Raw genomic sequence first — 56,159 nt, forward strand, 5'->3', positions numbered from 1 at the left:
GCTCGACGTAGAGCAACTGCACTCTCAGAACAATGCACCAGACGGCATGATTCCATTTCTGAGGGGAGAATGGATGTTAGGTGCACCAGCTCAGAAAGTGCTCCGACTGCTAGATCAAGTGAAAATTCTGCGCTCGGCGCGGTGGGCAGCGTGAAATCGATTTTAGATTTGCGATTTGCGATTTTCGATAGGGGTCTAACCATCAACAGTCACACGACTTGAGGCGCGCATCTAAACATTCAATTCAAGATAAAAATCAAAAATCTCAAATCTAAAATCTAAAATCCAAAGAGGGCGGCAAATGGCAACAAGTACCAACTTTCAGCAGGACTACCAACGGGCAGAAGCGGCCTACATGGATGGCAATTATTCAGAAGCCGCAGCCCTAGTTTATCAATTAGTAGAAGATTTTCCCGAAGACCCCAGCGCTCGCCTGCTGTGCGGACACATTTACTGCTACGGACTGCAACAGTATGAGGTGGCGCGGGAACAGTACACGGTTGTGCTAGGGCTGAGTGACGACCCGAGTTTGGTGGAACACGCTCACAACGGAATTACCTACACAGACCAATTTTTATCTGGAGAGCTGCAAACGGAAAATTTCGAGGCTTTGTCTGCTGAAACGGAATTAGAATTCTACCCAGACTTATCACTCGATGAAGGGTTAGAAGACCCGGATTTGGGACTTTTCCAAGGAAATTCCCCATCCCTTTCCTATAGAAGTCAATCCCCAGACGACATGGAAAACGAGGACTTGGCCGACTTGGGCATGAGTGGCTTGGGGTGGGAACCAGAAGACGACGATGGCGCAGGCTCTGTCCCAGATTTAGCTTCACATTCTAACCCCTTTGGTGGCGACAGTGGCGGAATGGCAGCTTATGCTGAGAACTCCGACTCGCTAGACATAGACGAGTTTGCCGACTCGGACTTTGGAGACCCTTTTGCCTTAGATGATGGAGGGTTTGATGCTGCTGACTTGTCTAGCAGCAAAGTGTCTGGTTCAAGCGCACCTTACTCAGGAGATTCGTTTTCAGAAGCTCCGACTCAGATGCTCAACGGTCAAAGTTTTGCCCCTTCAGAAGTCGGGAATTCCTTCGACTCGAACCAACTAGACTCCCCCATCGGGCCCTCGGACAATTTTGGCGAACCTTTTGCTGCGCTCGATTTGCCAGACGAATTCGACGATAACTCCGACTACGACTACCAATCCCCGCCCCAGAGTGGTCAAAATTACGGTCATAACGCACTTGGGGCCGAAGAGGAAGACCCCTTTGCCGAGGCGATGCCCTCGTCGGGTTTCGGGTCTTCTCGACCTCAAAACAAACAGCCGAATAACGGGTCGGATTACTCGTCAAATTATTCGCTGGCGGAAGACGAGACACTGTTGATGGGAGGTGCTGTCCCCAACTCCCAAAGTCAAAGATCCAGCCGGGGACAATTTAATTCAGTCGATCGATCTTCCGCCAACAGCAACGGTTACAGCGACTCGGAACCCCCGGCATTTGGCTCTAGAGACAACTTCGAGTTAGATGCTTTTGAAGACGACGCTTTTAGCGATGCTTTCTCTTTCGACGAAAACGAACAAGCAACAGCTTTCGGAGCTTCCGACAAGAACAGCAGCGCCTGGTCGTCAAAAACTGGGAACGCTCAAGCACACAGCGACTTTTTAGACGAATTTGACGAGTTTGACGATTTAGGCAATTTGCCGGACTTTGATATCTCAGAAGATGCCACCAGTTCGATGTTGACTAGAGGTAACACCAATTTCGGCAACTCGACCAGCGGCATGATGGGAACGACGGGCAGCAGCCTGGACTTTGACAACAGCGATGGCTCAGCAATTCGGGATGACGAAATATTTAGCATAAGCGGCCCGGCTGATGCGTCTGTGTCGAGTTTTTCTCCCACCGAAACAGAAGCGGTCGATACTTCGGTAACAGTAGAACAGGGGGGACTGGCTTTCTTGGAAAATGCCCCTTTGTTTACAAAACAGTTGTACACGGCAATTGGGGCGGGACTGGTTTCTCTGGTAGCTGTGGCTTTCGTCACCAACATTGCCTCCTATCAAGCTCTGCGGCAAGACAAACCGGAGGCGATCGTTTACCTGCGCCAAACAGGCTGGGTAATGACCGCAGCAGCAGGCTTTACGAGCTTTTTAACTTCTTGGGGCATCGGCCAGTTGATCGCCAAGCAGGTACGCAAGTCGTCGGATAATTTGCAAGCTCAGTTCGATGCCGTATCTCAAGGAACTTTGGATGCTCGCGCTACGGTTTACTCGGAAGATGAATTTGGTAAAATGGCTGCTAAATTCAACCACATGGCGAAGGTCATCCAAACCACGATTAGCGATACCAGGCGCAAGTCTGACGAGCAGGAACAGGCAAAAGAAGACTTGCAGCGCCAAGTGATTCGCTTGCTAGACGACGTGGAAGGAGCGGCTCGGGGTGACTTGACGGTGACTGCGGAAGTGACCGCAGACGTTTTGGGTGCTGTTGCTGACTCGTTTAACTTGACAATTCAAAATCTGCGCGAAATTGTCCATCAGGTGAAGCAGGCGGCTCGGGAGGTCAGCAAAGGCGCTACGGATAGTGCTAAGTTTGCGGGCGATTTGTCTTCCGACGCGCTGCGACAAGCTGAGGAACTGGCGGCAACCCTGAATTCCGTGCAAGTCCTCACCGATGCGATTCAGCGGGTCGCAGAGAGCGCTAGAGAGGCGGAAGAAGTGGCCCGGGGCGCGGCGGCAACGGCTCTGAAAGGAGGCGAGGCTGTGGAGCGGACGGTGGCCGGGATTTTGGAAATTCGAGAAACGGTAGCAGAAACCACTAGAAAAGTCAAGCGGTTGGCGGAAGCTTCTCAAGAAATTTCTAAGATTGTGGCTTTAATTGCGACGATCGCCTCCCGGACGAATTTGTTGGCCCTCAACGCCAGTATTGAGGCGGCGAGAGCTGGGGAAGCGGGCAGGGGTTTTGCGATCGTGGCAGACGAGGTGCGACAATTGGCAGACCGATCGGCTAAGTCTTTGAAAGAAATCGAACAGATCGTGATGCAAATTCAAAGCGAAACCGGCGCGGTAATGACGGCGATGGAAGAAGGGACGCAGCAGGTTATTGAGGGGACAAAATTGGCAGAACAGGCGAAGCGATCGCTTGAAGATATCATTCAAGTAACTAACCGAATTGACGTGTTAGTGCGATCGATTACTGCCGACACTGTAGAGCAAAACGAAACAGCTCGCGCGGTCGCCAGTGTGATGCAAGCAGTTGAGCTGACCGCTCAGGAAACGTCCCAAGAAGCGCAGCGAGTTTCGGGTGCTTTGCAAAATTTGGTGGGCGTTGCTCGCGACCTTTTGACATCGGTAGAAAGATTCCGAGTAGAAACAGCAGAAAGACAATAATTAAGTGTCTCCTGCTTTTTTTGCGGGCTGATTTACAATCAGATTAGTGTGGCAATGATGGCATAAAAAAAGCACCCTCGCAGTCTTGAAACCCCTGCGGGGATGCTAATTCAACACCTAAACAAAGTAGGAGTTGCACAGATGGACGATAACATAGTAGAGGTAATACCGGGCATCTTTGGTGAAGTTCAGCCGACGGGCTGTATTATCTCTACCCTAACAAAATCTAGCAGTGGCTATGCCAATAAAAGACTTCGCATTAACGGTGAATGGAAAACGTTTAGTGTCCACCGTTTAGTATTAGAAAATATTTTAGGTCGTCCGATTAGACCGGAATACTTTGCTTGCCACACTTGTGATGTCCGCAACTGCATCAATCCCAACCATTTATGGGAAGGTTCTAGGCTGGAAAATTCTCAAGATAGGTTTAAAAAAGGACGTATTAAAGATGTCGGAAGTACATCTGCTCCTCAACCTCAAAAACAAGTGCGAGGCATAGAAGTAATTCCAGGCATTCGCGCTGAAATACAGCCGAACGGCTGCAAGATTTGTACCTTGGCTAAAAGAAGTGATGGTTACTCGGTGAAAACTATCAAGATTAACGGGAAAAATCAAAGTTTCTATCCCCACAGACTTGTACTGGAACACAAACTGGGAAGACCTGTAAAACCCGGTTATTTTGCGTGTCACAGTTGCGACGATCGCGGTTGTATCAATCCCGACCATTTGTGGGAAGGAACCCCCGCCGATAACTCCCGCGATGCTATAGAAAAAAACCGCTTTCCTTTCGTTCCAGGCAAGATAGGTCCTAACCGCAAACTCAAACCCGAACAAGTGCAGCAGATTCGCTATCTTTTAAGTGAGGGCATATCGAAAGCAAAAATAGCCAGGACATTTGCCATATCTCGCAGTCAGATTATTCTCTTGGCAAGGGGCGAGATATACAAAGAGCTTCTCTAGAACTACTAACATAGACCCAATACAATAACGATTAAAATCAGGAATAAAACTATGCTACCGGAGCAACAACAGAGGATAATGGGCTACTTTATTGAGGAGGCAAAAGACCACCTCAATACGATCGAACAAGGCTTGCTGAATCTGCAAACCACGATCGAAGACCCAGAACTGGTCAACGAAGTATTTAGGGCCGCTCACTCTGTCAAAGGAGGAGCAGCAATGCTGGGGCTGACGAGCATTCAGCAAACAGCTCACAGACTAGAAGATAGTTTTAAAGTATTAAAAGAGTGCAGCGTTAAAGTAGACCAACAGCTAGAGTCCCTTTTTCTGCGGATTTTTGACACATTGCAAGGGCTGTTAGAGCAACTGTCGGGGCCTTTTGGACTGACAGAAGAATTGGGAGAACAGATGGTTCGAGAATTAGAACCAGTATTTGAAGAGCTCAACGGGCACTTGGGGGGACTCGTTGGACACGGAGAATACCATGCAGACGAGAGCAGCGTTCTGGCCGTACCCGAACCAGTTATGGCGGGGGTGGGAGTCGGGGCGTTTGCCTCATCAAGGAGTTTTCCAGATTCGCGGTCAGTTTACGCACCTGATGTCAGAGCAACAGAAGACAGCGCGCTGCTGCTAGTATTTGAGTCGGACGTGCCGGCGAGGATGCGGGAACTGCTGCAAGAGTTCAAACAGCCCGAAGGGCCAGAAAGCAGGCGGCAACTCAAGAACATTTGTCGGAACTTGCTCAGGGCAGGGGAAGAATTTGAACTGCCCTACTGGATAGCATTGATCCAAGCTGTATCCAAGGCGATCGCCAACCCAGAAAATACCTACCGCACCTTAGCGCCAACGGTGATCAAAGACATCAAACAAGCGCAAGAACTGGTAATTTCTGGTCTAGAATCGTCGATCGCACCAAGCGAAAAACTTCTGTCGCTCCAGCCTGCTGTTCTGGTTCCAGAAACGGATTTTGAAGATTTGCTGGCCTTTGCTCAACCGAGTAAATCCGGGAAAAATGTGGTTTCTGTTGAGGATGAGGCCTGGGATCTGGTGGGATCGGGCGATGCCCAGGATGGATTGAACAAGTTGCTGCCGACTATTTCGGGGCTGAGTATAGACGAGCTGTTCGATCAACTCGACAGCGGCGACAGCAACGATGACAATGGCATTCGATCGTCCCATTTCGACGAAGATTCCGCCTTCGCAGAATCGGATATAGAGACGGGTACTTTTAGAGGCTCGACCCGCACCGGCCCGGAAGTGGGCGCTGCAGAACTCAACACTTTAGCTGACTTGTTTGACGGCGAGTCCCCGGATCTGGACGGCGCTTGGGAAGAAGAAGAAGACCTCGACTATGCACAGTCTTCTGGGATATCGGCGGCCCGAATGCTGGGGTTAGACGAGGACAATTCCGGCGATTTTACTGATTTGTTGTTTGACGAATACGATGTGGCAAGTTCCGAAACGAACACGAAGCCTCCGATTGACGATTTGACGAGTTTGTTTGGGGAGGATTTGCTGTTTGGAGAGGAGGCAGAGGGCTCGGCAGTAGCTCCCGGTCAGAAAAATGCGGGTTCGAGCCAGCGGTTAACTAGCAAACACCTTAAAACGGGTAACGGTAAGGGCCGTTTGGAGCGGCGAGACGACACGGTGGCCCCAGCCAGGGGACAAGCTGACGAAGATGCTCTCGGTACGCTTTTGGACGAAGTGGCAGCCCAAACTTCTGCAGGTGGTACGGAGGACAATGCTGATTTCGAGAACTTGTTCGGCGATTTAGGCTTATCTGAGACAACAGGTGGGCCGGCAGTCTCTTCGGAGTATTCCCTGAAGTCTGAGGCTTTAGACGGACAATCGAAGAAGCCTGCAGGGGGGGGCAAGGATTCAGGGGATGCCGAAGCCCTTGCTCTGCCTGCAATGGATGATTTCGAGTTGCTCTCTGAGCTTGGCGAGGATTCGGATTTGAGCGAGCTGTTGGGGATTACTTCTAATTTCCTTTCTTCAGAAGACGAAGGTGGGGAGAACGGGGGCGATCGAGATCGAGCTGCAGGCATCGCACAAAATGAGGAAATGGGCAACGTTCTTAACATGACATCAAATTCTGATTTAGATATCTCTGTGGATGGAAACTGGCTAGAAGATGCTTTCGGGCTGGAAGACGAGTCTGTGCAATCGCTCAACCTGGATCTGGACGATACGGATTTGGATGCGCTGTTTGGGGATATGACCTCGGGCGCGATTTCTGAGGATGAAGAGACTGTGCGGGATCGGCAAGGAGTGGCTACTTCCCGAGAAGCTGCCGATTTGGCTGAGCTTTTCGGTTCTGTACCTACGGGTACCGAGTATGACGGAGAAGCTTCGGGGCAAGCCCGTGGGGGTTGGCAGAATGATGGGGATTCAGAATTGCTGAGTGCCGGTGTGGGAGTTGATGAGGGCGACTTGGGGAGTTTGTTCGACAACAATAACAATGGTGCGGCTGTTTCCGACCAAGGCTTGGCCAATTCGGCAGATGTTGAACTTGGGGCTTTGTCCGACGATCGTCCTGAGTCGGAAATTTCAAATGTCGAATCTGATGAGGGCGCAGCTTTCGATTTCTTGGAGGATATGTTTGGGGAAGGCATGGTGGACCCAGGCGATGCTGGAACGGCGCCAGATGACGGCGCGGCTGTGGATGTGAAGGAGTTGTCTGCCCAACCTCCCGATGGTGTGTTCGACGAGGCGGGTGCGGATTTGTTCGATCGAGCCGAAACAGATGGCGCCGGGGAATCTGAGGGCGAAGATGATTTGTTTGATGCCCTGGAAACGGATTTTTTGAGTGCGGATTTAGAGCCAATGCCTGCAGAATCTCTTGATGGTATGTTGGAGGGCGATGCTGACTTGCTCTCGGCGATGGAAACCGGGGCTACTCTCAACAACGCAGAGTTGGAGGGTTTTGATGATTTGTTGGATTCGATCGATGCTGAAGTTCTGGTGACTTCGGAACTGACGACCGGCTTTTGGGACGCTGAGGACGACTCCGCCGAGGCCGATTCCTCGGAGTTGGAAGAGGGATCGCTGGCAGACTTTTTTGCCGAGGGCGAATCAGGCGATGAGGATGATGTCGAAGGCAATTTTGACGATTTAGAAGCACTGTTAATCGCAGGGGGTGCTGGGGCTGTCATAGCAGCTTCTGGAAGCACAAATCAGAGTCCGGTAAATACAGAAGTTTTCTCGGATCTCGAAGAACTCCTCAGCGAGAGCGCAACTATGCCGGAAATTCCTGCACCGACAACTGCTAGTAAAGCTCCGCGCACTGCTGCCGATGAGAGCGACGACGAATTTGGCGATTTGGAAAAACTGCTGGAAGATCCCAAGGACAGCGGCCGCCAAGGGGAAGGCAATATGGGGCCGTCGGCGATCAACAGACCCAGGCGGAATCCCCGCGCGGGCGGGTTCGGCGACCAGACGATGCGGGTGCCGGTCAAGCAACTGGACAACCTCAGCAATTTGATGGGGGAACTGGTTGTAAACCGCAACAGTTTGGAGCAAGACCAAGAACGGATGCGGCAGTTTTTGGACAATTTGCTGCACCAGGTGGCGCTGCTGAGCGATGTGAGCCAGCGGACTCAGGATTTCTACGAGCGGAGTCTTTTGGAGATTGCTTTGCTGGCAAATCGGCAGGGACACCGATCGGCCTGGCGCTCTGAGGATTCGGCCCACACCCGGGAAAGTGCCTGGAGACCAGAGGAAATGGACAGGTTTACTCCTTTCCACAGTTTGGCTCAAGAGATTATTGAGCTGATCGTGCGGGTACGGGAGTCGGCGGCGGATATTGAGTTTTTGGTGGATGAGGCGGATCAGGTGACTCGCCAACTGCGGCAAGTTACGACTCAACTGCAAGAAGGTTTGACTCGCGCCCGGATGAAGCCGTTTGCGGAGACGACGGACAGGCTGTTCCGGGCGGTGCGGGAAATCGCGATTAAGTGCGGGAAGCAGGCTCAGTTGCAGGTTGAGGGTAAGGAGATTTTGATTGACAAGATGATTGTGGATCAGCTTTATGACCCGATGACTCATTTGGTGAACAATGCGATTACTCACGGGATCGAAGCGCCGGAGGTGCGTCTGGCGGCTGGGAAGCCTGCAGTCGGCAGGATTACGATTCGGGCTTTCCACCAAGGGAACCAAACGGTGGTTTCGGTTTCTGATGACGGGGCCGGAATTGACCCGCAAAAGGTGAAGGCGAAGGCGATTAAGCAGGGTATGCTGACGGCGGCTCAGGCTCAGAGGATGTCTCGCTCGGAAGTTTACGATTTGCTGTTTATGCCCGGTTTCAGCACTCAGGAACAGGCGACGGAGTACGCCGGCCGGGGGGTCGGTATGAATGTGGTGCAGACTTCCTTGCAGGAAATTCGGGGCACTGTGTCGATCGATTCGACGATCGGCAAGGGGACTGTGTTTACGATCCGTTTGCCTCTGGTGTTGAGTATTTCTAAGGCTCTGACTTGCATTAGCGATCGCGCTCGCATTGCTTTCCCGATGGATGGGGTCGAAGATATGATCGATGTGCCTCGCGATCAGGTGACGACGGGGGCGGATGGTTTGCCTTGCATTGAGTGGCGGGGTCAAAGCTTGCCGTTCCGGCCGCTGCGGGATCTGCTGGCTTACAGTCGCCATTTGGGTCGGGGCAGTGTTTACGGGTTTAATACTGACGATGACATGATTTCGGTGATCGTGCTGCGGTCTGCTGGCAATTTCTTGGCGGTGCAGGTGGATCAGGTTTCGACGGAACAGGAAATTGTGATCAAGCCGTTGGAAGGGCCGGTGCCGAAGCCGATCGGGATTGCTGGGGCTACCGTGCTCGGAGACGGTCGGATCGTGGCGATTGCGGATGTTCTGGAGCTGATCGATTTGGCTACGGGAAGGCTGCGGAAGGATACTGGCGGTACCCTTTGGGATGAGGGCGATCGGGCTGCTGCGGAGGCGGAAATCGAGAAGACTGAGCCGACTGTGCTGATTGTCGATGATTCGATTACCGTGCGATCGCTGTTGTCTATTACTTTCGAGAAGTCTGGCTATCGTGTGGAAGAAGCTCGCGACGGTAAGGAAGCTTGGGAAAAGATGAAATCTGGTCTGCCTTGCGATATCGTTTTCTGCGATATTGAGATGCCGAGAATGGACGGTTTGGAACTACTTTCTCGGATGCAGAAGGATGCCGTTTTGTGTGAATTGCCGATCGCGATGCTAACTTCTCGCGGTGCTGACAGACACCGCCAAATGGCTTACAGTTTGGGCGCCAAAGGTTATTTCACTAAGCCTTATTTGGAGGAGCAATTGCTTGATGCTGCTTCTCGGATGTTGAAAGGTGAGGTTGTTGGTGCTCCGGTTGGTGTGTAATGTGTAAATCTGCTTTTATCTGCGGTTGAAAAATGGGAATTTGTTAACCGCAGATGAAATCGGATTGATTAAACCGCAGAGGACACAGAGAACGCAGAGAAAGAGAACAGAGAGAGCGATGGTTCCGAGGCAGGACGAATTTGATATAATTTATCTGCGTTTATCTGTGTTTATCTGCGGTTGAAAAAGGGAGTTGATTGACCGCAGATGAAAATGGATTGATGCGGATTTAGATCGCGCTTTCGGTTTTGGTGGTAGGCTGGGAATGTGGGGTGTAGCGGAAGGGCGATCGAGGTGATTTATGGATGCTAAAGAACTTTTAGAAAAATACGCTAAAGGCGAACGGGACTTTAATAACGTACAGCTAAGTGGGATAGACCTCAAAGGTGCAGACTTGAGTGGAATAGACCTACGGGGTGCAAATTTGACAGGAGCTGAGTTGAATGAGGCAACTTTGAACAAAGCAAGCCTCTATGGCGCAGACTTGAGTAGAGCATCCCTGTTAGGAACACACTTAATCGGGCTGGAAGGTAATAGTGTCAACTTCAGTTTTGCAGACCTCAGCGGGGCTGACTTGAGTATGGCAAACCTCAATGGGGCCAATTTGAGTAATACTAAACTGGACAATGCAAACCTGAGTGAGGCCCAATTAAGCTCTGTATCGTTAACTAAAGCCTCCTTGAAGAACGCAAAGTTAAATAGAGCAAACCTGAGCAAGTCAAATTTGACTAGGGCAAACTTGACAGGAGCAGAATTGATTCAAGTGAACTTAGGGGGTGCTAACCTCGAAGGTGTCAATTTTCAGAGAGCCAAACTCCGAGGTGTCAATCTGTCTGCATTTAACTTATCAGGCGTGAATCTGACTGAGGCGGATGTTAGTGCAGCAGACCTCACAGGGACTAATTTGAAAAAAGCCTGTATGAAAAGGACAAATCTAAAAAAAGCTAGCCTTAAAAAAGCAACTATAATGCTAGCAAGTTTGGAGGAAGCCAACCTTCAGGAAGCAGACTTGACGGATGCTCAAACCTATGATTGGAATATTAAAAATGCAGACTTCACTGGTGCGATAATGCCCGATGGAGAAATTTACCAGCCAGAAATCTCAGAACCAGAAATCGACAGCAAAGAAACTTCTCAACAAGAATCCCAAAAAGTGACATCTATGACGCGCAAAATTATTCGTACTGACAAAGCACCGGCACCCGTGGGCCCTTACAATCAAGCGATCGCCGCTACGGGCACTATGCTGTTTGTAGCTGGCCAAATTGCGATCGACATTAGACTAAACGATATTGTCTACACCGACGATGTGGCAAAACAAACCGAACAAGTTATGGCAAATCTCGAAGCCATTCTCACAGAAGCCGGCGCTACTTGGTTGGATGTGGTAAAAACTACGGTTTTCCTTAAAGATATGAATGATTTTGCCGCTGTGAATGCGGTTTATGCGAAATATTTTGATGCGGAAACTGCACCGGCGCGCGCTTGTGTGGAAGTTTCGCGTTTGCCGAAAGATGTGTTAGTAGAGATTGACTGTATTGCGGTTATTTAATTTGAGCTTCTTTGAGAAACCAGGCTTTTTCAATAAGTCTGGTTTGTGGATATTTTATTTTTTTTAATATTTATGAGCGATTTAACCGCAGAGGGCGCAGAGGGCGCAGAGGAAGAGGGGAGAGAGATGAATAATTCCAAGGTTTACTTATAGCAACCGCCGAGGGTAAAGTGCGCGACTGTATGAACTTCCACAGCCGATCGCACTTTTGTCGATCTGTCGCTGTCGCGCACCTACTCCCAAATCAATCTGAAACAATCAGATTTAATCTCAACTAGCAATTAGCAATTACTAATCACCAGTTAGCAATTAGCAATTAGCAATTACTCTATAAGTAATTACCAATTACCAACCGTAAACTATTTATTCAGCGCTTCGCGGGCGGCTACCGCTTCGTCGGGATGAATATTCAAGCGGGTCAAATTAATTCGACCTTTATTGTCAATTTCTCGCACTTTGACAATCACTTCATCGTTCACAGCTAACTCGTCTTCCACTTTGCCAACGCGGTAGTCCGCTAACTGCGAAATGTGAATCATTCCTTCTTTTCCGGGCAAAATTTCCACAAAAGCGCCGATCGGAATAATTCGAGTTACGCGGCCGACATACACGTCTCCTGCATTCAACTTGCGTGTCATGCCTTGGACAATGTTGTAAGCCCGCTGAGCTTTTTCGCTGTCGTTGCCGGCAATTGTCACGGTTCCGTCGTCTTCGATGTCTATTTTGACACCAGTTTCTTCGGTGATGGCTTTGATCGTTTTGCCACCAGGCCCAATTACCAAACCGATAAATTCAGGATCGATTTTCAGGGTTAGCAAACGCGGTGCAAACGGCGACATTTCCTTGCGGGGAGTGTCGATGGTTGCCAGCATTCTTTCTAAAATGTGCAGTCTGGCTGGTTTGGCTTGGCGGATGGCATTGGCAATTACATCTAAGGGCAAACCTTTGATTTTCATGTCCATCTGCAAAGCAGTAATGCCGGTGTCGGTACCAGCTACTTTGAAGTCCATGTCGCCTAAAAAGTCTTCAATTGCCTGAATGTCAGTCAAAATTCGGACTTCATCGCCTTCTTTAATTAAGCCCATTGCCGCGCCGCTGACGGGCTGGGAAAGGGGAACGCCTGCATCCATTAATGCTAGCGTTGAGGCGCAAACTGAACCCATTGAGGTCGAACCGTCGGAAGAAAGGACTTCTGAAACTACGCGAATCACGTAGGGGAAATCTTCTTTGGATGGCAAAACCGGCAGTAAAGCGCGTTCTGCGAGGGCTCCGTGACCGATTTCTCGGCGTCCGGGCGATCGCATCGGCTTGGTTTCTGCTACCGAAAACGGCGGGAAATTGTAGTGGTGGAGGTAGCGTTTGTCTTGCTGCGGGTGCAAGTCGTCCCCTAAGTCTTGGGCGTCGCCTGGGGTTCCCAGGGTAGCTGCGGACAAGACTTGAGTCAACCCGCGATTAAACAACCCAGTGCCGTGTACTCGCGACGGCAGCACGCCTACGCGACAAGAAACGGGTCGCACCTCGTCTAGCTTGCGACCGTCTACACGGACGCCATCTTCGAGGATCTGCTTCCGCATCATTTTTTTGGTAACGTCTTTGAAAACGTTGCCGATCGCCTTGGTGTTGGCGGTGGCGGCTAGTTTTACCGGATCGTCTTCCGGGAGTTCGGCGATCGCAGATTCGACTTCATTTGCCTTAACTTCGTCCAATGCTGCATTCCGTATTGTTTTGTCTTTTTCAAATCTTGACAAAATGATGCGGATGGGTTCTTGGGCGCGATCGCGAATAAAGTTTTCCAGGGCCGAATCTTGCGATGGCCGTTCCTCTACCACCAAATCGATGCCCAATTCCGCCATAATTTCGCGCTGGGCTTGAATCAAGTCACAGGCTGCTTCATAGCCGAAGTCGATCGCCTCGATGATATCCTGTTCCGGCAATTGGTTAGCGCCGGCTTCCACCATGATTACTCCATCAGGAGAACCGGCTACCACGAGATCCAACTCGCCTTCTTTGATTTCGCTGTAGGTGGGGTTGATGATGAAATCGTCCCCTACCAAACCGACTCGTACCGCCGCCATCGGCCCGTAAAACGGCATTTTCGCCAGCAGTATCGCCACCGAAGCCCCCGTCACCGCCAAAACGTCCGGTGGCACTTGTTCGTCCATCGAAACCGTTGTTGCTACAACTTGGATGTCATCTCGCAGCCAGCTTGGAAATAGCGGGCGTAGCGGTCGATCGATCAAACGGCCAGTCAAAGTCACTTTTTCTGGGGGACGCCCTTCCCTTCGCAAAAATCCACCGGGAATTTTACCGCCAGCGTAGAGTCTCTCTTCGTAATCCACCAACAGGGGCAGGAAATCAATTCCTTCTCTCCCCTGCGATCGAGTCGCTGTCACTAAAACCGCCGTGTCACCCGACTGAATCAAAACTGCACCGCCTGCTTGAGGCGCTAGTAAACCAATCTTCAGTCTAATATCCCGTCCATCGAAGGATATTGACTTGTCTATCTCTACCATGTAGCACTGCTTCCTTATCTACCACATTCTTTCTCTGTCGGGATCGTAACATTACCACAGGATGTTTGAGAGTCCGACGCCAAAAGACAGGGATAATCGCCTCGCGATCGACTGTCTGCGTCAGGCTTATAAGCATTTATACTCTCGAATTATTTTTTACAGTCTGGGGTCGATGCTTCGGTCGATCGTCCGCTAAACGCCTTCCATAGATGGTACGATCAATTTTCGTTTGGGAATTGGGACGTTGAAGGAAGAAGGAAGAGCGATTTAGTTATCTAGGACAGGGAATAAGCCGTAATACCAATTTTTTATGAGGTTGCATAGAATCCGATCCCCCCTAGCCAAGAGGGCGGGCACGGGGAGTAGGGGTCGCACCGCCCCTACAAAGGGGGAGTAGGGGGTGGACAAGATTATTCTCAAAGTCAACCCCTACTCCCCTTCTTAAGGGGGAGTAGGGGGTATGCGAGGGGGATCGAGATATGTGCAACTTCACATTAAATTGGTATAAGGTGTGCGATAAGTACCTAAATATAAAGGTTCTACCTAATTCCTATCTGGCTCAAAATTTCCTCGGTTTGTTTTAAATAAAATTTTCATAAATTCCATATAAATGCTGTAGTCAACCTCGCACTTAAATACAAATATCAGGGTAAAAAAGATGGCAATTTTACACGGCAGTTGGCTCCTAGAAAATGAAAAAAGTTCCTTATTCATTTGGGGAGAAACTTGGCGAAAGCTTGAGGCAATTGAAACCATAGGATCGGGGATAAATTTACCGCATCCCTTAGCTATGACCGAATCGGAATTTAAGAATTTCCTAAATTCCTTGCAGCAGTCGGGAAAACTAAACTGGCAATTACCGGAAACCGCAGAAACTCCACCGGAAAAAAGCAAAAAAACTAGGCGATCGCCCAAAAGTCAAAACGCAGAAATTCCCGCCCAAGACTCCTCGATTCAAAGAGAAATTCGGGCGCTCGCACTTCCGACCAAAATCTCCGAATCGAACGCAAATCTGATGCCGCAGCACTCAGCATCAGCACTGGAGGAACCCGCTAAAACCGAGGAAATTTACCTTTATCCCTGGCAAGTCGAGGGTTTTTGTCTCAACCCTCAAGCAGCTTTTGTTTTCTTGCAATCACTACCACTTAACAGCACGGAACCAGACTCTTTTGTGGGTTCAGATTTGCGTTTTTGGTCTCATATTGCTAGGTGGAGTTTGGATTTGTTGGCAAGATGCAAATTTTTGCCTGGATTGGAGAAACAGTCCGACGGTTCTGCTATTGCCAAATGGCAACCTCTGTTAGACAGTTCTACAGACATACTCCGCCTCGGCACTTTTGTCAAGCAAATGCCGACGGCTTGCAGAACATATCAATCGAAGGAAGAAGGAAGAAGGAAGAAGGAAGAAGGAAGAGGGGAAAAGGAAGAAGAATCCAGTCAATTGCCTTTAGCGGTGGATTTGCCGATGGGGGCGGAGGAATTGGTGTTAGGCTTTTTGAGCAGTATTGTAGATAGTCAAGTGCGATCCTCTTCGAGGGCTGCGCTAACGGCTGGTAGCTCTACTTTAGACATCAAAGCAGTTTCTCCTGTGCGCGACTGGCTGCAAGCTTTGCAGCAGGAATCTGGGATAGTTCAAGTAGAAACCGCAGCATTAGAAAACTTGGCAACCAAGCTGAGTGCTTGGACTGCACCGCTGCAAAATCAATTATCTCAACAAACTCAATTTCGCACTTGCTTTCAACTCATACCGCCGTCTCCTGGTAAAGCCAACTGGAGTTTAAATTATTGCTTGCAAGCTGCAGATGAAGCGGAATTTTTGGTAGACGCGACAACTGTTTGGAACAACTCAGTCGAGCGTTTGGGTTATGCGGGGCGCACAATAGAATTGCCTCAAGAAACTTTGCTCAGCGGCTTGGGTTTAGCCTCGAAACTTTATCCGTTAATTGAACCGAGTTTGCAAGCACAGCGGCCTCAATCTTGCCAATTAAATCCGCTGCAAGCTTACGAGTTTATTAAGTCTGTAGCTTGGCGGTTTGCTGATAGCGGGTTGGGCGTAGTTTTGCCGCCGAGTTTGACAAAAACGGATGGTTGGGCGAGTCGTTTGGGTTTGAGCATTCAAGCGGAAACTCCGAAAGTGACTCCGGCGAAAGGTGGGTTGGGATTGCAAAGTCTGCTAAATTTTAAGTGGGAATTGACGATCGGCGGACAGCGCCTTTCTAAGGCAGAATTTGACAGATTGATCGCGTTGAATTCGCCTTTGGTGGAAATTAACGGCGAGTGGGTGGAGTTGCGCGCGCCGGATGTGAGGGCTGCTCAAACTTTTTTTGCTAGTCGCAAAGAGCAAATGACTCTTTCTTTGGAGGATGCTTTGCGTTTGGCGTCGGGCGATTCTCAGATGATCGAGAAATTGCCTGTGGTTAATTTTGAGGCTACGGGTCAACTTCAGGAATTGTTGAATACTTTGAGCGATAATCAAGCGGTAAGTGCGATCGCAACTCCGGCTAGTTTCCGAGGACAATTGCGGCCTTATCAAGCCCTAGGAGCAGGCTGGTTAGCATTCTTAGAACGCTGGGGTTTGGGCGCTTGTCTCGCGGACGATATGGGAACTGGTAAATGCGCTTTACCACAAAGTTTGCTTTTTGTCAATGGCTTTTTACAAAAAGCTGAAAAAATATGGGAAACTTATGCCGGAAAAACAGAATTCGACGGTGAGGGCTTTTGGTCTGAACCTAACGAGCAATTACTGGTAAATTCCATAAATCAGGAAACAGGCAAAATTGTACAGGCGACTATTCGACGACTTTACCGCCAGCAAGTGCAAGAAAAGTTGCGAACCATCAAACTACAAGATGGTAGCAGCATCACAATTACCCGCCGCCACAAATTGTTAGGACGCGATGGCTGGACAAATGACCTCAAGGTTGGAGATTATGTTTGCGTTCCTGCTAAATTGTATTGGGAAGGAAAGCCGGAAGATCCCGATTTGGTCAAGTTTCTGGCTTGGCAAATAGCTGAGGGACATGAGCAGCGCGATCGGGCTGTACTCTCGATCGCACAAAAAGATGCGACAGTTCTTCAAGAGTTACGTGTCGCACTGCACCGGATCGGCGAAAAGTATGGAGTAAAAATCAATAATCCTGCTGTTCGTACTCGTGCTAAGCAGACAGCAGCAGACTTGGTTGTATGCAGTCGATCGTACCAATGCTTTCTTGAGGCTAAAGGCTACGAGTGGGGGAAACTGTCAGCCGAGAAAAGCTTCCCGCAATTTATCATGCAAGCCAATCTTGATAGCATTCGGATTTTTCTCAGAAACTACTTTGATGCTGAAGGTTCTGTCTTTCTTAACACGCGAAATATCGAAATTAGCACCGCTTCGCCTTTAATCATCCAACAACTTTCTACATTGCTGCGGCGCTTTGGAATTTGGCTGCGAATCGCCACTAAACAGAAATGCGCCACCAATGGCAGCGGGATTTTTCGCACCTATTATATCGGTACTTTCGGCGGTAACTCAGCGCGCATATTTTTCCAAGAAATTGGTTTTGGCTATCCCGAAAAACAGCGTAAATTAGAGCAGATTTGCGAATTGCCTTGCAACACCAATGTTGAGGGAATTCCTGCTTCTGATATCGTCGCTCGTGCAGTGGAAATTACAAAATTACCATTGCGCCATTTCGGAATGCACAATCCTGTTTATATTAACGGTTCCCAGCAGTTTTCCCGCATCAGCCTAGGAAAGGTGGTAGCAGGTATGGAAAATGTGCTTGGTGGTTCCGCAGAACAGGAGTACCGCCAGCTAAAGCCTTCTAAATGGACGAATCAGACCCTAGAGGCTTATGCAAATCTCAATGTAGCGCAGTTAGATAGTGTCCGAGAAAATTTGCAACTTATACTCGATCGCGAAGTATTTTATTGCAGAATAGAAGAAATTGAGGATTTTGAGTACAGTGGGTGGGTCTATGATTTTGAGGTGGGCAAACATCACAATTTTGTTGCCAATAATATTTTGTGCCACAATACTGTTCAGCTAATTGCTTTTCTCCTGCATTTACAAGAACAAGATTCCTTGGAAGGGCCGACATTACTGGTTTGTCCGACATCGGTATTGGGCAACTGGGAACGCGAAGTCAAGAAGTTCGGCCCGACGCTGAAAGTATTGCTACACCACGGAGACCAACGCGCTAAAGGCAAAGCATTTGCTGCGGCGATTAAGGGAAAGGATTTAATCATTACCAGTTACGCCCTGGTGTTTCGCGATGCGAAGGAATTTCAAGGCATTAAATGGCAAGGATTGGTTTTAGATGAAGCGCAAAACATTAAAAATTCCGAGGCGAAACAGTCGCAAGCGGTGCGACAAATCGAGGCATCTTTTAAAATTGCGCTGACGGGAACTCCGGTGGAAAATAGACTGCAAGAATTGTGGTCAATTTTGGAGTTTCTCAATCCTGGCTATTTGGGGCCGCGCAATTTCTTTCAGCGCCGATTTGCAATTCCGATCGAGAAATACGGCGATCGAGAATCTTTGCAGACTTTGCGATCGCTCGTTCGGCCTTTCATCCTCCGCCGCCTGAAAACTGACAAAGAAATCATCCAAGATTTGCCAGAAAAACAGGAGATGACTGTATTTTGCGGGCTGGCAAATCAACAGGCGGTATTATATCAGAAAATAGTCGAAGAGTCAATAGCTGAATTAGACTCAGCCGAAGGCATTCAGCGCCGGGGAATGATTCTGGCTTTGCTGGTAAAACTCAAGCAACTTTGCAACCATCCGGCTCTTGTGAAAGCAGAAGCTAAGCCGAAAGAATTGGAGATTAAGAGTCAGGAATCGGGGAAATTGCAGCGGTTGGTGGAAATGTTAGAAGAGGTGCTCGCTGAGGGCGATCGGGCTTTAATTTTTACTCAATTTGCCGAATGGGGAAAACTCCTGAAACCGCATCTAGAACAGCATTTAGGGCGAGAAGTTTTGTTTTTATACGGAGGAATTCGGCAACAGCAGCGGGAAGAAATGATCGATCGCTTCCAGCACGACCCCCAAGGGCCGCCGATTATGATTTTATCCTTAAAAGCTGGCGGCACAGGTTTGAACTTAACCAGAGCAACCCACGTTTTCCACTATGACAGATGGTGGAATCCAGCAGTAGAAAATCAGGCAACTGACCGCGTATTTCGCATCGGTCAAACCCGCAATGTGCAAGTCCACAAATTTGTCTGCACTGGTACGTTAGAGGAGAAAATACACGATATGATTGAAAGCAAAAAAGCTCTAGCCGAACAAGTTGTCAGCGCCGGGGAAAACTGGCTCACCGAGCTAGATACAGACCAACTTCGCAATTTACTAATTCTCGATCGCAATGCTATCATAGAAACGGAAGAAGAATAATATGATTAATTACCAATTCCCAGCAGCACGACACGGATGTCACGGATACAGGGATAGCTGTTTTTTCCTTTCTGACTCCAGCATCCAGGATACAAGCCCCCGGATGAATCCGGGGAGAAATAAAAAACCTGTATCCGATGAAACGTGCCCCCCGAATTTATCCGTGGGGTCAATGCTTCAGTCTAAAATCTAAAATCTAAAATCTAAAATCGATTGACTCCAGCATCCGAATTACCTGTTTGGCCAATGCCCAATTCCCAATTCCCAATTCCCAAATAAATGATTGACAGAGAATGGTGGACACAACAGTGGTTAGATTTAATCAATACCTACCGCTTCAAAAAGCGCTTAGAACGTGGCTGGCAATATGCGCGCGAGGGTAAAGTTCTCAGCATTAAATTTCCCAATCAAGAAGTAATTGCCATAGTTCAAGGAACCGATCCAAAACCCTATCAAGTTTCTTTAGGACTCGACACATTGAGCGATGAAGATTGGGATTATGTGATTGAAAATATGTCGCAAAGAGCAGTTTTTTCAGCTAAACTGTTAGCAGGAGAAATGCCGCACAATATTGAAGATGTATTTGCAGCAGCGGGCAAAACGCTATTTCCGTTAAGTTTATCTGATATTCGATCCCGCTGTAGCTGTCCTGACCCGAAAAACCCTTGCAAACACATCAGTGCAGTATACTACTTATTGGGCGATCGCTTCAGTGAAGACCCCTTCGTACTCTTTCAACTGCGGGGGAGAACCAAAGAGCAAATCTTGACAGCACTCCGTCAAAGACGAGGTACGCAAGGAGAGGAAAATTCCCAACTCAACTCCGGCGAAAATGCCCCCACTACGAATTCTAAATTGCCGAAGGTCGATCGCTTTTGGGAATACAATCAGCAGCTAGAATCATCTTTAGTAGTGATTGTTCCGCCGCCCAGCAGCGAAACAGTATTAGATATCTTAGGCCCAATCCCCCTAGCCACAGACGGAAAAGGAACCGCTAGCAAATCCTCGCCCGCATCTGACGCCCTGAAGCAGCATTTTAGCAAAATCTACCAAGCAGTTAGCCAGCAAGCAGTTTTAGCAGCACTGAAACGGGGCGAAGGAGATTAACATAATGTATTCGCAGAGATGATACTAGGAAATATGGCTGATAAAAATCAGGCTTTAATACCCATTTTATTCTTGAGTCCCTCTCTGGTGGAACCAGAGTTTGTCTAGAATAGATTTCAACCCACGAGTCTTACTTTTTGCAGTTTCAGTTTACACTTCCCGCAAATTACTCATAATCTCTATCAATTCCTGGGGGCTTTGAATCAAAAAATCGGGATTGTGTGCCACCAAAGCCTCCTGAGAATTAAAACCCCAAGCTACAGCAATTACCTTAATTCCGGTTTTTCGAGCAGCTTCTATATCTCTAATCTCATCTCCCACGTAAACGACTTGTTTAGGATTTATATTTTCTCTTTTTAGCCAGCTATTAATAACTTTATGTTTGCCAAAAGTTGAACCAGAGTAAATAAATGTAAAAGTGTCTGGCAAACCATTTTTTTCCAGCGATGCCAAAACGTTTTCTCTGGAATTAGATGTGATTATGCCCAGTTGAAATCCCAGTGTTTTTAACTCCAGTAAAACTTCTTTAATCCCCGGAAATAATTGAATATTGGGAATTTCGCTGCGTAACTCTGCTTTCAACATTCTAATCAACAGCGGGAATTTGAAGATAGAAATGCCCGAATACTGAAGAATTTGCCAAGAAGTTAAATTGCTCAGTTGAGCGATTTGCTCTTTGGTGGCAGACTTAAAGCCTAATTCTACTGACAAACGGTTGGTGATGCTTAGAAGAATATCGATTGTATCTGCTAAAGTACCGTCAAAATCAAAAATAATTACTTGGGTCATTGGACAATAGCAAATAAGGAACTAGGGATCACTTCTATATTACCCATTACCTCTTGCTTGTCAAAAAAAATGATCGCAACGGCGGGATTTGCACCCGCATCTCCTGGTATGCTCCAAGGAATTCTATCATTTAAACTACGTTGCTGGTGGCAGCGAACCGAATCAAACGGTTGTCGATCGCCTGTCGAGCGATTGCTTTACCATTAAGCTACACTGCCCCACTTTATTATACATTTTTAATGCAAAATTTTGACATCGAACCCAATATTAATTTTAAATTATATATCTCGCTTGTAGCTGAGTCTCGCTCCGCCCTATCCCCCCTAAAAAAGGGTAGTAGGGGGTAGGACAAGAACTCTCAAAGTCCTCCTTATTAAGGGGGATGTGAGGGGGATAGAGACAGAGAGATAAGCGAGAGTATGAAAGGAATTTAGTCTTAAGTTGATACCAAGGGTGGAGAGTGGAAAGATCCCTAAAAATATTAAATGACTGGGGAGGATCTCATATTTGCAAAAACACTTCTTTCTTCTTCCTTCTGACCAAGAATTTCAAAGGTGGTACCCGCCACGTGATTTATCCGTGGAATCAATCCAAAATCGAAAATCGAAAATCAGAAGAGCCCCCGCATTTATCCGTGGGGTCGCCTCTAAAATCTAAAATCTAAAATCTAAAATCGATTGACTCTTTTCTCCTGGATCCTGACTCCTGACTCCTAATTCCAATTTCGAGCTTTGCTGCTTTCATTGAGATGCTCCCAATGACTGTTACCACTGCGACTCAGCATAATCTTTAAATAATTTACCATAAAAATAGCGTCCCTCATTTACTCCCAAATAAATTGGATCGCAAATCCGCGCGGCGGCATCAACAGCATCAAAGGGAGGTTGTACGCCGCGTTGCTGCATTGCTAAAACTTGAGGGTAAGGGTGCTGAAAACTAATCCATCCCGGATCGACAGCATTCATAAAAATTTTGTGTTTGGCATACTCTGAAGCGCAGGTGCGAGTCATCATGTTCAGCGATGCTTTTGCCATATTTGTATGCGGATGTCGCCAAGGTTTGTCACTGTTAAATTGCCCTTCTTTTGAAGAAACATTGACAATATATTTGCCAGCTTCAGGATTTTTTTTCATCAGCAGTTTGAGCCTGCTGTTAATTGCAAAAGGAGCGATCGCATTAATAACGTGAACTTCCAACATTTCCAAAATGCTCACCTCATCATCCTTCATCAGCCAACTGTTGAAAGGGCGCAAATCCACTTGTTGCCCGTCGCGATCGTACATTCCGGGCGGAAACAAACTAAAATCAGATGAATGTGATAATTGATTCTCTCGATCCAAGTTAAAAACCGTGGGGATTTCACTGTTGCGATTTGGAACAGAGTCTGTGAGAGATTTGGGGATATCCTCAGAAATATTGTCTGTCAAAAAGTGCGTAAGCGTTGCCCTCGAAGAGGATCGCGCCAACAGCGGCTGAATCTCAGCAGGCAAAGCCTCCAAAGGCAGAGATTCAAAATCCCTCAAATGCTGGTAAAATTCAGGAGGGCGGCGAATTGTTTGAGCCGCATTATTGATAATAATGTCAATTCGCGGATAGCAGCAGACGAGGTGTTCTGCAAATCGCTCAACGGCCGCAATATACCGCAAATCTAACTCATAAACTTGCAGGCGATCGCACCACTGGGCAAAATCCGCTTCTTTAGCATATCTCCTAGCAGCATCCCGAGCAAAACGAGTAGTACCAATTACAGCTGCACCCGCTCTCAACAACCTCAAAGTTACAGCATACCCAATTTTCACTCTCGCTCCCGTCACCAAAGCAAATAACCCCTGCAAATTAGCAGTTTGGTTGCGTTTGGTCAAATTAAGTTCGCCGCACTTCAAACACAAACCCCGGTAAAAAAAATGTTGCTCTCGAAAACTCTCCTTGCAAACAAAACAGCGCGGCAGTTTATTCATTTTCAATTTCTCTGGCTGTAAAGAATATCAAGTCCAGCTACATCCGCTGCAATTAGCTCCCGCCAAAATTCCCCGATTATCGATCTTAGCTTTTTTCATAATAGACCAGCTCAAATTAGCCCCATTAAAAGTAGCTCCGCTGAGATATGCGTTCAGGAAATTTGCTCTTTTCACAACAGCATCGCTCAGATTAGCACCAGCCAAAGTAGCTTTATTAAAATCAGCATCGCAAAGGTTGGCTCCAGTAAGATCTGCTTGAAAAAAATCCGTATTTGTCAAATCCGTTCTCTCTAAATTAGCACCCCGCAAATTAGCTCCCATAAAACAAGCTCCTGCAAATTTACTCCACCGCAAATTAGCTCCTGCCAAAACCAACCCTTTAAAATTCCCGCCGTTAAAATTAGATCTAATTAGTTTAATCCCCGCCAGATTTGCTCTGGCAAAATTCACCCCGCCCAGCTTAGCCCCACTCAAATCTGCCCCGCTCAAATCAGCACCAGTCAAATCAGCACCAGTCAAATCAGCCCCGCAGAGTTTAGCTTTTTTCAAAATGCTTTGAGATAAATTAGCCTCGCGAAAATTAACTGAGCGGAGGTTGGCTAAACTGAGATTAGCTGCTTGCAAATCAGCGCCGCTGAGATTGGCTCTGCTCAGGTTAGCTCCGGTCAAATCGGCATTTCTCAGATTACTTACTTCCAAGTTACTTTTTAAAATTTTTGCGCCTCGCAGGTTGGCCGATTCAAAGTTCGCTCCTACTAAGTTTGACTCTCTCAGGTTGGCTTTAGCCAAATTAACTCCGCTAAAATCTCCCCAACTCAACTCTACAAAGCCACCCAATAAAAGTAGATTTTGCACTCTCCATTTATTCCAAATCGACGCATCTTTTTTGAGCAAACTTATTTGTTCTTCCCTGCCCAATATTGCAGCAGCAGTAGCTCGCACCCGCTCGTCAGCATCGTCCAAAACAGCAGTTACTGCTTCTAAACCTGCTTCTCCGTATTTGATGGCATCTGTAAGTGCTGCCAGCCTTGCTTCAGCCGAGGGGCTTGCTAAGCGCTGCTTGACTCGTGCTATGCCGCCCAAGACAGCAGCATGAATTAAAGGTGGATTTTTACCGCCCAAAACTGCATCGTATTCTTTTGGTTCATTTGCTGGCATTTGTTATTTGTTACGGATGACTGTTGACTAATGACTGCTGACTGCTGACTAATGACTAATGACTAATGACTGTTGACTAATGACTATTGATTTGATTGGCTTTCGCATTTCGCCGCAGCATTTCGGGTTTTATGCGCCGCAGCGCCGAAGCTGTAAATCTACGGTTCCATTCTTCGTCGGAAATGTCTGCTAATTCTGAAAGTGTCGGCGCTATATTTTCAGGATAAGGCTCAAAGTCGGCAACATCAGTTGGTTTAGCAAATCGCTGATTCCAAGGACAAACATCCTGACAAATATCGCAACCTGCTACCCAACCTTGTAAATTAGATGCAATTTCGTCGGGCAATTTTTCGGCTCGATTCTCGATCGTGTGATAAGCTATACATCGATCGGCATTCACCACAAAAGGCTCAGTAATTGCTCCCGTCGGACACGCCTCAATGCAGCGAGTACAAGTACCGCAATGTTCCGTATGAGACTCATCGGGCGCTAACTCCAAATTAGTCAAGATTTCTCCCAAAAACACCCAAGAACCGTATTCGCGCGAAATTACATTACCATTTTTGGCAATCCAGCCAATCCCAGCACGCTGCGCCCACATTTTATCCTGAATCGGCCCGGTATCAGCATAATACCGCGCTTCAATTCCCTCGCCTTGCGATCGCACCCAATTTGCCAAAACCTTCAGTTTTTTGTGCAAAATTCTATGGTAATCCCGCCCCCAACCGTAGCGAGAGATTTTAGCATATTCGACCTCTGCCTCGACCCCCCTCTCACAAGGGGGATTTGAGGGGCGTTGGTGGGGCGTGTAGTAGTTGATGGCGACACATATTAAGGACTGCACCTCTGGCATCACCAATTGAATATCCTGCCGTTTCGGGTTTGCCATCCATGCCATATCCGCCTGATAACCCTTGTCCAGCCAAGCTTGCAATCTTTGTTTTTCTAGATCTAAATCCGTGTCTGTTGAGGCTATCCCGACTTTGTGAAATCCCAACTCAAGGGCTTTTTGCTTAATGCGATCGCTATTAATTGATTTTTTCATCTGGTAAGGAACCACAGCACAAATTGCGCCATAAGTCTACTAATCTTAAGATTAATTGTGGGACAGAATTGATAATAATTTCACAATCTTTATATTTATAAATTTGAACTCCAAAATGTCAAAAATGTTACATAATTTAATTTAGGGAGAATTCGATTCGCTAATTCAAGTACGCAAGTAAAACCGACAGCGAATCTCACAGCATACACATGGCAGTTAGTATTCAATCAGCTCAATCTATTTTTTCCAACACCGAGATTGCGAGCGTTGTTCCGGCTACCACGGAAGCGTTCTACAAACTCAGCGTTGAAGACCAACTCGCACTACTCTGGTATGCCTACACCGAAATGGGCGTTTCCATCACCGCAGCAGCCCCAGGAGTAGCCAGCATGGCGCTTGTCGAAGGCATCCTCAGCGAAATTAAGCAGATGTCGCCGGCTGCTCAAAGCAAAACCATGTTTGACCTAGCCAGCAACGCCGACACTACAATCGGTCGGATTTACACTTCCTTGCGCGTCAATACCAAACTCGGTTTCTGGTACGAGTTGGGACAGTTGATGAAACAGGGCGTTGTCGCTCCGATCCCTGCTGGCTATCAAATGTCTCCCGAAGCCACCACAGTTCTCGAAACCATCAAAAAACTCGATCCCGGCCAACAAATTACCGTACTTCGCAACACCGTAGTTCACATGGGCTACGACCCAGATTTCAGCCAAGAGTACGGCAAACGCTCAGCCCCCCGCAGCACTCCCACCGCTCCAGAAGAGCGGGTGAAAACCCAAATTGAGGGTATCAGCGAGCAGACTGTCCTCAGCTACATCGACTACATGAACGCCTTCGACTTCACCCCAGCCGTGGGTTTATTTGCTGAAGAAGGTGCCCTGCAACCACCTTTCCAAAAGCCGATCGTCGGTCGCGACGCTATCCTCAACTATATGCGGGAAGAGTGCATCGGACTGAAAATGATGCCCCAGCAAGGCGTATCAGAACCCGCAGAAGATGGCTACCGCCAAGTGAAAGTCACTGGCAAAGTCGAAACTCCCTGGTTCGGCGCGAATGTGGGCATGAACATTGCGTGGCGGTTTATGCTCGATCCCCAAGGTCAAATTTTCTTTGTGGCGATCGACTTGTTGGCATCTCCTAAAGAATTGCTCAATTTGATCCGCAAATAGAATATTCGGGTTCGGTCTGTCAAACAGACTTGGCCAGAAACCCAGATGCCTTCAGGTGTCTGGGTTTCTATCATTTTAGATTTGAGATTTTAAATTTTAGATTCAAGAATTGAAGGATGGGAAATGGCTGATGGTATCAGGGTTTACACCTTGGCTACCCTTACATTTTTTGAAAGTAATATTGATTTTGGTCGATCGCTTTGAAAGCTGCGATCGACACTCTCCGGTTCCTCCTTTTTTCGGAGAATTATTTTCCTAGCCCTACTTATATCTTTTGAGGGATTTGCTGCGACAAAGAGAATGATTAGAGTATAGTCATTCATCTAAAATCACTTGTTTTATGACCGCCACAACTCGACCTATTTTAACTACCTCTATAAAGATTGCAGGCATCACAAACCCAACGGTACTGCGATATTTTGAAACTTTAAACGCGGGCGATTTTGACGCGACGGCTAATTTATTTGCCGATGATGGGGTTCTGCACGCCCCGTTTGAAGATCCAATTATCGGCAGCATCTCGATCGCCACTTATCTCAAAAAAGAAGCACGAGGAATGCAGCTAGAACCCCAGAAAGGTGTCAGCCAAATTTTAGAAGATGGCAATGTTGAAGTTCAGGTCAGCGGCCGGGTGCAAACTTCCGCATTTGGTGTTAATGTCGGATGGCTGTTCTTGCTCAATTCTGACCAAAAAATCCTTTCTGTCACAGTCAAACTGTTAGCTTCTCCCCAAGAATTGCTAAATATGCGGTCGCAGACGAAATTTGATGTTTGATAAGCTGTTTCACATTTAAATTGCCTATTTTGGTTTGACCTGTCGATCGCACGTCATAGCTAAATTCGTGCGATCGACAGGTTAATCGGCTATTTATCGCCAGAATGAGGCAGAAACCGGGTTTTTATTCAAATCTTTGGTGAAGTGCCACTCACGGTATAAAAAACCCGTTTCTGGGGTATTTGTGCGATCGGGACTGTACCCCTACAGTCTTACAGTCTCGCCTTGGGCTGACCGAAAGCATCCAGGATACCCGCCACGTGATTCATTCCGAAAGCAGACTCAGAACCCAGAAATAAAAAACCTTTATCCGATGAAACTTGCCCCCCGAATTTATCTCGCGCAAGTCAATGCTTCAATTCTAAAATCTAAAATCTAAAATCTAAAATCTAAAATCGATTGACGATACTGCACGAAAAAGTGGCTGTCACCGCAGCGCGTGCGACAGACAGCCAAAGCGAGTCTAAAAGTGCATTGCCAATCATTAATCACTCAGGACTAATGACTAATGACTAACGACTAATTAAGATTTTTCCGGCAAACTCGCTTCCAACTTGAGACAGTTGCGACCGTCTATTTGCAAAGTGTAGTCCACCCGATCCATAAGTCTGCTCATAATCAGCCAGCCGTAGCCGCTTTCCTGTTTAGCTTCCGGCATCGGGGGATTGTAAGTATCCATTTCGTAACCTTTACCGTAATCCCAAATTTCTAAACCAATATCCCTATTTTTTAAATTCAAGCGAATTAACACGGGCAAATTGGGTTGATCTTTGTGAGCATGGCGGATCACGTTAGAATAGGCTTCTGCTAACACCAAGCGCAAACGATTCGACTGACGCGGCCAATCGACGTGCTCTCCTAGCTCTACTTCCAAACTGCTCAGCAACCAATTTTCAACAATTGTTAAAAACCGCAAGTCGCTTGGCACATGAAGCTCAGTATTCATAAAAAAATCCCGTAAGTTTGAAAACCCCTGTGTCTTCACACCAGGTATGAAACACGACGCGCCGAATGGATTCGGCCTCAATACTTGTCACTAATCGGGGGATACTAGCCTTTTCTGGTTAAAAATCAGGCATTCGTCATTTGGTATAAGGCAGAAGTTAAGAGTATAGTTGAAAACTTTTGTTATGAGTCTAAAGCCCACTAACAATTGATAATTATACCGAGACTGCAAGCAGCGAGGTATAAAAAATCTGTGTTTCAATCCTTGGCTTTTAAGAAGCGTTGGTTTTTTCTGACGAATGCCTTCTACCTTAACCCTTGACAGGTATTTAATCCCCCAGGAAAGCGATTCAGGAAACTAGCTGCGCCATCGCCGGCTAGGTTTTTTACTGTGGTTTTTGACTGTTGACGATAACGCCGTCCTTTGCAGGACTACTCTATGGGCCCTCAACAAGCAGGGCTTAAGTTTTTTCGGCGCTCACCCCCGACTATGCGTCGGGAGTCGCTGACAGATTCAAAGAACCTCCAGAGAGAGTATGGTTTGGTCGTCTTCCTGAACGGGATTGTCGGCTCGGATGTAAGCCAACAAATTGTCCAAGTTGAAAGAACCAGGTTCCTGAATCAAGAGTTGCCAAAGCCCTTCTTGTTGTAGCATAGAACGGGTTGGTACACCCCCTGCGACCGCTTCAGTCGTCACGCTAGCTTCAGTAATTCCGTCACTCGTCAGCAGAAATACATCTCCTGACTTTAATTCGATCGTACCTGCTTTGCCTCTCCAAACTGGTAGTATCCCCAAGGGAATGCCACGAGCTTTCAGGAAATTCGGCTCGGCTGGCGTTTCACCGCTAGCGGCTTGAGCTTTCACCTCCGAGTGAGACCAAACAATCGGGTAAATGTGACCGGCATTAGCAAATGCCAGGTGTCCGGTTGACGGAGTGTAACGAGCTACAACCATTGTAATAAAATGGTTGTTGCCGATCAGGTCGTCAGACATACTGCTATTCATATTGTGCATAACTCGATCGGGCTCTGGAGAAACTTCTTGGGAAAGTTCCCGACGCATCACCGAAATCGCGCTCGCCATAAATAGAGCAGCCGGAACTCCCTTACCCGAAACATCTCCCACCGCTATCCAAATATCCCCTTGGGAGTGGACGTAGACTTCAAAAAAGTCGCCACCCACTTCCCGCGCGGGATAACAGCAAGCTTGCACCCTGACAGTTTCAAAATCCGGCCAACTTTGGCGCAACAAGTTTGTTTGGATTTGGCGAGCCACTTCCAACTCGTTTTGCATCTGCTTGGCTAAATCCAGAGTGCGCTGATATAGCTTAGCTTGAGACAGGGCGAGAGCAGCTTGAGCTGCTACACCTTCTATTAACTCTATCTCTTCTGCTGACCAAGGGTTAGTGCCGCCAATCTGGGACAAAGCCAGTACCGCCAGCAATTCTTGCTGGTAAGTCAGGGGCACGGCAATCTCAACCGAGTTAGCATTCCCCCCACTGTTTGAGTTCACTTGAGTTTGGCGGGTGGCTACAGCTTGAACCAGCAAATTTTCATCAAAAGAAAAGCTACTGGCCTCGTCGGTTTGAGCTTGGTAGGGGAAGGTACTCGGCAATAGTCGATCGGTCTCTACCGGCCGCAGCATACAATAGTTGGCCTCAAAAGTTTGACCTACGGTTTGAACAATAGTTTGTACCATACTAGAGTAATCTAGCGACCCGCGAATCACGCTCATTACCTCATTGAACAGAGATTCCTTGCGTAAAGCGCGGCGCAATGCAACGCTGCGCTGCTTGTAGTATTTGTAAGTTTCTGAGGCTTGATTGATCACCAATTTGAGTTCTTCTGGATTCCACGGTTTGGTGATGTATTTGAAAACTTGACCTGAGTTGATGGCCTCAACCAAATCTTCAACATCGGTGTATCCCGTTAGCAGAATCCGAATCGTATCGGGAAATCGCTCGACTGTTTTCCCCAAAAACTCGGTGCCATTCATTTCTGGCATTCGCTGGTCAGATATAATCACCGCCATCTCGCCCTGTTCGTCTAGAACTTCCAGGGCGCTGAGGGCGCTATCTGCTTTGTAAACCTGAAAGTCGCGTCGAAACGTCCGGTACAATAAATCCAAGTTGTCGGGTTCGTCATCGACTACCATCAGTTTCAGCTTGCTTCCATCTCCCCGACTCATCTTTCTTCCCCCTTGAAAACCCCCACCATAGCTGTATTCAGCAAGGTGGCGGGAGGAAAAGGAGGGCTGGATATATGCAACATATCAGTTACGTCAAGTTGAGTTAAAGAAACCCGTTTTACCTCAAGGTGAGCATTCCTTTCGCACCATCTGTTCGCACAGATGAGAGGCTTTCGATACTGTAACCCGCCTCGGTAGGCCGCTTCAATAGGGAAAATTCCCGAGTCAGCTTTAACGCTGTGATACGAGCAATGACCTTGTTAGCAGTCGGTACTTTTCTAAACACACCAGCATTCAAAACGGCTAATTAATGCTCTGATTGCAGAGTTCTTAACTAGCTGGGCACTGTCCTCGGTGTGAATTTTAACACTTACTACTAACGCAAGTATTGCTACCTAAGTCTGGTCAACACCGGCTGTATTTCAAGCCCCACTGTACCCGGAGGGTTAGTGGTGGGTTGTTGGCGCTATTCCCTACATCTTTGCCGCATCGTACTTGATTGCAGGATGCAAGTCCTCTTAATCTCTGAACTTTTTGCAGCAAGCATATTACTACTGCCGAATCAAGCTAATCTTTCTGCCAGTCTGAGCTTAGCAGAACGAGAGCGGGGATTTCTAGCGACTTCTTCGGATTGTGGCACGATCGGCTTTTTTGTCAGTACCTGCAAATTGGGTGTTCCTCTGAGTTGGTGCTTGACTGGTCGGTCTTCGAGACTGTGAAAGGTAATGATTCCGATTCTCCCACCGGGTTTTAACCACCGTGGGGCAAGGTTTAGGAAAGTTTCTAAAGAAGCGAGTTCGGAGTTGACGGCTATCCTTAAAGCTTGGAAAGTACGGGTGGCCGGATGGATTCTGCCGTTGCGCTGCTTGGGGGGGAAGCTGGAGGCGATCGCCCCTGCAAGTTCTGTTGTAGTTTGAAAAGGACGGCTTTGCACAATCCGCCTCGCGATGCGCCGCGACAGTCGCTCTTCGCCGTACTTGTAAATAATATCTGCTAGTTTAACTTCTTCCCAGTGGTTGATAATCTCTTCTGCCGTCAAAGATTGCTGCTGGTTCATACGCATATCTAGTTGAGCTGGGTGGCGAAAACTAAATCCCCGTTCCGGTGTATCGAACTGAGCAGAGCTGACGCCCAAGTCTGCTATGATACCATCAAATTCGGCCTCTGGGGACTGATATTCAGCAAAGTTGCCGTGCCAAAACTCAACGGGCGAGTTGGCAAATCGGGCTTGGCAAAAACGGATCGCTTGTTCATCGCGGTCGATCGCCACCACTGTAACATCTGGCGCCGCCGCTAAAATCAAACTCGTGTGTCCGCCGCCCCCAAGCGTCGCGTCTAAATAGTGCCCGCCTGGACGCACAGCCAAACCCGCAATTAACTCGCTTCCCAAAACTGGAACGTGATAGGTGTCAATACTGACATCCGATCCAAGGGTCTCCTTCTCAGAGAGCTCGATATCCTTCATAATCATAAAAGCCAAACAAAAATCAACAATAGCTAGTAATCATTAATTCATTTAATTATGTCAAGAATTGAGACTAGAACCGAACCGATGGTGCTCAACATGGGGCCGCACCACCCATCCATGCACGGGGTACTCCGGCTAATCGTCACCCTAGACGGGGAAGATGTGGTGGACTGCGAGCCTGTTTTGGGCTATCTGCACCGGGGGATGGAAAAAATCGCCGAAAATCGCACCAACGTGATGTACGTGCCCTACGTGAGCCGCTGGGACTACGCTGCGGGGATGTTTAACGAAGCGGTGACAGTGAATGCACCGGAAAAGTTGGCAAATATTGCTGTCCCCAAACGGGCTAGTTATATTCGGGTAATCATGCTGGAGTTGAACCGGATTGCTAACCACTTGATGTGGGTAGGGCCGTTTTTGGCGGACGTGGGCGCGCAAACTCCTTTTTTCTATACTATGCGCGATCGCGAACCAATTCTCGACTTGTGGGAAGCAGCGACCGGTTATCGCATGGTTAATAATAACTATTTCCGCATTGGCGGAGTTGCCGCCGATTTGCCTTACGGTTGGGTAGATAAGTGCCAAGATTTCTGCGATTATTTCGTTCCCAAAATTGACGAGTACGAACGTTTAATTACCAACAATCCAATCTTCCGTCGCCGGATTGAAGGCTTGGGTACGATTTCCCGCAACGAAGCGATTAACTGGGGACTTTCGGGCCCCATGTTGCGCGGTTCCGGCGTAAATTGGGATTTGCGGAAAGTTGACCATTACGAATGTTATGACGACTTCGACTGGGAAGTTTGTACCGAAGCTGCTGGCGATTGTTTAGCCCGGTATTTAGTACGGATTCGGGAGATGCGCGAGTCGGTTAAGATTATCAATCAAGCCTTAAAAGGACTCCCCGGCGGCCCTTACGAGAATTTGGAAGCGAAGCGCTTAGAAAGCGGGCCAAAATCTGAATGGAATGGTTTTGACTATCAGTTTATTGGCAAAAAAGTTGCCCCGACTTTTAAGATTCCCAAGGGCGAACATTATGTCCGCGTTGAAAGCGGCAAGGGTGAGTTGGGGATTTATATTATCGGGGATGATACTGTGTTTCCTTGGCGCTGGAAGATTCGGGCTGCGGATTTTAATAATTTGCAGATTTTGCCTCACATTGTGCGCGGCGTGAAGATTGCGGATTTGGTGGCAATTTTGGGGAGTATCGACATTATTATGGGATCGGTTGACAGGTAGATCCGCTGTTAGCAGTAAGGGCTTTAGTTATTAAACGAGTATGACTAAAGCCCTGACTGTTAATAATGATAGAGTAACATTTAAAGAACAAAGAGGTTGCAGAATGAATGTCAGCAAGCAAGAGTTCTACGTCATTATTGAACGAGATGAAGATGGCTATTATGTCGGGGAAGTCCCACAGCTAAAAGCCTGTTATAGCCAAGGTGAGACTATTGATGAGTTGATTGCGAATATTAAAGAAGTTATTGCACTTTGTTTAGAAGAAGAGGGTAATGAAAAATTACCTGAATTTGTAGGTATTCAAAGGGTGATGATTTAATGCCAAAACTACCAGCTTTAATAGGAAATACAGTTATTAGCGCCTTAGAAAATGCAGGCTTTCAGACGATTAGACAAAAGGGCAGTCATGTGCGAATGATCCATGCAGATGGACGGGTAGTAACGATTCCTGTCCATGCTGGCAAAACCATAGGTAGAGGTTTACTCCGCAAGATACTGCGGGATGCAGAACTCACAAGGGAAGAGTTTATAGCACTACTCGAATGATTTTGTTCAGCTTGATTAAGTGCCTCATAAAAATTATGACATCCCAGCAACCAGATATCAATGACAGCAACCCGGAACTCTGCGCTTTAATCGGCGAAAGAATTGCCGCCCGTCCCCAGCAGCGTATTACTTTTGCTGAATATATGGATTTGGCATTATATCATCCGCAGCACGGATATTACAATAGCGATCGCCCGTCGATCGGCAAACAAGGCGATTTTATCACGTCGTCTCACTGGGGTGCTGATTTTGCGGAGGTTTTGGCACAGCAGTTTGTGGAAATGTGGGAATTTCTCGTTAGCGGAGCCCTCGAAGAGGATCGCCCTTTCAATTTCGCGATCGTAGAAATAGGCGCTGGGCGGGGAAATTTTGCCGAAAATGTGCTGCAATATCTGCAACGGCAACATCCCGATTTCTTTCATATTTTAGAATACATTATTATTGAAGTTTCCCCTGGCCTCCAAGCGGAACAGCGGCAAACTTTAGCCGATATTAAGTGTGTTAAGTGGTGTAATTGGGATGAGATAGTTAATAATTCAATTGTCGGTTGTTTCTTTTCTAACGAGTTAGTGGATGCTTTACCAGTGCATCAATTCATTCTGCAAGAAGGGCAAGTTAGGGAGATTTATGTTGCCGCAGAAACCCCAAAAAATGAACAAGAAGAAATAAAATTTGTTGAAGTAATTGGCGAAGTTTCCACCCCTAAAATTGGCGAATATTTGGATTTGGTGGGCATCGATTTGTCGGCGAGTGTTTATGGGGACGGATATCGCAGTGAGGTAAATTTGGCGGCTTTGGACTGGATGAGTACAGTTGCTCAAAAGTTGCAGCGGGGATATTTGTTAACTATTGATTACGGCCATCCGGCGCACCGCTATTACAATCCGAGGCGCAGGGAGGGGACGCTACAGTGTTATTATCGCCACCGATATCACAATAATCCTTATATTAATGTGGGGCGGCAGGATTTAACGGCTCATGTTAATTTTACGGCGTTGGAAAGGCAGGGGGAATTGTGCGGTTTGGATGTGGTAGGGTTTACTCAGCAGGCTTTGTTTTTGATGGCGTTGGGTTTGGGCGATCGTATTGCTTCTTTGTCTACAAATGATGCGGAAGTATTGGATGTGGCAACGTTTTTGCGGCGCCGGGAGGCTTTGCATCAATTGATCGATCCGATGGGTTTGGGGGGGTTTGGGGTTTTGGTGCAGTGTAAGGGGTTGAGGGAGGAGGAAAAGGGGAGAATTTTGAAGGGTTTGATGGTGCCAGATTGATTATTCCAGATTGATTATTAACTAATTTAATAGTTGAGATTTTTTGAACCGCAGATGAACGCTGATTAACGGTGATGTAATTTTGATTGATTCTGTATCTACCCAAATTATTGTCATGCAACCAATACCGGATGATTGAGTTTGCGCGAAGCATACAAAAGAGATGCTCTCAGATCGTCTGCTTCAAGATGGGGCATTTCTTCTAGTATTTGTTCCGCACTCAAACCAGCCACAAATAAGTCCAGTACGTCTGATACCCGAATTCTCATGCCGCGAATGCAAGGGCGACCGCCACACTGTCTAGGATTAACCGTGATTCTTGCGAATATATCTGACATTAAAGTTAGCTCCTACAACGCTTAGTTATAGTATGAATGAGTGTGATCGCAATTGTCAATAACTGGATTCCCATGATTATTAACTAATTAAGCTGTACCAATTACTTTTGTCATCACTTAAGCGCACTGACTCCGGGTTGAAAAATCCCCTTTTCCAGAATATAAAGTAGATGGCAGCTTTAAACAATAAGCAGCAGGAATCACTTCAATCAACCACCAATTAAACATATCTCGTCTGGCTTCAGTAAAACCAGTAATGGCATCACCAGTAATGGCATCATACATAATATCTAAGATGGCATTATAGGCTGTTTTGCTGTTGAGTGTTTGCAGCAAGCCGTAAAAGATATTATAAGCTTCGTCAGTAGCTTGATATTTTCCAATTTTGTTGATATTAGGAAACAAGGTATCTGCCCAAGTTTCGGGAATTTCACCACCATCCTTCAGCCAACAAGATACAATTCCTTCAACGATATCAGCCTTGTGTTCTTCAGGAAAGTAATGTTTAATGGTCGGTTTAGCTGCTAATGCTATTCCATAAGCCATGTAGACGTATCGCTGATGGGATATTGGATCATTAGGCATTCCAAAAGCTGTCATTACTTCTACAAAAGCTTCTTCTACATTGCACTTTCCACCCGTTTCGTATAAATCACGATACTTTCTTTCCCAAACCCTGTGAAGAGTTTCCTGTAATTGCTCAGGAATATCTGAGTTGCTGGGCAATTGAAAATTTCTGTAGTAGCCTATGTCAAACTCGATCATTGACTTTCCCTCCTTATGTTTTTCATTAATCATAAACTATGAGCCAGTTCATTGTCACCTTCATATCACCTCAATTTTACTTTGGGTACAGAAGCCAGTAAAGCCTTGATAGCCTTTACTGGCTGTCTATACTGATATGTCTACGGATATGGACGTTCGTAGAAGATAATCACTTGAATCTTCGGGAACCTCATCTTAAAGTCCTCATCACAAGTAATGTTGCAGCCAGAACACATATCTCTCTCAGTGTAAAGGTAGAGTATTCCTTCTGCATCCAAGGAAAGATCATCTCTTTCTAACTCTTCTGCAATTTTATTGAAAAGCTTGTACTCCGCGTGTTCTTTGTTGTTGCAGGATGCTATTCTGTTAAGCCTTGGCTCAAAAAACAACTTTGGTCCATCCTCTTCACCTGGAATATTTAGAGGATCTCGCTTGCTGGTAGCTTCTTGGCTATAAACTCCACCCATGTCGAGTTCGAGTTTGGCAACAGCAACATTACCAGAAATGGCTTTTTTAATATGAGTTGATCGAGCATTTTGAACCTTAGTCCGCAGTTCCTCTACGATGTCCGCAAACGGCTCAGGGATCTCTTGGGGATACTCGTAATGAGGTGTGTTTCTATAGGGGCTTCCTGTAGTTAAGTTTTGTTTCACGCGAATATTTTTAGTTTTATAAGAAAAATATATATAACCTGACTTAGACATAAGCTTAAAGCCTCGTCTGACTCAGGTATTTTAATTATACCAAACTTTCAAGTTAACTGCAAACTCGGCTCGGAGAATTCTAATTCAGCCCATTTTAATCGTTGTTGAATTGACATCTCCTGCAACTTTTTACTCATTTCATATAAATCCACTTGCGGATAATCCCCCTTAAATAGCGGAATTAAAGCCTCAACAACAGCAGCGATTCCCTGCGGCGGCACTGCATTGCCAATCTGCCTCCGTACTTCAGTCGTAGAACCTTCAAAAACAAAATCATCGGGAAATGTTTGCAATCTTGCTCTTTCACGATTTGTCAAAGAACGCGGTTCTAAATAATGATAACCCCAAGTTCCGCCACCTCCACCAGCAATGATTGTCGATGATGGTTTATCTGGATGAATTCGGCGATAAACGTGACTGATCATGCCTTTGACATAGTATGGACTATCTTTGGGAATATCAGAGAAATTGCCTCCCGGTTTAATTCGATTTAAAATTTCAACGGTGCGGGCTTGAATTTTATGATGTTGGTTATTGTCAAGAACTGCTTCCACATTTTTGAGTGCTTCGCCCGCTGTTCGATAGGGATTTTTGCGATTTGGCCCGTATTCTGGCTGAGGATGCACAAAGTTAAATCCTGTATCCATCCGAATGCCAACTAATAACACTCTTTGCCGAAATTGCGGAACTCCGTAATCGGCAAAGTTGTAGAGTTTAGGTTTAACTAAGTAGCCCGGAGCGATACTTTCAAAGTCAGAAATTATTTGTTTTATTGCTTGATAATTATTGGCACTTAATAAGCCTTTGACATTTTCTGCTACAAAAGCTTTGGGCTTTTTTTTGTTGACAAAATCGAGAAAGTATGTATATAAATTGCCTCTGGTTCCTTCAAGTCCGGGCCGCTTCCAAATTAGGGAGAAATCTTGACAGGGGAACCCTCCTATACATATTTCAGCTTCGGGAACTTGTGCAATGTCTATATTTTCTATGCTGTCGTTGATGATGACATCAGCAATGTTTCTGCTGAATGTTTTGCAGGCGTATTTATTGGAGTCGATCGCCCAAACTACCTCAAATCCGGCTTGGTGGAATGGCAAATCCATGCCGCCGCAACCAGAAAATAAGGATATGAGTCGCGGTTGTTTTGTCCAGGCGATCGGCTGGAGACGTTCGATTAACATAGGAGTGCAAAGTTAGCCAAGGGCGGGCTGGATGCCGGCACCACAAGAGTGTCATCATACCAAAACACGATCGAACTCGACTCATCAATTGATATTTCACTCTTCATCATCTAACTCGAGCCCCGCTTGACGCAGTTTTTCGGCCAATTTTTCCGCGCGGAGTCTTTCGCGATCGGCCCGTTGGCGTTCTTGTTCTACTCGTTCTTCCGACCACAGCAACAACTCGCCTTCAGGATTCCACCACCTGAACCAACAGCCTGTCCTTCCTTCGTGGGTTCCTTCCCAAATACCTAAAAACAAGTCTAATCCCGGTATCCAATAACGTCCGTTTTCATCTGCTTTTTGCAAGTTGTAGTGTTCTGATTCTAAAGCGTAAACTTCTAAATGAGCTGTTTTCGCTCGGAATATGACGTATCGGGGGACTTTGATTACTTGCTCGTAAAAATACCACTTTCCCACCCGCGAGGTAAATTCAACGGAGTATTCTTCTCCATAGGTTTCTGAAAGAAATTCCATCACGATTTGGGGGATGGTTCCTTCTGTGTGTGGCGTGTAACTGCGGCGGACTTGCGAGACATTTTTTGGATTGACGGGTTTCACGTACATCCAATCTGGTGCTTTGCAGATAATACGCTGTTCGTCGCTGCTTGAACCTGGGAAACTTATGCCGGCACACAAGGCAAAGTTGCAAACAATTAAGGCATCCTGCATTAATTCAGGAAATCCTGTTAGCGGCTGGCGCAAAGCGGCGGCTAATAATGGTTGGCTTTCGTCTTCTACGGGGTCGTCTGGTAGTTGGAAATCTTGTGGTAGTAGCGGCCAGGTGATTGTGAGTTTTGTTTCATAATTTTTTGTTGCTACAGACATAGTTTATTAGAGGTTAAATGTTTTAATGTTTAAATTATATCTCTTGGTTTTTGGGATTAATGTTAATGGCTTAATGACGAGGCAGAGCCTCTGGATCTGCGTTACCAAGCAGAGCCAATTAGTAACGACTTAAGCCGACAGTCCGCCAGGGGTTGAAACCCCTGGCTAATAGCTAAAGTCCTCTGAAGAGGACTGAGAAGAAAACTGTTAAAATATAGCGGTTTTCAGATAAATGAGGTATACAGAAACCCTGTATTCTCAAGCTTTCTAGGTCAAAATTCGTACCTCACCTTTTTGAGAAAGGCTATAATTAGTCCTCATAGCGAGGACTTTAGCTTTGAGGCAGGGAATTCATTCCCTGCCGGACTTAATATGCAGCTATGATCTTCTGCTGTAGCTCGTTTGTCATTGCTAGTAGTTCCGATTGGGCGATCGCACTTTGTTCGCCACTCGCCAACCACTTCAACTGTACCGTCTCGTTTTCAGCTTCCGCATCTCCCAAAACTAAACACGCAACCGCACCGCTTCTGTCGGCTCTTTTAAACTGTTTCCCGAAAGCACTAGCGCTCAAATCTATCTCTACACTAAACCCGGCACTTCGCAATTTTTGAGCTAACAATACCGATTGCTGTTCTGCTTTTTCGCCCCTGGATACCAAATAAAAATCCAACTTGGGCGCGGGCAAAGGTTGCAACTTTTGCAGCAGGATAATCAACCTTTCGATACCCATTGCCCAACCGACTGCCGCCGTATCTGGGCCACCCAATTCTTTTACTAAACCGTCGTAGCGGCCGCCTCCGCAAACTGTGGCTTGCGCTCCCAAATCGTCGGAGATAATTTCAAATGCGGTGTAGGTATAGTAATCTAAACCGCGCACTAATCGGGGATTTAACTGATAACTAATTCCTAAATTTGTGAGCATCTGCTGCACTTGCTCGAAGTGATCTCGCGATTCCTCTCCCAAATATTCTAAAATGCTAGGCGCACCAGCTACAATTTCTTGAGTCCGCTGATTTTTGCTGTCCAATATCCGCAGCGGATTGCGAGTCAAGCGGTCTTGAGAATCGGCGTCTAATTCGTCTTTGTGCGGTGTAAAATAATCTATTAATGCTTGCCGATAATTTTGTCTGTCTTGCTTATTTCCGACGGAATTAATATCGAGACGCAAATTTTTTAAACCGAGAGTTTGCAGGATATCACAGGCGATCGCAATTACTTCGACATCCGCACGAGGATTCGCACTCCCCAAGACTTCCACGCCAATTTGATTGAACTGCCGCTGTCTTCCCTCTTGCGCGCGTTCGTAGCGAAACATCGGCCCAGCATACCACAGACGCTGCACGTCTCCCGCTGCGTACAAACTGTTTTGAATAAAAGCTCGCACTACTCCGGCGGTGCCTTCTGGGCGCAAAGTAGTCGATCGATCGCCCTTATCCTTAAAAGTGTACATTTCCTTACCCACGACATCGGTAGCTTCTCCGATGCCGCGTTCAAATAAAGATGTCTGTTCAAAAATTGGCGTCCGAATTTCTTGATAAGCCGCTTTTTTCAAAATTGTTCTAGCGACTTCTTCTATATTTTGCCAATATTGAATTTCAGCGGGCAAAATATCCCGCGTTCCCGGTAAAGTTTTAATTGCACTCATTTTGTTAGTCAGTTGTCATTAGTCATTGGTCATTAGTCATTTGTCATTAGTTATTAATCATTAGTTATTAGTTAACCGTCAACAGTCAACAGTTAACAGTCAACAGTCAACAGCTAACAATTCCCAATAACTAATGACTTAATAATTCCCAGGCTCCGTAACGATCGCCATAATAAGCCAAAATGCGATCGACCCGCTCGCGACCTGCCAAATCGAACCCTTCAGGATACTGTATCCACAAACCCCCAATTTGGCTGTCGCTGTAATCAAACCGCTGCGACTGCTGCGGGATTAAACCGGTTTGCACCCCTTCAACTTGACGCAAATGGGTCGCCACTTCGCGATACACCGCCAGCGGCAATCCAGGGGATTGAATGTGATAGCGGAGTTGTTTTTCTTGTGCCGTTTGCATCATTTCTTTGCCTGTACCCAACCAGAAACCCTACTTAAGATACTTCTTTATCGATCGGTCGCGGTAGAGGACAGCAGTTAATATTGTCCAAACATACCTTTCCCCACTGCAACGCCCAGCGTACAAGGGTAACTCGATTGTCAGCGCGCGTCTTGTTCAAGATATTGCTAATGTGGTTGTCAACTGTACGCTTGCTAATCTCTAACTTTTCGGCAATTTTCTCATTAGTCAATCCCGCCGCTACTAACTCTACCACTTGCAATTCTCTGTCCGACAGGGTGACAGGGGTTCCAGAGACAATCCCACTCATAAATTTTTCCTATGTCTGCATATTTACCTATCTACAATTCTAGAGGATGAGGGATGAAGTATGAAGAGAAAATTAAATTTGCTGTGCTACTCTTTCGGGGCCGAAGCACCAACTCGCTTGCAGAATCGCAAAAAGTGCAAACTCAGCGCCGACACAGCATGACCCGCACCGACTTGCACTGCTGGCACCGGAGGGCGGCGGGTGAGCCCTTTACCTGCGCGCATCTGGCATCCGGGCCAAACCCGCAGGTGTTTTCAGGTAAAACAACTGATACGCCCGCACTGCACTTGTGCGTTGAGCGAGTAACTGCCAGTATCAATAAGTCTGATATTATCGAAAAATTGGGTCTAAAACCTCCCCCTTCTAGGGGGACTTTACTTTTGTTTCACTTTAGCTTACCATAGCAAATATAGTTTGGTAAGTGCAATGTTAAAAGCCTGCAAGTACAGAATCTATCCGACTCAAGAGCAATCTATATTGCTTGGTAAGTCGTTTGGATGTGTACGGTGGTTTTACAATTTTGCGCTTAACCTAACCAGTGAAACTTACAAAGCAACAGGTAAGGGTTTAAGTCGAAACGACATCATTAATTTGTTACCTTCGCTAAAAAAAGAATATGAATGGTTAACAGAACCACCTTCACAATGTTTACAGCAAGTAGGATTGGATTTGTCTAGTGGTTTTTTGAACTTTTTTGAGAAACGGGCTAAATACCCAAATTTTAAGAAAAAGGGACAAAAGCAATCTATCCGATTTCCACAAGGAATTAAATTAGATGGCGACTATCTCACGTTGCCTAAACTAGGTAAGGTTTACTGCAAAGTATCTCGATTGCTCGAAGGGAAGTTAAAATCTGTTACCGTATCGCTAAATCCATCAGGTGAATACTACGCCGCTTGTCTCTACGATGATGGTAAAGATAAGCCTGTTTCATCATCAGAGGGAAAAGCTATTGGTATAGACATGGGGATAAATTATTATGCAATTACGTCCGACGGGACTAAGCATGGCAACCCCAAATATTACCGTAAATATGAAGTTAAATTAGCCAAGAGACAAAAGCAACTTAGTCGCAAACAAAAAGGGTCTAGCAATCGTAAAAAAGCACGGATTAAAGTTGCTAAAGTGCATTCAAAAATCACCAGATGTCGTGAAGATTTTCTCCAAAAACTAAGTCGTAAATTAGTTGACGAAAACCAAGTCATAATTGTAGAAAATCTGGCAGTTAGAAACATGGTAAAAAATTCCAAACTAGCTAAATCAATCAGTGATGCTGGATGGGGTAAATTTTGCACCATGTTGAAGTATAAGTCAGAGTGGGAGGGAAGAATCTATATCGAAATCGATAGATTTTTCCCCAGTTCCAAAACTTGTAGTAACTGTTTACATCAACTAGATAACCTGAGTTTAGATATTCGTAGCTGGCAATGTCCCAAATGTCAAACGGTACATGACAGAGACATTAACGCCGCCATGAATATCCGCGATGAAGGTTTACGACTTTTGGCGGGAGGGCATCTCGCTAACGCTTCCAGACGACGTGTAAGACCATCTAAAGGCACTGCTTTTAGAGGCAACGTTGGATGAAGGAAGAATCTCGGCCGTTTTACGGCGGGGAGTTGTCAAAGGAGCAGCCATTAAAAAATAGCTTGCAATTTTTCTGAGATGGGTTAAAAATAATTATTGAGCTGTCTACTGCTGGTCTAAAATCTCAAATCTAAAATCTAAAAGAGATATGACTTATCCTCGCGTTCTGTGTCTGGGTGAAGTTTTATTTGATTGTTTAGCAGACAAACCAGGAGTATCTCTCGAAGAGGTAGAATCTTGGACGGCATATCCCGGCGGTGCTCCTGCTAATGTTGCCTGTGCTTTGGCTAAATTGGGGACGGCGGCGGGATTTATCGGTGCTGTAGGTGGGGATGAATTGGGAAATTCCCTAGTGCAAGTATTGCAAGAAGTAGGGGTTGATATTGCTGGAGTGCAGCGACATCCAAGTGCGCCGACGCGGCAAGTTTATGTCTTGCGGAATGAAGCGGGCGATCGATCTTTTGCCGGTTTTGGCGAATTCGATACTGCGGATTTTGCCGACACCCGCCTCCTCGCTGCACAACTACCCGAAGTGCTGTTTGAAAATGCCGAATATTTAGTGCTAGGCACTTTAGAATTAGCTTATCCTGAAAGTCGAGAGGCGATCGCCCGATCGATCGAACTAGCAGAACAGTACGACGTTAAAATTATACTGGACATCAATTGGCGTCCCGTGTTTTGGCCAAATCCAGACGAAGCAAAAGCGCCCATTAGAAAAATCTTAAAAAAAGTGGATTTTGTCAAGTTATCTGAGGAAGAAGCCGAATGGTTGTTTGACACTACCGACGCTGGAGCTATTACCTACCGCCTCGATTCCGTAGAAGGCGTTTTGGTTACTGCGGGCGAGAAAGGTTGCGCCTATTGTATCTCGGAAAATGAAGGAAAAATTCCCGCCTTTAAAGTAGATGTTGAGGATACAAATGGTGCCGGCGACGGTTTTCTGGCTGGTTTTGTCAGCCAATTGTGCAAGGTGGGAATTAAGAGTTTAGCCGCTCCAGAAATAACAAAAAAAGTTGTAACTTATGCGAATGCCGTAGGTTCGATGACAGCGATGAAACCTGGGGCAATTAAAGCTCAACCAACCGCCGCTGAAGTAGAAGCTTTCTTGTATTTGTACAAAAATTAGCACGCCCAACCTCTCCCCCGGAAACGGAGAGGGGGCTAAATTTGCTTCAGAAACCCGGTTGCTCCGAAAAAATAACTCTTATACAAATTCGCGTTAAAAACCCTCTATAAGACTCGGCGATTAAAATCGCTACTCTACAAACTCTCGCCCTAGTTAAGAGGGACTAATAAATAAACTGGTATTGAAGCCAGATCTAGTATTATAGGTTTTATTTGGGGCAATTAACCGCACATCAGATGATTTTTAATTTGGCGCACGATTAACTCTAGCGGCTGCGAAGCATCTATGATAATTGCATCTTCTGGTTCTTCGAGACTGTCTAACTGACTTAAAAGCAAGTCTGCTTTCATGTAGTGATTTTCGCGAGTTTTTAACCTTGTGGCTAATAGCTGAAAAGAACATTTTAGATAAACTATCTTCATTCGCTTTTGGTCTCGGTAGAGCATTTCGCGGTAAGATGTTTTTAAAGCAGAACAAGCCAAAACCACATTTTTATTTTCTAACAGCCACCTGTCTATTGCAGCTTGCAATTGTAAAAGCCAAGGAAGGCGATCCGCATCTTCTAAAGGAATGCCCCCACTCATTTTATCGATATTAGCTGATGGGTGAAAATCGTCAGCATCGCTGAAATCCCAGTTGAGAGATTGCGCCAGCAACTTGCCTACAGTAGTTTTGCCAGAACCTGAGACTCCCATCACGATCGTAATCATGGCACCTATTTATCGAATACTTGGAACTTTATCAAGTTGTGCGATCGACAAACCGGGTTTCTTAAGTTGCCGGATGAATTCTACCACCCTAAAAAATTCAATAAACCCGGTTTATTTATGATTGTCGCTTAAATTTCTTCCATAGTGGGTTTAATGAAATTATAAGCCAAAACGCCGATAATTCCACCCATCACAGGGAATACAATAAACGCCCATAACTGTTGGATTGCCCATCCGCCTTGAAAAAGTGCGACACCGATACTTCTAGCTGGGTTAACTGAAGTATTGGTTACGGGAATTCCGACTAAGTGAATCAACACCAGCATCAAGCCGATCGGAATTCCGCCCAAACCGACGGGATATTTGGGATGGGTAGTACCCATGATTGTAAATAACAGAAAAGCAGTTAGTACAATTTCCGTCAAAGCTGCTGCCAAAAGTCCGTAACCAGTGGGAGAATGTTCTCCAAAACCGTTAGATGCAAATCCAGAAGCAGCCGCATCAAATCCGGGTTTTCCTGATGCTATCATGTACAAAACAAGACCGCCTAAAATTCCCCCTACAATCTGACCTCCTATATAATAAGGAAGCAAAACAGCATCGATCAGTTTCGCAACTACTAAACCGATACTTACCGCCGGATTAATGTGGCATCCAGAGATAGGGCCGATGGTATAAACCATGATTAAGAGGGATAGACCAAAGGCGATCGACACTCCCAAAAAGCCGATTTTGTCTCCAGCTAAAACCGCACTGCCACATCCACCTAATACCAACACAAAAGTACCAAAAGCTTCAGCAACCCCAATCTTTATTTTTTTGTTCATACTCACAATTCTCGGAAGTTTCTGATCTGTCTATTTCACACCCCTACGAGTTCTAATTCTAAAAATTAGAACTCGAATTTGTTTCACTAAGCGCCACAATACTAATGGAAATCATTAGCAACGTGTAGCTCTAACTTTCATAAATTCTCTGGGCTTAAACTGAGACTGCGGAATTGGGAATCGATAAATTAGCTCAAACATACTCTATTATGGAAAAAATGTCAAGAGTGAGCCAATTATTTGTATAAATTGTGCAATCTTCTGTATTCAATTCACAATAATTAACTTGACTTTTTTCCTAATTGTGCGATCGTAATTTTACTTATTGTTGCTGATTATCCGATCGCACTTGCAGCTACAACATCACTGCTAACAGGCTGGTACATCGGGCCTTGGAAAGGGCGAAAGCCTTGCTGGCAATCGGCAGTCATCTTGCACAGCAAGCGGAACTGTAGCGGCGTTGGGGGTTGATTGAGGCGATCGACTTCTACGCGAACCAATTCTGGATGCTGCGAAATAATTTCAAAAATATCATCCACCAGATAGCGCTGACAATAGCCGACAATCCAGTGATCTTTAGTACACAGAAGCAGACGGGAAGGGCGCGGATTTTTAAATTCGTGGGCTAAATACAAAAGTTCGCCCACTTGAAGCCGATGAATCCGTTCAATTGCCGACTTGGAAAGGTATCGCAGTCCATCTGCAAAAAAATGGATACAGTAACGTCCATTTTCATCTGGTTCGGGACAAGGGAACACCTCAAATTTATCAGTTGCCCGTTTGCCTCCGCTGCGCGCCAATAAAGCAATTGGGTCATGTTCGTGTTCAGGGATATTCAACCACTGCACAAATTCAGGGTACTCAGGGCGCGATCGCGCCATCACTCGATTAGAAAACAACGCAAACAGTTTCTGTGAAGTGTAAACATTATTGAAATCCGGGAAAGATGGCAAAGGTTGAAACCCGCACTTAAGTTTAGCTTCTAGAACACCATTTGTATAATTGAACTGGTATTCTTTACCGTTAAATGTCAATCGACCAATCGGAAACCAAGAACCGCTGTCCGGGCTTTGCCAAGCCAAAAATAGTGTTTTCAAAGTAAATCTCCTGTCAATTCAAGTAGGGTGTGCACCTTATGTTTACTTTGAACTAAGAATATTTTTTTGCAATTTTTGCCGAGTTTTACCGTCGATTATCTCTTTGCCAACATTGGGTTTGCTGACATTAACTCGGACAAAATCGATATCATCTTTTTCGGTAAATTTGCGATCGCCATCGGAGTCTTTTCTAATTGTAACAAAAATACCGCCGCTCTTTTTATCAAATACCCAACTCATTAACTGGGTATCGGGCGGAGCGATTGCCTGAAGCGATTTGCCTGCCAAGTTAGATAAATATCCAACGATCGCGTCTGCATCGTCAAGTTTGCCATCAGCATTTGTGTCGCTATCTATGATATGAAACAACAGCAATTGATTCTGAGGCTTGCTGGATACTTTTTTTGAGGGATTTTGCTTCGGTTGATTTGTTTGTTCATTTTGATGGCTGGGATTTTCTATATCTTTTTTACCTGGCAAATATTCAAATTTAGATATTAACGCTTTTCTATTTAATAGAATATTAGATTCTCCGTTAGTTTTGTTATAAAAAATCATATTATAACCAATCATACGACGGCCCCTTGAAAAACTTAATTTTGATGAGATAGGATTGTGTCCAGATTTTTTTTCATCGCTAGATAAGATAACTGGAATCATAATATATTCTGATTCAGAGTCAACGATTAAATCGCCATAAGCAATCTGTGGCTGTGGCTTTTCTGCTTTCTTTTGTGCCCGAGTTACTGTCTTCGTTGCACTGCATGATATGGTAATAGCAATTAGGGCAAATGTGGTAGCCACTTTACGGAAAATATTATGATCGATCATGACTTTTTAGATTTGACATCGATATTTATTTTCATTTTATTCTAACTAGCCGATCGCTGTCACGTTCAGCGATAGGTAAATCCATCTAAAAAAACAGAATACCCAGATCCTCGACTTCTTTAAGAAGTGGAGGATCTAAGATTCTAAACATCGCTAACAACTTCTAACACAGGAATTCGCGCGGATCTGTGACATACCCAGTCAGCGCAGAAGCCGCCGCCGTATAAGGCGAAGCTAGATAAACTTGCGCTTCTTTATTCCCCATGCGGCCGGGGAAATTCCGGTTAGTTGTAGATACACAAATTTCTGGTTCGTTCATCCGCCCAAAAGTATCTTTCGGGCCGCCCAAACAAGCGGCGCAAGAAGGCGCTGCGGGTTCGATGCAGCCGGCAGCTAAGAAGATTTCCGAAAGGGTTTGACCATCGTATTTTGTGACAAACAAATCTTCGTAAACTTTCTGAGTTGCTGGTACTAAATAAGTCGGAACTTTGACTTGATTTCCTTTCAGAATGCGGGCGGCATTCAGAAAGTCGGAGGTTTTGCCGCCGGTGCAGGAACCGATGTAAACTCGATCGATCTTGACATCGCGGCAGTTGCGGGCTAAGTCGCGGTTGTCGGGAGAGTGCGGTTTGGCGACAACTGGTTCTAATTGGGTGACATCGTAGGTGCGATCGCTATAAAATTTAGCATCCCCATCGCTGTAAAATGAATCGAAGGCTTTATCAGTCCGCGAAGTAACGTAATCAAACGTAGTTTTGTCCGGCGCAACCGTGCCGTTTTTACCGCCAGCTTCAATCACCATATTGCACAGCGTCATCCGTTCTTCCATCGTCAAACGCTCAACTGTATCGCCCGCAAATTCCATTGTCCGGTAGTTAGCACCGGCAACGCTAATATCACCAATAATCTGCAAAATTAGGTCTTTTGCTAACAAATAATCCGGCAGTTCACCGTTGAACACAAAGCGCATGGTTGCGGGAACTTTGATTAACAGTTTGCCGGTTCCCATGATAAAAGCCGCGTCTGTATTGCCGATACCGGTGGCAAATTGTCCGAAAGCGCCGGCATTGCAGGTGTGGGAATCGGTGCCGAAGAGCACTTCGCCCGGTCTGGTGTGGCCTTCTTGTGCTAGGGCGATGTGGCAAACTCCTTTGTAGTCGGGATTTGCTTTGAAGTCCGATCGATCCGTGATGTCGTAAAAGTATTTTATCCCTTGTTCGGCGGCAAAATCGCGGAGAATATCGACGTTGCGGTTAGCGCGTTCGTCGTTCGTGAAAATGTAGTGGTCAGGAATGAGGACGATTTTGTCAGGGTTCCAGACTTTTGCATTCTCACCGAATTCGCGTTTGAAAACGCCGATGGTGCCGGGCCCGCAGACATCGTGGGTCATCAACACGTCTGTTTCTACCCAAATATTTTCTCCGGGCTCAACTTTAGTGCGGCCTGATGCTTTGGCTAATATTTTTTCGGTCAGAGTCATTCCCATAGTGCGATCGCTCTTTTTTATTAGATGCTACATAGTGTATTGTACGAAATATCGCCTGATGTTGAGAGGAAATTTATTGTCAGGAACTCAGGGCTAAAGCCACTGAGCTTGTAAGAAATTACAAGCTATTCTGACGGGCCATCGTCTTAACTGACTACGTTCTTTGAGTCACGACACTCCTTGAATGCGAAGCTAGTTTTCCGCTCTGTCCGAAGCAATTAAACAGTCTTAAAGTCACGCTCGACAGTGTTGCAGGTCTAAAAAGCTCTTATAACCTTGGCGAAGCTAACATTACCCGAAAGGGACTCGGAGACAACATATCTCCATAGAGGGGCAACCATACCCCTCTAACCCCGCAAGGGGATTCAAGGCGATTGAAATCGCCGTGTCGTTTTCCACGAGCGGGCTGAAGCCACGCTCGTTTCCCACTTACCGAGTATTTTTTATTAATATGAGCGTCTTCTCCTCAAAGTGGGAGTACGCCTGATTGTGAAGTTATTGTTCATCCGCCAAAAACTTATTTAGTCAAGCGCGAGCGAACTATTAGTTTTAATGAAAGGTCAAGGAAAGTTTATTGCAGTATTAGTAAACTTATAAAATCCCACTTTTTCACTACGATTAAAGGCTATAAAGATTTAGCTTCGCCAATCCCAAATACCGAACACCTTCCGGTGTCACGTCAAACCGACAAGGCAAAACCTCTACACCTTCACTTATAGCCTGTCTGAACAATTCTCCGTAAAGGCGATCGGCACTATCCCCCGGAGCAAAATCCGTACAATCTCCGCGATTAATAAAATACAGCATTACAGCCCTCGAACCCTGCCGCACCACTTCCATTAATTCCCGCAAATGTTTCTGTCCCCTCTCCGTCACTGTATCGGGAAATAAAGCCAACTGCTCTTTTACCCAAGTTGTATTTTTCACTTCCAGAAAAATCGGTTTTTCCTCACCAGTTAGCCAAAAATCCACTCGACTTTTTTTATCAGTGCCGTAAACAACCTCCGGTTGAATTACACTGTAATTGCCCAACTCTGGAAACAATTTCAATTCCAAAGCTAATTTAACTACTCGATTTGGCAGCCCAGTATTAACTCCCACCCAAGTTGGCACAGTGTCGCAAACTTTAATTAATTCCCAAGTATAAGCTAACTTGCGTTTAGGATTGTCGCTGGGAGATACTAGCACTGGATTGCCGGGAATCAAAACACCTGTCATCGGGCCCGTATTCGGACAGTGCGCGGTGATGATTTCTCCCGAATCTAGTTCTATTTCGGCAAAAAATCGCTTGTAACGTTTGATGAGAATTCCGGGTAAAAGAGGAGGATATTTGTAAATTAAGTCTGTCATTCGATTTGAGGTTTTAGATTTTAGATTTTAGAGTGAGGCATCATAGCATGAAACGACGGTTTGTAGTAAGGACTTTAGTCCTGCATTCTTTGTTTCATATCCTTAGCAGCTAAAGCATAACCTCCATCAGCACCGTCTATAAAATGCACTTGGCGACCGTTGCGTTCAAACACCAAACAAGTCATCAACGCTCTGTCAGAAACGTGCAAACCGTAAACCAGCTTGCCTTCTCGGTAATTCCTTTCCAAGTACCCCGTCAATTTTTTTCGCCGCCACTCATTGCCCGAAATTACCATTCTCAACATATCATCAAATTTGCGGTAATCCGTAGCTGCGATCGCAATATCTTTATAAACTCCCCAATCTAACTCTTCTGTCTTAACCTTCAAATTCATTAGTAGCGAACCAAGCGCCGTCTCTAACTGTATTTTTGATAAATACATCTGGCGGTCTAACCAACTAGCATTGCTCGCCCTAACTAGAGTTTCTTTAATCAGCTTGGTGCTATTAAGTGTCAATTTAAGGTTTTTACTATCGATAGGATTTAAACAATTTTCCTTGCCGTAAATGTAGTTAATTTTTTTGATAATTTTTCTATATAATTGATGACTTTGCTGACCAAAATCTTCTCGCACCATTACCAGCAGCGTTACTATTTCCCCATACTTGCTGGGAATATCCTGCCACCGGCATTCCAATCCCGAAAAATCGGCTGTTGCAGAAATGCCCTTATTTTTAATACTGTAAATATTACCAGGCGCCGGATCTTTAATAAGTTCAGTAGCACGAGTTAAGCCGCCGCCACTAAAAACAGCTTGGCTGTAATTTTCTGAAACTTTAAACTTAGCTATTTTAACCGGATAATTAGCTGCCACAACTTGAACCGGGACGGCTCCAACTCGCAAATCCATGTCAAATTGAGTCTTAGCCATTTGTTGAGTGGCCAGCAAAGCAATCTTAGCAGCGGGTAAAAGCGATGGCCCCATTAAAAGAGAAGCGCCGTCGCCACCAAACACAAACGGAATCTCAGTTTTGCCTGCTACATTCAAAACAGCAACGATCGAACAAGCCCCCAATAAGTTAACTTCTTTGTATTTTCCCGCTTCAATCGCTTTTGTAGAACCGCGAATATCTGTGACAACAATGTACCAATCATCAGGTACGTCAACAAAATTACCCAGATCGGTAATCTTGATAAAATTGTCCAGTAAAGGTAATTGGGAATAGAAGTTTTCGGAATTCATGTTATCATTCTCCCGATTCGCGATTAAAATAAGTGAATCCTTTTAGCATTAGCGTTTGTAACCATTTGTGTCCCAATTACAGAAGCCCTCTCGTTCCCTCGCAGGGATTGCCGGCATTGTCGCAGTCGCCACTCTAATTAGCAAAGTCTTTGGATTGGTGCGCCAAATTGCGATCGCCGCAGCCTTTGGAGTCGGTGTCGCCGTCGATGCCTACAACTACGCCTACGTCATCCCTGGTTTCTTATTTATTTTGCTGGGAGGGATTAACGGGCCCTTTCACAGCGCCATAGTCAGTGTTTTAGCCCGCCGCGATAAAAAAGAAGCAGCACCCTTAGTCGAGACTATCACCACCTTAGTCGGGGGCTTGTTGCTGTTGGTAACAGTCGCTTTAGTTATTTTTGCCGATCCGCTGATCGATTTGGTGGCACCGGGATTAAATAGAACAGCAGAAGGCTTACAAATTAAAGCAATTGCCGTCCAGCAATTTCGGATTATGGCGCCGATGGCATTACTTTCAGGCTTAATCGGCATTGGTTTTGGTACTCTCAACGCTGCCGATATGTACTGGCTTCCTTCGATTAGCCCTTTATTTTCTAGCGTTGCACTTGTCGGCGGTTTGGGGATTCTCGCAATGCAACTCGGAGACAAAATAACTCAGCCAGAATTCGCACTAATGGGCGGCTTAGTGTTAGCTTGGGGAACTTTAGCGGGCGCAGTTTTGCAGTGGTTGGTGCAACTGGTGGCGCAGTGGCGCGCCGGCTTGGGAACATTGCGTTTGCGGTTTAATTTTAAACGGCCGGGAGTGCAAGAAGTAATTAAGGTGATGGTTCCTGCGACCTTATCATCAGGAATGCTACAAATTAATGTTTATACTGACCTATTTTTCGCATCCTACATCCCTCAAGCTGCCTCTGCGATGGGTTACAGCGGCTTGTTAGTTATGACGCCTTTAGGCATTATTTCTAATGTAATTTTAGTGCCATTTCTACCCATATTTTCTCGCCTCACCGATCCGAGAGATTGGCCGGAATTAAAAGCTCGAATTCGTCAATCTTTGATTTTGACGGCCCTTACGATGCTGCCGCTGAGTGCTTTAATGGTAACGCTGGCTGGGCCGATCGTCCGCGTGGTTTACGAACGCTATGCTTTCGATCGAGAGGCCTCGGAGTTTGTCACGCCGATCTTGATGGCTTACAGTATTGGAATGTTTGTGTATTTGGGACGCGACGTTTTGGTACGGGTATTTTACGCTTTGGGAGACGGAGAAACCCCTTTTCGCATCAGTATTATCAATATCTTTTTAAACGGTCTTTTGGATTATTTGTTAGTAGGAGCCTTTGGCGCGCCCGGATTAGTTTTGGCGACGGTGGGAGTGAATCTTATTTCGATGATTATGCTTTTGTACTGTTTAAATAAAAAGCTGGGTGGCCTGCCTTGGGGGGAGTGGAGTTTGCCTTTTCTGGGGTTAACTTCTGGCAGTTCTCTAACTGCTTTCGTTACCTTGGCTACTCTGCAAGCGTGTCAAAGAGTTTTGGGTACTGAAGGTTTGGTAATTCAATTAGTGCAGTTGAGTGTGGCAAGTTTTGTAGGGTTAGGGGTTTTTGCCCTGTTTGTCAGTCAGATGAAGTTGCCGGAAGTTGATATGTTTGTCGATCGCATTCGCGGTCGTTTTCGCAAATAAATATCCGAAATTGGCTGCAGATTCCAGGAATCAATAAAAGTGCGAGATCCCTTAAGTAGACAAAATACCATAAAGGGATCTCGTCCTTAAATCCAAATCAACACTCCGAAGCGTCCATCCGCGTATATCCGCCACCATCTGCGGTCAAAAATTCCAGAGTAATTAACAAGGGCGATGTCTAGATTCTCAAGATATCGTCAACCTTAATGCTGTCTGGCAAAATAGCAAATAAAATTCCGCTAAAAAAAATAATCCCTCATACCCACAGCGTCAGAGGGATATCTAAATTATGTCCTCATGGCAAAGATCCGACTTTTCCGACTTTAAGATCCGACTTTTCCGACTTTACAGAGGCAGGGGCCCGAAGCAACGATAGAGATAGGGAAAGCCAACCCACGATGTCTAGATTGTAAAGATATCGTAAACCTGGATGTTGTGTTGCGAAGTGTTAAATAAAAGTATGCTATAAAAGATATGTCTGTGGTATGATACATTTAGGTTGCATCTCATGTTAAAGGAGGCCATTACGCCACGAGGCCAGTGAACTCCCACTTCATATCAGGACTACCCCGCTCAGGCTCTACTTTACTGGCTGCACTACTACGACACAATCCCCGCTTTTACAGCGCTATGACTTCCCCTATTGGGGGCGGAAGTCGATCGAATGTTCTCAGCCATGACCGAAGATAATGAGTTTTCCATATTCATTTCCCCTGAACAAAAACAGGTACAGCTTATTACCACCCGCCAACTGATCGAGAAGTGATCACCGACACCAATCGCCGGTGATGCAGCAAATTGTCATTAATTCTGGAACTATTTCCCGAAGCCAAAGTGATCTGCTGTGTCAGAAGCATCGCTTGGATTATGGACAGCATAGAGCTACTAATTCGGCGCAACGCCTTTGATGTTTCCAGATTATTTATTTAATGCTCCAGCGGAACGGGCTAACAATTTTACCGCCCGATTTATTTAAGCAATAGAACTAATAAATTCTTCAGTCCTCATAGCGAGCACTTAAGATTTGAGGCGGGGGTTTCAACCCCAGCCAGACTTGGATGTAAACAATATATAGATATTAAGGATGTCAGGAATTATGAACCTACCAATCGCGAACAAGCAAATTATTTTCGTTGACTCCTCTGTACAAGATTATCAAAGCCTGATCCAAGGCATCGATCCCGCTCAAATTGTGATTTTAAATGAAAATTCCAGCGCGATCGACCAAATTACAAACGCCTTGGCAGATCAAAAAGATATTGAAGCAGTTCATATAGTTTCTCACGGAAGTGAAGGCAGTTTAAAACTCGGTGCAGACGTACTCAATGATAATAACCTAGAAACTTTCAGCACTCAGCTAAAACAGTGGGGAAATGCCCTGACAGCAAATGGCGATATCCTACTTTATGGATGCGATGTAGCAGCCGGAGAAGTTGGAGAAAACTTCGTAAAGCGCTTGAGTGAAATAACCGGGGCGGATGTGGCAGCATCTACCAATAAGACGGGGAATGCAGCACTAGGTGGCGACTGGGAACTGGAAAAAACCACCGGTTCAATTGAAGCTTCCCTTGCCTTGTCCAGCGAAGCAATGGCAACCTATACCGGTGTTTTTGCTCCGAAAGACACGGCCCTTAATCTCAACGGAGGTTACGTCGGTCTTCCGAGTCACCCAAATTTCAACATTGCCACCAATCGCCTAACCGTTGAAGCCTGGATAAAACCTAATTTTACCTCTGCTTGGGAAGCGATTATTGCTAAAGGAGATTCGGCGTGGCGGCTGGCGAGATTCTCAACATCCAACAGTCTGGAGTTCGCTTTCAACTCCTCTACAGGAGTTAAGTACGTTACAGGAACTGCAAACGTCAACGACGGTCAATGGCATCATGTAGCAGGCGTTTACGATGGTACTAACGTACTCCTATATATTGATGGTGTTCTGAACGCCCAATCAAACGTCGGCAGTGCCATTTTTTCTACCAATATTTACAATGTCCGAATTGGTAGCAATGAGGAGGTAAGTGGAACCAATTATAATGGTCAAATAGACGAAGTTCGAGTGTGGAACCTTGCCCGTACTGAAGCTGAAATTCAAGCCAACAAGGATATATCTATCAGCCCCTCTGCTGGGTTGATAGGTTATTGGAAGTTGGATGAAGGAACGGGTACTGTTGCAGCCGATACCAGTGGCAATAGCAACAATGCTACACTGACGGGTAGCGTCAACTGGACATTAGCTGACACCACAGCGCCGACAGCCGCCAGTTTCACCCCCGCAGACAACGCCACCAGTGTTGCAGTTGCTGCTAATTTAGTTGTCACATTGAGTGAAGCCGTACAAAAAGGCACTGGCAATATTGTCATCAAGAAAGTCTCCGACAACTCAGTTGTTGAAACCATTGATGTCACCTCAGCAAATGTCACCGTTACTGGTAGTAGCGTCACCATTAATCCAACGGCAGATTTAGCGCAAGGTACTGATTACTACGTAGAAATTGCCGCCGGTGCGATTAAAGACTTAGCTGGCAACAATTATGGCGGTACTACAGGCGCAACTGCTTGGAATTTCAGCACCAGTGGGATTCAATACTTACCAGGTTATTATCCCTTACCAGGTTATTATCCCTTACCAGGTTATTATCCCTTACCAGGTTATTATCCCGGTACTACTGCCACTGATACCACACCACCCACAGCCGCCAGTTTCACCCCCGCAGACAACGCCACCAGTGTTGCAGTTGCTGCTGATTTAGTCGTCACCTTGAGTGAAGCCGTACAAAAAGGCATCGGCAATATTGTCATCAAGAAAGTCTCCGACAACTCAGTTGTAGAAACCATTGATGTCACCTCAGCAAATGTCACAGTTAGCGGCAGTACCGTCACCATTAATCCCACAGCAAATTTAGTTGAGGGTACAGATTACTACGTAGAAATTGCCGCTGGTGCAATTAAAGACTTAGCAGGTAACAATTATGCCGGCACTACAGGTGCAGCCACTTGGAATTTCACCACCGTAGCTGACACCACACCACCCACAGCCGCCAGTTTCACCCCCGCAGACAACGCCACCAGTGTTGCAGTTGCTGCTAATTTAGTTGTCACCTTGAGTGAAGCCGTACAAAAAGGCATCGGCAATATTGTCATCAAGAAAGTCTCCGACAACTCAGTTGTAGA

Annotated in this window: 40 protein-coding genes and 1 tRNA gene (1 of these 41 only partly in view); 17 read left to right on the forward strand and 24 right to left on the reverse strand. The window is 46.1% G+C overall.

Annotated features, from left to right (window positions below; all coding sequences use genetic code 11):
* The 5 genes from QUA00_RS02260 to QUA00_RS02280 form a co-directional block, all read left to right on the forward strand.
* On the forward strand, positions 1 to 154 hold the 3' end of the coding sequence (locus QUA00_RS02260) for a chemotaxis protein CheW (RefSeq protein WP_039887356.1). The gene continues 380 nt to the left of window position 1, outside the view; the window shows 154 of its 534 coding nt (coding positions 381–534); its start codon lies beyond the left edge, outside the window; the stop codon is at positions 152 to 154.
* A gap of 147 nt (positions 155 to 301) precedes the next feature.
* Entirely contained in the window at positions 302 to 3,394 is a 3,093-nt protein-coding gene (locus tag QUA00_RS02265) for a methyl-accepting chemotaxis protein (protein WP_333408563.1), read from the forward strand.
* Positions 3,395 to 3,535: 141 nt separating this feature from the next.
* Positions 3,536 to 4,354 carry an HNH endonuclease gene (locus QUA00_RS02270; protein ID WP_333408564.1) on the forward strand — a complete coding sequence of 273 codons (819 nt, stop codon included), beginning with the start codon at positions 3,536 to 3,538 and terminating at the stop codon, positions 4,352 to 4,354.
* Positions 4,355 to 4,405: 51 nt separating this feature from the next.
* A complete protein-coding gene (locus tag QUA00_RS02275; RefSeq protein WP_333408565.1) occupies positions 4,406 to 9,721 on the forward strand; it encodes a response regulator in 5,316 nt (1,771 codons plus the stop codon).
* Between the two features lie 301 nt (positions 9,722 to 10,022).
* Entirely contained in the window at positions 10,023 to 11,273 is a 1,251-nt protein-coding gene (locus QUA00_RS02280; protein ID WP_333408566.1) for a Rid family detoxifying hydrolase, read from the forward strand.
* Positions 11,274 to 11,632: 359 nt separating this feature from the next.
* Here QUA00_RS02280 and QUA00_RS02285 read toward each other — a convergent pair whose 3' ends face one another.
* Positions 11,633 to 13,786, reverse strand: a complete 2,154-nt coding sequence (locus QUA00_RS02285; protein ID WP_333408567.1) for a polyribonucleotide nucleotidyltransferase — start codon at positions 13,784 to 13,786, stop codon at positions 11,633 to 11,635.
* Positions 13,787 to 14,444: 658 nt separating this feature from the next.
* Between QUA00_RS02285 and QUA00_RS02290 the strand changes: the two genes are divergently transcribed.
* Positions 14,445 to 19,166, forward strand: coding sequence for an SNF2-related protein (locus QUA00_RS02290; protein ID WP_333408568.1), 4,722 nt, complete (start codon positions 14,445 to 14,447; stop codon positions 19,164 to 19,166).
* A 279-nt stretch (positions 19,167 to 19,445) separates the two neighbouring features.
* Positions 19,446 to 20,273 carry an SWIM zinc finger family protein gene (locus QUA00_RS02295; protein WP_333408569.1) on the forward strand — a complete coding sequence of 276 codons (828 nt, stop codon included), beginning with the start codon at positions 19,446 to 19,448 and terminating at the stop codon, positions 20,271 to 20,273.
* A 150-nt stretch (positions 20,274 to 20,423) separates the two neighbouring features.
* Here QUA00_RS02295 and QUA00_RS02300 read toward each other — a convergent pair whose 3' ends face one another.
* From QUA00_RS02300 to queG, 5 genes are all read right to left on the reverse strand, one after another.
* The gene (locus QUA00_RS02300; RefSeq protein WP_333408570.1) at positions 20,424 to 21,062 is read right to left on the reverse strand and encodes an HAD-IA family hydrolase; all 639 of its coding nucleotides are present in this window, start codon (positions 21,060 to 21,062) and stop codon (positions 20,424 to 20,426) included.
* A 144-nt stretch (positions 21,063 to 21,206) separates the two neighbouring features.
* Positions 21,207 to 21,280, reverse strand: a tRNA-Val gene (locus QUA00_RS02305).
* Between the two features lie 546 nt (positions 21,281 to 21,826).
* Positions 21,827 to 23,020, reverse strand: coding sequence for an SDR family NAD(P)-dependent oxidoreductase (locus tag QUA00_RS02310; protein WP_333408571.1), 1,194 nt, complete (start codon positions 23,018 to 23,020; stop codon positions 21,827 to 21,829).
* A gap of 27 nt (positions 23,021 to 23,047) precedes the next feature.
* Positions 23,048 to 24,178, reverse strand: coding sequence for a pentapeptide repeat-containing protein (locus tag QUA00_RS02315; RefSeq protein ID WP_333408572.1), 1,131 nt, complete (start codon positions 24,176 to 24,178; stop codon positions 23,048 to 23,050).
* Between the two features lie 76 nt (positions 24,179 to 24,254).
* Complete coding sequence (gene queG, locus QUA00_RS02320; RefSeq protein ID WP_333408573.1) at positions 24,255 to 25,223, reverse strand: tRNA epoxyqueuosine(34) reductase QueG; 969 nt, start codon at positions 25,221 to 25,223, stop codon at positions 24,255 to 24,257.
* A gap of 209 nt (positions 25,224 to 25,432) precedes the next feature.
* On the opposite strand from queG, the gene QUA00_RS02325 reads away from it, so the two are divergent.
* Together QUA00_RS02325 and QUA00_RS02330 are read left to right on the forward strand one after the other, a co-directional pair.
* Positions 25,433 to 26,395: an orange carotenoid protein N-terminal domain-containing protein gene (locus QUA00_RS02325; protein WP_333408574.1), complete on the forward strand. Its 963-nt coding sequence runs from the start codon at positions 25,433 to 25,435 to the stop codon at positions 26,393 to 26,395.
* A gap of 340 nt (positions 26,396 to 26,735) precedes the next feature.
* Positions 26,736 to 27,170, forward strand: coding sequence for a nuclear transport factor 2 family protein (locus tag QUA00_RS02330; protein ID WP_333408575.1), 435 nt, complete (start codon positions 26,736 to 26,738; stop codon positions 27,168 to 27,170).
* Between the two features lie 523 nt (positions 27,171 to 27,693).
* Here the strand turns inward: QUA00_RS02330 and QUA00_RS02335 are convergent.
* The 3 genes from QUA00_RS02335 to rsmH form a co-directional block, all read right to left on the reverse strand.
* Positions 27,694 to 28,116, reverse strand: coding sequence for an anti-sigma regulatory factor (locus QUA00_RS02335; protein WP_333104293.1), 423 nt, complete (start codon positions 28,114 to 28,116; stop codon positions 27,694 to 27,696).
* 513 nt (positions 28,117 to 28,629) lie between these two features.
* Positions 28,630 to 30,303, reverse strand: a complete 1,674-nt coding sequence (locus tag QUA00_RS02340) for a SpoIIE family protein phosphatase (RefSeq protein WP_333408576.1) — start codon at positions 30,301 to 30,303, stop codon at positions 28,630 to 28,632.
* A 562-nt stretch (positions 30,304 to 30,865) separates the two neighbouring features.
* Positions 30,866 to 31,768 (reverse strand): 16S rRNA (cytosine(1402)-N(4))-methyltransferase RsmH, encoded by a 903-nt coding sequence (rsmH, locus tag QUA00_RS02345; protein WP_333408577.1) that lies wholly within the window; start codon positions 31,766 to 31,768, stop codon positions 30,866 to 30,868.
* A 57-nt stretch (positions 31,769 to 31,825) separates the two neighbouring features.
* Here rsmH and QUA00_RS02350 point away from each other — a divergent pair, with 57 nt between their 5' ends.
* From QUA00_RS02350 to QUA00_RS02365, 4 genes are read left to right on the forward strand one after another with little or no spacing between them, the layout of a single operon-like run.
* Positions 31,826 to 33,010: an NAD(P)H-quinone oxidoreductase subunit H gene (locus QUA00_RS02350; protein WP_333145322.1), complete on the forward strand. Its 1,185-nt coding sequence runs from the start codon at positions 31,826 to 31,828 to the stop codon at positions 33,008 to 33,010.
* Between the two features lie 40 nt (positions 33,011 to 33,050).
* Complete coding sequence (locus QUA00_RS02355) at positions 33,051 to 33,329, forward strand: type II toxin-antitoxin system HicB family antitoxin (protein WP_333145323.1); 279 nt, start codon at positions 33,051 to 33,053, stop codon at positions 33,327 to 33,329.
* The gene (locus QUA00_RS02360) at positions 33,329 to 33,556 is read left to right on the forward strand and encodes a type II toxin-antitoxin system HicA family toxin (protein WP_333145324.1); all 228 of its coding nucleotides are present in this window, start codon (positions 33,329 to 33,331) and stop codon (positions 33,554 to 33,556) included. The genes QUA00_RS02355 and QUA00_RS02360 overlap by 1 nt, the downstream gene beginning before the upstream one ends.
* Positions 33,557 to 33,591: 35 nt before the next feature.
* Positions 33,592 to 34,827, forward strand: a complete 1,236-nt coding sequence (locus QUA00_RS02365) for a class I SAM-dependent methyltransferase (protein WP_333408578.1) — start codon at positions 33,592 to 33,594, stop codon at positions 34,825 to 34,827.
* Between the two features lie 113 nt (positions 34,828 to 34,940).
* On the opposite strand, the gene QUA00_RS02370 is transcribed toward QUA00_RS02365, so the two are convergent.
* The 8 genes from QUA00_RS02370 to QUA00_RS02405 form a co-directional block, all read right to left on the reverse strand.
* Positions 34,941 to 35,165 carry a DUF433 domain-containing protein gene (locus QUA00_RS02370; protein WP_333408579.1) on the reverse strand — a complete coding sequence of 75 codons (225 nt, stop codon included), beginning with the start codon at positions 35,163 to 35,165 and terminating at the stop codon, positions 34,941 to 34,943.
* 117 nt (positions 35,166 to 35,282) lie between these two features.
* Positions 35,283 to 35,930, reverse strand: coding sequence for a hypothetical protein (locus QUA00_RS02375; protein WP_333408580.1), 648 nt, complete (start codon positions 35,928 to 35,930; stop codon positions 35,283 to 35,285).
* Between the two features lie 140 nt (positions 35,931 to 36,070).
* Complete coding sequence (locus QUA00_RS02380; RefSeq protein WP_333408581.1) at positions 36,071 to 36,634, reverse strand: deaminase domain-containing protein; 564 nt, start codon at positions 36,632 to 36,634, stop codon at positions 36,071 to 36,073.
* A gap of 47 nt (positions 36,635 to 36,681) precedes the next feature.
* Complete coding sequence (locus QUA00_RS02385; protein ID WP_333408582.1) at positions 36,682 to 37,815, reverse strand: DNA cytosine methyltransferase; 1,134 nt, start codon at positions 37,813 to 37,815, stop codon at positions 36,682 to 36,684.
* A 96-nt stretch (positions 37,816 to 37,911) separates the two neighbouring features.
* On the reverse strand, positions 37,912 to 38,682 hold the full coding sequence (locus QUA00_RS02390) for a Uma2 family endonuclease (RefSeq protein ID WP_333408583.1): 771 nt from the start codon (positions 38,680 to 38,682) through the stop codon (positions 37,912 to 37,914).
* Positions 38,683 to 39,049: 367 nt separating this feature from the next.
* Positions 39,050 to 40,327 carry a histidine--tRNA ligase gene (hisS, locus tag QUA00_RS02395; RefSeq protein WP_333408584.1) on the reverse strand — a complete coding sequence of 426 codons (1,278 nt, stop codon included), beginning with the start codon at positions 40,325 to 40,327 and terminating at the stop codon, positions 39,050 to 39,052.
* 130 nt (positions 40,328 to 40,457) lie between these two features.
* A complete protein-coding gene (locus QUA00_RS02400) occupies positions 40,458 to 40,739 on the reverse strand; it encodes a hypothetical protein (RefSeq protein WP_190742066.1) in 282 nt (93 codons plus the stop codon).
* A 34-nt stretch (positions 40,740 to 40,773) separates the two neighbouring features.
* Entirely contained in the window at positions 40,774 to 41,049 is a 276-nt protein-coding gene (locus QUA00_RS02405; RefSeq protein WP_006633901.1) for a photosynthetic electron transport-dependent transcriptional regulator PedR, read from the reverse strand.
* 426 nt (positions 41,050 to 41,475) lie between these two features.
* Here QUA00_RS02405 and QUA00_RS02410 point away from each other — a divergent pair, with 426 nt between their 5' ends.
* A complete protein-coding gene (locus tag QUA00_RS02410; protein WP_333408585.1) occupies positions 41,476 to 42,636 on the forward strand; it encodes an RNA-guided endonuclease TnpB family protein in 1,161 nt (386 codons plus the stop codon).
* 148 nt (positions 42,637 to 42,784) lie between these two features.
* The gene (locus tag QUA00_RS02415) at positions 42,785 to 43,762 is read left to right on the forward strand and encodes a carbohydrate kinase (protein WP_333408586.1); all 978 of its coding nucleotides are present in this window, start codon (positions 42,785 to 42,787) and stop codon (positions 43,760 to 43,762) included.
* A gap of 221 nt (positions 43,763 to 43,983) precedes the next feature.
* Here the strand turns inward: QUA00_RS02415 and QUA00_RS02420 are convergent, their stop codons facing one another.
* The 7 genes from QUA00_RS02420 to QUA00_RS02450 all read right to left on the reverse strand — a co-directional run bounded on the left by QUA00_RS02420 (position 43,984) and on the right by QUA00_RS02450 (position 51,307).
* On the reverse strand, positions 43,984 to 44,472 hold the full coding sequence (locus tag QUA00_RS02420) for a gluconokinase (RefSeq protein WP_333154688.1): 489 nt from the start codon (positions 44,470 to 44,472) through the stop codon (positions 43,984 to 43,986).
* A 128-nt stretch (positions 44,473 to 44,600) separates the two neighbouring features.
* Complete coding sequence (aqpZ, locus tag QUA00_RS02425; protein ID WP_333154687.1) at positions 44,601 to 45,299, reverse strand: aquaporin Z; 699 nt, start codon at positions 45,297 to 45,299, stop codon at positions 44,601 to 44,603.
* A gap of 335 nt (positions 45,300 to 45,634) precedes the next feature.
* Positions 45,635 to 46,396 carry a DNA-binding protein gene (locus QUA00_RS02430; protein WP_333145336.1) on the reverse strand — a complete coding sequence of 254 codons (762 nt, stop codon included), beginning with the start codon at positions 46,394 to 46,396 and terminating at the stop codon, positions 45,635 to 45,637.
* A 42-nt stretch (positions 46,397 to 46,438) separates the two neighbouring features.
* Complete coding sequence (locus tag QUA00_RS02435; RefSeq protein WP_333145337.1) at positions 46,439 to 47,227, reverse strand: hypothetical protein; 789 nt, start codon at positions 47,225 to 47,227, stop codon at positions 46,439 to 46,441.
* Positions 47,228 to 47,390: 163 nt separating this feature from the next.
* Positions 47,391 to 48,713, reverse strand: coding sequence for a 3-isopropylmalate dehydratase large subunit (locus QUA00_RS02440; RefSeq protein ID WP_333408587.1), 1,323 nt, complete (start codon positions 48,711 to 48,713; stop codon positions 47,391 to 47,393).
* Between the two features lie 618 nt (positions 48,714 to 49,331).
* Entirely contained in the window at positions 49,332 to 50,063 is a 732-nt protein-coding gene (gene sfsA, locus QUA00_RS02445) for a DNA/RNA nuclease SfsA (protein ID WP_333306424.1), read from the reverse strand.
* 74 nt (positions 50,064 to 50,137) lie between these two features.
* Positions 50,138 to 51,307 (reverse strand): DUF3095 domain-containing protein, encoded by a 1,170-nt coding sequence (locus QUA00_RS02450; protein ID WP_333306422.1) that lies wholly within the window; start codon positions 51,305 to 51,307, stop codon positions 50,138 to 50,140.
* Between the two features lie 67 nt (positions 51,308 to 51,374).
* Between QUA00_RS02450 and murJ the strand changes: the two genes are divergently transcribed.
* Positions 51,375 to 52,988, forward strand: coding sequence for a murein biosynthesis integral membrane protein MurJ (gene murJ, locus QUA00_RS02455; RefSeq protein WP_333306420.1), 1,614 nt, complete (start codon positions 51,375 to 51,377; stop codon positions 52,986 to 52,988).
* A 1,096-nt stretch (positions 52,989 to 54,084) separates the two neighbouring features.
* Positions 54,085 to 56,159, forward strand: a 2,075-nt coding sequence (locus tag QUA00_RS02460) for a DUF4347 domain-containing protein (RefSeq protein ID WP_333408588.1), incomplete at its 3' end; no start/stop codon positions are given.

This window comes from Microcoleus sp. T2B6 (assembly GCF_036700475.1).
Classification (GTDB): domain Bacteria; phylum Cyanobacteriota; class Cyanobacteriia; order Cyanobacteriales; family Microcoleaceae; genus Microcoleus.

Bases quoted from the DNA above. Each gene is read 5' to 3' on its own strand.
- QUA00_RS02325 (WP_333408574.1), top strand. From the start codon at position 25,433: ATGGCAGTTAGTATTCAATCAGCTCAATCTATTTTTTCCAACACCGAG.
- QUA00_RS02275 (WP_333408565.1), top strand. From the start codon at position 4,406: ATGCTACCGGAGCAACAACAGAGGATAATGGGCTACTTTATTGAGGAG.
- QUA00_RS02335 (WP_333104293.1), bottom strand. From the start codon at position 28,116: ATGAATACTGAGCTTCATGTGCCAAGCGACTTGCGGTTTTTAACAATT.
- QUA00_RS02450 (WP_333306422.1), bottom strand. From the start codon at position 51,307: ATGAATTCCGAAAACTTCTATTCCCAATTACCTTTACTGGACAATTTT.
- QUA00_RS02285 (WP_333408567.1), bottom strand. From the start codon at position 13,786: ATGGTAGAGATAGACAAGTCAATATCCTTCGATGGACGGGATATTAGA.
- QUA00_RS02265 (WP_333408563.1), top strand. From the start codon at position 302: ATGGCAACAAGTACCAACTTTCAGCAGGACTACCAACGGGCAGAAGCG.
- QUA00_RS02400 (WP_190742066.1), bottom strand. From the start codon at position 40,739: ATGCAAACGGCACAAGAAAAACAACTCCGCTATCACATTCAATCCCCT.
- QUA00_RS02270 (WP_333408564.1), top strand. From the start codon at position 3,536: ATGGACGATAACATAGTAGAGGTAATACCGGGCATCTTTGGTGAAGTT.
- QUA00_RS02340 (WP_333408576.1), bottom strand. From the start codon at position 30,303: ATGAGTCGGGGAGATGGAAGCAAGCTGAAACTGATGGTAGTCGATGAC.
- QUA00_RS02385 (WP_333408582.1), bottom strand. From the start codon at position 37,815: ATGTTAATCGAACGTCTCCAGCCGATCGCCTGGACAAAACAACCGCGA.
- queG (WP_333408573.1), bottom strand. From the start codon at position 25,223: ATGAAAAAATCAATTAATAGCGATCGCATTAAGCAAAAAGCCCTTGAG.
- QUA00_RS02280 (WP_333408566.1), top strand. From the start codon at position 10,023: ATGGATGCTAAAGAACTTTTAGAAAAATACGCTAAAGGCGAACGGGAC.
- QUA00_RS02355 (WP_333145323.1), top strand. From the start codon at position 33,051: ATGACTAAAGCCCTGACTGTTAATAATGATAGAGTAACATTTAAAGAA.
- QUA00_RS02440 (WP_333408587.1), bottom strand. From the start codon at position 48,713: ATGGGAATGACTCTGACCGAAAAAATATTAGCCAAAGCATCAGGCCGC.
- QUA00_RS02310 (WP_333408571.1), bottom strand. From the start codon at position 23,020: ATGAATAAACTGCCGCGCTGTTTTGTTTGCAAGGAGAGTTTTCGAGAG.
- rsmH (WP_333408577.1), bottom strand. From the start codon at position 31,768: ATGAAGGATATCGAGCTCTCTGAGAAGGAGACCCTTGGATCGGATGTC.
- aqpZ (WP_333154687.1), bottom strand. From the start codon at position 45,299: ATGAACAAAAAAATAAAGATTGGGGTTGCTGAAGCTTTTGGTACTTTT.
- QUA00_RS02420 (WP_333154688.1), bottom strand. From the start codon at position 44,472: ATGATTACGATCGTGATGGGAGTCTCAGGTTCTGGCAAAACTACTGTA.
- QUA00_RS02365 (WP_333408578.1), top strand. From the start codon at position 33,592: ATGACATCCCAGCAACCAGATATCAATGACAGCAACCCGGAACTCTGC.
- QUA00_RS02410 (WP_333408585.1), top strand. From the start codon at position 41,476: ATGTTAAAAGCCTGCAAGTACAGAATCTATCCGACTCAAGAGCAATCT.
- QUA00_RS02390 (WP_333408583.1), bottom strand. From the start codon at position 38,682: ATGTCTGTAGCAACAAAAAATTATGAAACAAAACTCACAATCACCTGG.
- QUA00_RS02350 (WP_333145322.1), top strand. From the start codon at position 31,826: ATGTCAAGAATTGAGACTAGAACCGAACCGATGGTGCTCAACATGGGG.
- QUA00_RS02370 (WP_333408579.1), bottom strand. From the start codon at position 35,165: ATGTCAGATATATTCGCAAGAATCACGGTTAATCCTAGACAGTGTGGC.
- QUA00_RS02315 (WP_333408572.1), bottom strand. From the start codon at position 24,178: ATGCCAGCAAATGAACCAAAAGAATACGATGCAGTTTTGGGCGGTAAA.
- QUA00_RS02330 (WP_333408575.1), top strand. From the start codon at position 26,736: ATGACCGCCACAACTCGACCTATTTTAACTACCTCTATAAAGATTGCA.
- QUA00_RS02360 (WP_333145324.1), top strand. From the start codon at position 33,329: ATGCCAAAACTACCAGCTTTAATAGGAAATACAGTTATTAGCGCCTTA.
- hisS (WP_333408584.1), bottom strand. From the start codon at position 40,327: ATGAGTGCAATTAAAACTTTACCGGGAACGCGGGATATTTTGCCCGCT.
- QUA00_RS02405 (WP_006633901.1), bottom strand. From the start codon at position 41,049: ATGAGTGGGATTGTCTCTGGAACCCCTGTCACCCTGTCGGACAGAGAA.
- QUA00_RS02290 (WP_333408568.1), top strand. From the start codon at position 14,445: ATGGCAATTTTACACGGCAGTTGGCTCCTAGAAAATGAAAAAAGTTCC.
- QUA00_RS02435 (WP_333145337.1), bottom strand. From the start codon at position 47,227: ATGATCGATCATAATATTTTCCGTAAAGTGGCTACCACATTTGCCCTA.
- sfsA (WP_333306424.1), bottom strand. From the start codon at position 50,063: ATGACAGACTTAATTTACAAATATCCTCCTCTTTTACCCGGAATTCTC.
- QUA00_RS02375 (WP_333408580.1), bottom strand. From the start codon at position 35,930: ATGATCGAGTTTGACATAGGCTACTACAGAAATTTTCAATTGCCCAGC.
- QUA00_RS02300 (WP_333408570.1), bottom strand. From the start codon at position 21,062: ATGACCCAAGTAATTATTTTTGATTTTGACGGTACTTTAGCAGATACA.
- QUA00_RS02295 (WP_333408569.1), top strand. From the start codon at position 19,446: ATGATTGACAGAGAATGGTGGACACAACAGTGGTTAGATTTAATCAAT.
- QUA00_RS02380 (WP_333408581.1), bottom strand. From the start codon at position 36,634: ATGTCTAAGTCAGGTTATATATATTTTTCTTATAAAACTAAAAATATT.
- QUA00_RS02415 (WP_333408586.1), top strand. From the start codon at position 42,785: ATGACTTATCCTCGCGTTCTGTGTCTGGGTGAAGTTTTATTTGATTGT.